Source organism: Photobacterium sp. WH24, from assembly GCF_019204055.1.
GTDB lineage: Bacteria > Pseudomonadota > Gammaproteobacteria > Enterobacterales > Vibrionaceae > Photobacterium > Photobacterium arenosum.
Genome location: NZ_JAGSOZ010000018.1, coordinates 1 through 56,204 on the forward strand (window position 1 = coordinate 1; position 56,204 = coordinate 56,204).

At 48.8% G+C, this 56,204-nt stretch carries 58 protein-coding genes and 1 pseudogene; 40 read left to right on the plus strand and 19 right to left on the minus strand.

Annotated elements, in window-relative coordinates; translation table 11 throughout:
* Positions 1-254 precede the first annotated feature (254 nt).
* On the minus strand, positions 255-1,148 hold the full coding sequence (locus KCG43_RS17665) for a LysR family transcriptional regulator (RefSeq protein ID WP_218386572.1): 894 nt from the start codon (positions 1,146-1,148) through the stop codon (positions 255-257).
* Between the two features lie 114 nt (positions 1,149-1,262).
* Here KCG43_RS17665 and KCG43_RS17670 point away from each other — a divergent pair, with 114 nt between their 5' ends.
* Positions 1,263-2,504, plus strand: coding sequence for an MFS transporter (locus KCG43_RS17670; protein ID WP_218386573.1), 1,242 nt, complete (start codon positions 1,263-1,265; stop codon positions 2,502-2,504).
* Positions 2,505-2,899: 395 nt separating this feature from the next.
* A complete protein-coding gene (locus tag KCG43_RS17675) occupies positions 2,900-3,490 on the plus strand; it encodes a helix-turn-helix domain-containing protein (RefSeq protein WP_218386574.1) in 591 nt (196 codons plus the stop codon).
* 324 nt (positions 3,491-3,814) lie between these two features.
* Here the strand turns inward: KCG43_RS17675 and KCG43_RS17680 are convergent, their stop codons facing one another.
* On the minus strand, positions 3,815-5,077 hold the full coding sequence (locus tag KCG43_RS17680; protein WP_218386575.1) for an MFS transporter: 1,263 nt from the start codon (positions 5,075-5,077) through the stop codon (positions 3,815-3,817).
* Positions 5,078-5,203: 126 nt separating this feature from the next.
* Here KCG43_RS17680 and KCG43_RS17685 point away from each other — a divergent pair, with 126 nt between their 5' ends.
* A complete protein-coding gene (locus tag KCG43_RS17685; RefSeq protein WP_192014259.1) occupies positions 5,204-5,977 on the plus strand; it encodes a helix-turn-helix transcriptional regulator in 774 nt (257 codons plus the stop codon).
* 30 nt (positions 5,978-6,007) lie between these two features.
* Here the strand turns inward: KCG43_RS17685 and KCG43_RS17690 are convergent, their stop codons facing one another.
* Positions 6,008-6,910, minus strand: coding sequence for a LysR family transcriptional regulator (locus KCG43_RS17690; RefSeq protein WP_218386579.1), 903 nt, complete (start codon positions 6,908-6,910; stop codon positions 6,008-6,010).
* A gap of 144 nt (positions 6,911-7,054) precedes the next feature.
* On the opposite strand from KCG43_RS17690, the gene KCG43_RS17695 reads away from it, so the two are divergent.
* The 3 genes from KCG43_RS17695 to KCG43_RS17705 all read left to right on the plus strand — a co-directional run bounded on the left by KCG43_RS17695 (position 7,055) and on the right by KCG43_RS17705 (position 9,749).
* Positions 7,055-8,203, plus strand: coding sequence for an S-(hydroxymethyl)glutathione dehydrogenase/class III alcohol dehydrogenase (locus KCG43_RS17695; RefSeq protein ID WP_192014255.1), 1,149 nt, complete (start codon positions 7,055-7,057; stop codon positions 8,201-8,203).
* Positions 8,204-8,278: 75 nt separating this feature from the next.
* Positions 8,279-9,127, plus strand: a complete 849-nt coding sequence (gene fghA / locus KCG43_RS17700; RefSeq protein ID WP_218386582.1) for an S-formylglutathione hydrolase — start codon at positions 8,279-8,281, stop codon at positions 9,125-9,127.
* A 148-nt stretch (positions 9,128-9,275) separates the two neighbouring features.
* Positions 9,276-9,749: an NYN domain-containing protein gene (locus KCG43_RS17705; protein ID WP_218386585.1), complete on the plus strand. Its 474-nt coding sequence runs from the start codon at positions 9,276-9,278 to the stop codon at positions 9,747-9,749.
* Between the two features lie 84 nt (positions 9,750-9,833).
* On the opposite strand, the gene KCG43_RS17710 is transcribed toward KCG43_RS17705, so the two are convergent.
* The 4 genes from KCG43_RS17710 to KCG43_RS17725 form a co-directional block, all read right to left on the minus strand.
* A complete protein-coding gene (locus tag KCG43_RS17710; protein WP_255558088.1) occupies positions 9,834-11,849 on the minus strand; it encodes an acetoacetate--CoA ligase in 2,016 nt (671 codons plus the stop codon).
* 72 nt (positions 11,850-11,921) lie between these two features.
* The gene (gene maiA / locus KCG43_RS17715; RefSeq protein WP_192014249.1) at positions 11,922-12,560 is read right to left on the minus strand and encodes a maleylacetoacetate isomerase; all 639 of its coding nucleotides are present in this window, start codon (positions 12,558-12,560) and stop codon (positions 11,922-11,924) included.
* A 12-nt stretch (positions 12,561-12,572) separates the two neighbouring features.
* On the minus strand, positions 12,573-13,595 hold the full coding sequence (locus KCG43_RS17720) for a fumarylacetoacetate hydrolase family protein (RefSeq protein ID WP_218386588.1): 1,023 nt from the start codon (positions 13,593-13,595) through the stop codon (positions 12,573-12,575).
* A gap of 54 nt (positions 13,596-13,649) precedes the next feature.
* Positions 13,650-14,780, minus strand: a complete 1,131-nt coding sequence (locus KCG43_RS17725) for a homogentisate 1,2-dioxygenase (RefSeq protein ID WP_192014245.1) — start codon at positions 14,778-14,780, stop codon at positions 13,650-13,652.
* Positions 14,781-15,296: 516 nt separating this feature from the next.
* On the opposite strand from KCG43_RS17725, the gene phhA reads away from it, so the two are divergent.
* The 5 genes from phhA to KCG43_RS17750 all read left to right on the plus strand — a co-directional run bounded on the left by phhA (position 15,297) and on the right by KCG43_RS17750 (position 19,456).
* Positions 15,297-16,109 (plus strand): phenylalanine 4-monooxygenase, encoded by an 813-nt coding sequence (phhA, locus tag KCG43_RS17730; RefSeq protein WP_192014547.1) that lies wholly within the window; start codon positions 15,297-15,299, stop codon positions 16,107-16,109.
* The gene (locus KCG43_RS17735) at positions 16,102-16,443 is read left to right on the plus strand and encodes a 4a-hydroxytetrahydrobiopterin dehydratase (protein WP_027254207.1); all 342 of its coding nucleotides are present in this window, start codon (positions 16,102-16,104) and stop codon (positions 16,441-16,443) included. Before phhA ends, KCG43_RS17735 begins: the two co-directional genes overlap by 8 nt.
* A gap of 410 nt (positions 16,444-16,853) precedes the next feature.
* Positions 16,854-17,618 (plus strand): hypothetical protein, encoded by a 765-nt coding sequence (locus KCG43_RS17740; RefSeq protein WP_218386591.1) that lies wholly within the window; start codon positions 16,854-16,856, stop codon positions 17,616-17,618.
* A 126-nt stretch (positions 17,619-17,744) separates the two neighbouring features.
* Positions 17,745-18,938: a cystathionine beta-lyase gene (locus KCG43_RS17745; RefSeq protein ID WP_218386593.1), complete on the plus strand. Its 1,194-nt coding sequence runs from the start codon at positions 17,745-17,747 to the stop codon at positions 18,936-18,938.
* A 161-nt stretch (positions 18,939-19,099) separates the two neighbouring features.
* Positions 19,100-19,456 carry a hypothetical protein gene (locus KCG43_RS17750; protein WP_192014239.1) on the plus strand — a complete coding sequence of 119 codons (357 nt, stop codon included), beginning with the start codon at positions 19,100-19,102 and terminating at the stop codon, positions 19,454-19,456.
* A gap of 275 nt (positions 19,457-19,731) precedes the next feature.
* On the opposite strand, the gene KCG43_RS17755 is transcribed toward KCG43_RS17750, so the two are convergent.
* Entirely contained in the window at positions 19,732-20,019 is a 288-nt protein-coding gene (locus KCG43_RS17755; protein WP_192014237.1) for a hypothetical protein, read from the minus strand.
* Between the two features lie 345 nt (positions 20,020-20,364).
* On the opposite strand from KCG43_RS17755, the gene KCG43_RS17760 reads away from it, so the two are divergent.
* The 6 genes from KCG43_RS17760 (at position 20,365) to KCG43_RS17785 (ending at position 27,062) form a co-directional block, all read left to right on the plus strand.
* Positions 20,365-20,973: a DNA-3-methyladenine glycosylase I gene (locus KCG43_RS17760; protein ID WP_192014235.1), complete on the plus strand. Its 609-nt coding sequence runs from the start codon at positions 20,365-20,367 to the stop codon at positions 20,971-20,973.
* Positions 20,974-21,067: 94 nt separating this feature from the next.
* The gene (locus tag KCG43_RS17765; protein WP_218386595.1) at positions 21,068-22,033 is read left to right on the plus strand and encodes a cation diffusion facilitator family transporter; all 966 of its coding nucleotides are present in this window, start codon (positions 21,068-21,070) and stop codon (positions 22,031-22,033) included.
* Positions 22,034-22,230: 197 nt separating this feature from the next.
* On the plus strand, positions 22,231-22,617 hold the full coding sequence (locus KCG43_RS17770) for a hypothetical protein (RefSeq protein WP_192014231.1): 387 nt from the start codon (positions 22,231-22,233) through the stop codon (positions 22,615-22,617).
* Positions 22,618-22,746: 129 nt separating this feature from the next.
* Complete coding sequence (locus tag KCG43_RS17775; RefSeq protein WP_218386663.1) at positions 22,747-23,091, plus strand: multidrug efflux SMR transporter; 345 nt, start codon at positions 22,747-22,749, stop codon at positions 23,089-23,091.
* A gap of 616 nt (positions 23,092-23,707) precedes the next feature.
* Positions 23,708-25,042, plus strand: a complete 1,335-nt coding sequence (gene astB / locus KCG43_RS17780; RefSeq protein WP_192014229.1) for an N-succinylarginine dihydrolase — start codon at positions 23,708-23,710, stop codon at positions 25,040-25,042.
* 298 nt (positions 25,043-25,340) lie between these two features.
* A complete protein-coding gene (locus KCG43_RS17785; RefSeq protein WP_218386599.1) occupies positions 25,341-27,062 on the plus strand; it encodes a phospho-sugar mutase in 1,722 nt (573 codons plus the stop codon).
* Positions 27,063-27,181: 119 nt separating this feature from the next.
* On the opposite strand, the gene KCG43_RS17790 is transcribed toward KCG43_RS17785, so the two are convergent.
* Positions 27,182-27,637, minus strand: coding sequence for an exoribonuclease R (locus KCG43_RS17790; protein WP_218386601.1), 456 nt, complete (start codon positions 27,635-27,637; stop codon positions 27,182-27,184).
* 196 nt (positions 27,638-27,833) lie between these two features.
* On the opposite strand from KCG43_RS17790, the gene mrcB reads away from it, so the two are divergent.
* The 5 genes from mrcB to KCG43_RS17815 all read left to right on the plus strand — a co-directional run bounded on the left by mrcB (position 27,834) and on the right by KCG43_RS17815 (position 32,533).
* Positions 27,834-30,209 carry a penicillin-binding protein 1B gene (mrcB, locus tag KCG43_RS17795; protein ID WP_192014223.1) on the plus strand — a complete coding sequence of 792 codons (2,376 nt, stop codon included), beginning with the start codon at positions 27,834-27,836 and terminating at the stop codon, positions 30,207-30,209.
* 70 nt (positions 30,210-30,279) lie between these two features.
* Entirely contained in the window at positions 30,280-30,813 is a 534-nt protein-coding gene (locus tag KCG43_RS17800; RefSeq protein WP_192014221.1) for an NUDIX hydrolase, read from the plus strand.
* Positions 30,814-30,971: 158 nt separating this feature from the next.
* On the plus strand, positions 30,972-31,559 hold the full coding sequence (locus tag KCG43_RS17805; RefSeq protein WP_192014219.1) for a YceI family protein: 588 nt from the start codon (positions 30,972-30,974) through the stop codon (positions 31,557-31,559).
* A 76-nt stretch (positions 31,560-31,635) separates the two neighbouring features.
* Positions 31,636-32,253: a fumarylacetoacetate hydrolase family protein gene (locus KCG43_RS17810; protein ID WP_218386603.1), complete on the plus strand. Its 618-nt coding sequence runs from the start codon at positions 31,636-31,638 to the stop codon at positions 32,251-32,253.
* Positions 32,254-32,299: 46 nt separating this feature from the next.
* The gene (locus KCG43_RS17815) at positions 32,300-32,533 is read left to right on the plus strand and encodes a DUF3820 family protein (protein WP_192014215.1); all 234 of its coding nucleotides are present in this window, start codon (positions 32,300-32,302) and stop codon (positions 32,531-32,533) included.
* A 52-nt stretch (positions 32,534-32,585) separates the two neighbouring features.
* On the opposite strand, the gene KCG43_RS17820 is transcribed toward KCG43_RS17815, so the two are convergent.
* The gene (locus KCG43_RS17820; RefSeq protein ID WP_218386605.1) at positions 32,586-33,008 is read right to left on the minus strand and encodes a DUF3010 family protein; all 423 of its coding nucleotides are present in this window, start codon (positions 33,006-33,008) and stop codon (positions 32,586-32,588) included.
* A 231-nt stretch (positions 33,009-33,239) separates the two neighbouring features.
* Here KCG43_RS17820 and KCG43_RS17825 point away from each other — a divergent pair, with 231 nt between their 5' ends.
* A complete protein-coding gene (locus KCG43_RS17825; protein ID WP_218386608.1) occupies positions 33,240-33,683 on the plus strand; it encodes an isoprenylcysteine carboxylmethyltransferase family protein in 444 nt (147 codons plus the stop codon).
* Positions 33,684-33,739: 56 nt separating this feature from the next.
* Here the strand turns inward: KCG43_RS17825 and KCG43_RS17830 are convergent, their stop codons facing one another.
* The 3 genes from KCG43_RS17830 to KCG43_RS17840 all read right to left on the minus strand — a co-directional run bounded on the left by KCG43_RS17830 (position 33,740) and on the right by KCG43_RS17840 (position 35,868).
* Positions 33,740-34,108 (minus strand): HopJ type III effector protein, encoded by a 369-nt coding sequence (locus KCG43_RS17830; protein WP_192014209.1) that lies wholly within the window; start codon positions 34,106-34,108, stop codon positions 33,740-33,742.
* A 128-nt stretch (positions 34,109-34,236) separates the two neighbouring features.
* Positions 34,237-34,638, minus strand: coding sequence for a DUF2750 domain-containing protein (locus tag KCG43_RS17835; protein WP_192014207.1), 402 nt, complete (start codon positions 34,636-34,638; stop codon positions 34,237-34,239).
* A gap of 201 nt (positions 34,639-34,839) precedes the next feature.
* Complete coding sequence (locus KCG43_RS17840) at positions 34,840-35,868, minus strand: transporter (RefSeq protein ID WP_192014205.1); 1,029 nt, start codon at positions 35,866-35,868, stop codon at positions 34,840-34,842.
* A gap of 365 nt (positions 35,869-36,233) precedes the next feature.
* On the opposite strand from KCG43_RS17840, the gene KCG43_RS17845 reads away from it, so the two are divergent.
* The 6 genes from KCG43_RS17845 (at position 36,234) to KCG43_RS17870 (ending at position 40,996) form a co-directional block, all read left to right on the plus strand.
* Complete coding sequence (locus KCG43_RS17845) at positions 36,234-36,899, plus strand: hypothetical protein (protein ID WP_218386610.1); 666 nt, start codon at positions 36,234-36,236, stop codon at positions 36,897-36,899.
* Positions 36,900-36,943: 44 nt separating this feature from the next.
* Positions 36,944-37,276, plus strand: coding sequence for a carbon storage regulator (locus KCG43_RS17850; protein WP_192014201.1), 333 nt, complete (start codon positions 36,944-36,946; stop codon positions 37,274-37,276).
* 180 nt (positions 37,277-37,456) lie between these two features.
* Positions 37,457-38,005, plus strand: coding sequence for a hypothetical protein (locus tag KCG43_RS17855; RefSeq protein ID WP_192014199.1), 549 nt, complete (start codon positions 37,457-37,459; stop codon positions 38,003-38,005).
* Positions 38,006-38,153: 148 nt separating this feature from the next.
* Entirely contained in the window at positions 38,154-38,834 is a 681-nt protein-coding gene (locus KCG43_RS17860; RefSeq protein ID WP_192014197.1) for a C39 family peptidase, read from the plus strand.
* A 15-nt stretch (positions 38,835-38,849) separates the two neighbouring features.
* Positions 38,850-39,377 carry a hypothetical protein gene (locus KCG43_RS17865; RefSeq protein WP_192014195.1) on the plus strand — a complete coding sequence of 176 codons (528 nt, stop codon included), beginning with the start codon at positions 38,850-38,852 and terminating at the stop codon, positions 39,375-39,377.
* Between the two features lie 272 nt (positions 39,378-39,649).
* Positions 39,650-40,996: a VpsR-related response regulator gene (locus KCG43_RS17870; protein WP_192014193.1), complete on the plus strand. Its 1,347-nt coding sequence runs from the start codon at positions 39,650-39,652 to the stop codon at positions 40,994-40,996.
* 77 nt (positions 40,997-41,073) lie between these two features.
* Here the strand turns inward: KCG43_RS17870 and KCG43_RS21465 are convergent, their stop codons facing one another.
* A complete protein-coding gene (locus tag KCG43_RS21465) occupies positions 41,074-41,202 on the minus strand; it encodes a hypothetical protein (RefSeq protein WP_255558089.1) in 129 nt (42 codons plus the stop codon).
* Between the two features lie 202 nt (positions 41,203-41,404).
* Positions 41,405-42,385 carry an endonuclease/exonuclease/phosphatase family protein gene (locus tag KCG43_RS17875; protein ID WP_218386612.1) on the minus strand — a complete coding sequence of 327 codons (981 nt, stop codon included), beginning with the start codon at positions 42,383-42,385 and terminating at the stop codon, positions 41,405-41,407.
* Positions 42,386-42,643: 258 nt separating this feature from the next.
* Between KCG43_RS17875 and nrdD the strand changes: the two are divergent.
* From nrdD to KCG43_RS17890, 3 genes and pseudogenes are all read left to right on the plus strand, one after another.
* A pseudogene (gene nrdD / locus KCG43_RS17880) lies at positions 42,644-44,467 on the plus strand (anaerobic ribonucleoside-triphosphate reductase); the annotation flags it as partial.
* Between the two features lie 14 nt (positions 44,468-44,481).
* Positions 44,482-44,997, plus strand: coding sequence for an anaerobic ribonucleoside-triphosphate reductase-activating protein (gene nrdG / locus KCG43_RS17885; protein WP_192014189.1), 516 nt, complete (start codon positions 44,482-44,484; stop codon positions 44,995-44,997).
* A gap of 201 nt (positions 44,998-45,198) precedes the next feature.
* Positions 45,199-45,462, plus strand: a complete 264-nt coding sequence (locus KCG43_RS17890) for a DUF2960 domain-containing protein (RefSeq protein WP_120512255.1) — start codon at positions 45,199-45,201, stop codon at positions 45,460-45,462.
* 1 nt (position 45,463) lies between these two features.
* Here the strand turns inward: KCG43_RS17890 and KCG43_RS17895 are convergent, their stop codons facing one another.
* Positions 45,464-46,252 carry a ceramidase domain-containing protein gene (locus tag KCG43_RS17895; RefSeq protein ID WP_370630712.1) on the minus strand — a complete coding sequence of 263 codons (789 nt, stop codon included), beginning with the start codon at positions 46,250-46,252 and terminating at the stop codon, positions 45,464-45,466.
* 15 nt (positions 46,253-46,267) lie between these two features.
* Positions 46,268-46,864 carry a class I SAM-dependent methyltransferase gene (locus tag KCG43_RS17900; protein WP_192014544.1) on the minus strand — a complete coding sequence of 199 codons (597 nt, stop codon included), beginning with the start codon at positions 46,862-46,864 and terminating at the stop codon, positions 46,268-46,270.
* Between the two features lie 269 nt (positions 46,865-47,133).
* On the opposite strand from KCG43_RS17900, the gene KCG43_RS17905 reads away from it, so the two are divergent.
* The 8 genes from KCG43_RS17905 to KCG43_RS17940 all read left to right on the plus strand — a co-directional run bounded on the left by KCG43_RS17905 (position 47,134) and on the right by KCG43_RS17940 (position 53,815).
* A complete protein-coding gene (locus KCG43_RS17905; protein WP_027254236.1) occupies positions 47,134-47,487 on the plus strand; it encodes a DUF2750 domain-containing protein in 354 nt (117 codons plus the stop codon).
* A gap of 75 nt (positions 47,488-47,562) precedes the next feature.
* Positions 47,563-47,961, plus strand: a complete 399-nt coding sequence (locus tag KCG43_RS17910; RefSeq protein ID WP_192014187.1) for a carboxymuconolactone decarboxylase family protein — start codon at positions 47,563-47,565, stop codon at positions 47,959-47,961.
* Positions 47,962-48,129: 168 nt separating this feature from the next.
* Positions 48,130-50,190 carry a PhoX family phosphatase gene (locus tag KCG43_RS17915; protein WP_218386617.1) on the plus strand — a complete coding sequence of 687 codons (2,061 nt, stop codon included), beginning with the start codon at positions 48,130-48,132 and terminating at the stop codon, positions 50,188-50,190.
* A gap of 231 nt (positions 50,191-50,421) precedes the next feature.
* Positions 50,422-51,147 (plus strand): triacylglycerol lipase, encoded by a 726-nt coding sequence (locus KCG43_RS17920; RefSeq protein ID WP_218386619.1) that lies wholly within the window; start codon positions 50,422-50,424, stop codon positions 51,145-51,147.
* Between the two features lie 20 nt (positions 51,148-51,167).
* Entirely contained in the window at positions 51,168-51,758 is a 591-nt protein-coding gene (locus KCG43_RS17925) for a GNAT family N-acetyltransferase (RefSeq protein ID WP_218386622.1), read from the plus strand.
* 65 nt (positions 51,759-51,823) lie between these two features.
* Positions 51,824-51,985: a hypothetical protein gene (locus KCG43_RS17930; protein ID WP_192014184.1), complete on the plus strand. Its 162-nt coding sequence runs from the start codon at positions 51,824-51,826 to the stop codon at positions 51,983-51,985.
* A 63-nt stretch (positions 51,986-52,048) separates the two neighbouring features.
* Positions 52,049-52,558: a GNAT family N-acetyltransferase gene (locus tag KCG43_RS17935; protein ID WP_192014183.1), complete on the plus strand. Its 510-nt coding sequence runs from the start codon at positions 52,049-52,051 to the stop codon at positions 52,556-52,558.
* 300 nt (positions 52,559-52,858) lie between these two features.
* Complete coding sequence (locus tag KCG43_RS17940) at positions 52,859-53,815, plus strand: sensor domain-containing diguanylate cyclase (RefSeq protein WP_218386624.1); 957 nt, start codon at positions 52,859-52,861, stop codon at positions 53,813-53,815.
* Positions 53,816-53,871: 56 nt separating this feature from the next.
* Here KCG43_RS17940 and KCG43_RS17945 read toward each other — a convergent pair whose 3' ends face one another.
* Together KCG43_RS17945 and KCG43_RS17950 are read right to left on the minus strand one after the other, a co-directional pair.
* On the minus strand, positions 53,872-55,164 hold the full coding sequence (locus tag KCG43_RS17945; protein ID WP_218386626.1) for a DEAD/DEAH box helicase: 1,293 nt from the start codon (positions 55,162-55,164) through the stop codon (positions 53,872-53,874).
* Between the two features lie 180 nt (positions 55,165-55,344).
* Positions 55,345-56,064: a glycerophosphodiester phosphodiesterase family protein gene (locus KCG43_RS17950; protein WP_218386629.1), complete on the minus strand. Its 720-nt coding sequence runs from the start codon at positions 56,062-56,064 to the stop codon at positions 55,345-55,347.
* Positions 56,065-56,204: the final 140 nt, after the last annotated feature.

The window sequence follows — 56,204 nt, forward strand, 5'->3', positions numbered from 1 at the left end:
CGTTCCTGATCTTGTAAATAACGCCAAGCTGTGAGTGTTGCATAGGCGAAAATACCCATAGAGCCGCGGCTCAGGTATCAAATTGCTCTTAGGATCTCTCAGCTGAACAAGTGTAAATAAAAATCTCCCTACGTCACTTCAGCCCAATACTCAGCGAAAAAAATTACGATTTTCAGGGCCACAATGTGGTGATGGCGTATAAATACCGCTTTGATCTGAATGAGGTGTGGGCGGCGTGGTGATGGTGCTCAGATTCAGAGATCATGACTGATTTCGACGATTGTTTTTCTCAGCCAGCCGTGGGCCTGATCGGCATTCATTCTGGGGTGCCAGAGCATGGATATTGGAATCGGCGACACGGTGAATGGCAGTTGAAAGCAATGCATCCCCTGCCGGAAGCTTTGTGTGTGCTTGGCGGGGACAGTGGCAACTAAGGCGGTGGCGCTGGCTAACGTGACGGCACTGGTGTAACTGCTGACGGAGGCACGGATGTTGAGCCGTTGTCCGGATTCGTTCAACAGGGTTTCGAGGTGGCTTTTGTCTGCGTCCATTCTTGTCACGCCAATATGGTCGGCGCTGAAGTATTGCTCTGCGGTTACCTGACGCTGGCTGAAGGGGTGTTGTGCGGACACCACACCGATGAAGTGATCTTCAAATAATCGTCGTACTCTGAGTTCCGGATACGTGGTTTCCCTTAGTTTTCCGATTTCAATATCTATGCTGCCATCCCGCAGCCCCGCGCCTTGTGGTGAAGACTGGCTGATGAAACGAACACGGCTCCGTGGTGCTTCTTCTGTCATGCGTTTCACCAGCGCCCCACCCAGACTTTCCACAAATCCATCGCTGGCGAACAGCGTAAACGTTCGCGCCAGGCTGGCAATGTTGACGGGCACAGCAGGGGTCAGAATGGCTCTGACATCCATGGTCAGCTGGCTGACCTGCGCCTGAATTTCCAGCGCTCTGGGAGAAGGGACCAGATGACGTCCGGCCCGGACTAACACCGGATCGTCCATGGTGACGCGCAATCGTGCCAGCGTTCTGCTCATTGCAGACTGACTTAAATTCATCCGTTTTGCTGCGCGGGCAACGTTGCGTTCCTCTAACAGGACATTCAGGGCCGGAATCAGATTCAAGTCGATCGCTTTCATTTGTCTACCTATGGCGTTCCATGCATTCAATGAGTGTAAATGATGCGTCTTCTGCAAAACAAGGTCAGATTTTAAGATGGCTTTTATCTCGGGTCCCAAATTGGAGTGTTCTTCATGAAAGCGGAAATTTCACAGGCAGCAAAGGCAGAGAATCTGTCGATGACAAACTGGTTCTCACTGCTGGGGTTAGCCGTTGCTGTACTACTTTCTTCGTTAAATATCAGTATCGTCAATGTGGCTTTGCCCAGGCTGGCCAGCAGTTTTTCAGTGCCAATGTCTGAGGTGCAATGGCTGGTTGTGGTTTATCTGCTGGCGATGACATGCTTTATGCCAATTGCCGGCATATGGGGTGATCGCTTTGGCCGGAAGCGACTGTTTCTTTTTGGTATCGGCCTCTTTTTCTGCGGTCTCATTGCCTGCATTGTGTCGGAAAGCCTGACACAGCTGATCACGGCGCGTTTGGTCCAGGGGATTGGGGCCGCGATATTTATCAGCCTGGTGATGACCTTTGTTAGTGACTTTATTCCTGCAACCAAAACCGGGACCGCGATGGGGATTTTAGGCACAACCTCTGCAATCGGGACGGCACTCGGGCCGGTCTTGGGCGGCTATTTGATTTCGCATTTTGACTGGCATGCGCTGTTCTATGTCAGCGTGCCATTTTGTATTTTTGCTTTGTTGTTACTGGCCCGGCAGTTACCAGACAATGCGCCTGTGCCCTTCAAATCGGTGAAGTCAGGACGTTTTCTGGCTCAGTTCTCTGAAAATCCGGCATTGGCAGGCAGCCTGACTGCGAATGTCTGCGTTTCGGCCATCATTATGTCAACCATGGTTGTGAGCCCGTTTTACTTCACTGATGGCCTGCAGCTTTCACCAGCGCAAATTGGCGCTATTTTGTCGGTCGGACCGATTGTTTCTGCTCTTACTGGTGCTCCCGCTGGAAAGCTCACGGATCATCTGGGGTCAGGAACTGTGGTTCGTGTCAGCCTCTGGATTATGCTTTTGGGCTGCCTCCTGATTTCCGTCAGCGCATTCTGGACTTCTGTCCCTGTCTATCTATTTGCTTTAATTCTGGTTACCGCTGGCTATGCCATGTTTCAGGCGGCCAATAATACAGCCGTGATGACAGATGTTCAGGAAGGGCAAAAAGGAGTGACGTCGGCATTGCTTCATTTTTCCCGGAATCTCGGCCTGATGGCTGGCGCTTCGGTCATGGGATGGCTCTACCTTTTTACATCAACTTTTTTTCCTGAAACTCAGAATCAACCTGCCACTGCTTTTGGGGTTACGTTTCTGATTTCGGCTATTTTGGTCGGGCTGGCTCAGGTTATGGTTTCTTTGAGAAGGGGGCGGTGATTTATTTGGATTTCCACATTCGAGGGATGCGATGTTATTTATCGTAATTCCTCAGGGGGTCTATAATCGCTGCACAAAAAAATCTTCGAAACAACCAATAATGGTATTTCTCAGACTTACAATAAAACCACATTACCTGCGTGCAAAGATTGCAATTCGAATCTCCTTGGTTATTTAGAGAGGCATTTGAAGCATGAATTTGAGGCCCAATCCTCACACAATTCATGGTTCGGTGTATCAAGCAGGCATTGTCCAGTGCGTACAGCAAGCTGCGGCTGAGTGCGGCGTTAGCAGCTTGTCACACCTTTGACGTATTATTGGCATTAAACTGTCGTATATGAAATTTTGAGTTATTATACGCTGTGGTCTCAAATGAGATGTTGGATGGATGTGTGATGAAGGTTAATACTAAAAAAATATTAAATGAACGTAAATCAAGGGCATGGAGTCAACAACATTTAGCTGATGTAAGTGCTTTAAGTTTAAGAACAATTCAACGAGTTGAGAAAGAAGGTACAGGTTCACCTGAAACAGTGAAGGCATTAGCGGCTTGTTTTGAATTAGACGCCAATGAACTACTTGTACACGAAGAGACCAAGAGAAATTCATTCGAGATAAATATCAAAACGAAACTGGCTGCAATGTGGTCTTTAATTATTGTCATTTTTGTCAGTGGTATATTGTTTATTGTGCAGCCTACAGTGGCTTTTGATATAGAAATTAGTGCTGATCATATAGAAAGCTCTGATGAAAATAACTATCAACTGTATAGCGGTAATGTAGAAATATTTGTGCCGGAAGGGATCACTTTTGAAGTCGAATCTGATGAACTTTGGGGGACAGACACAGCTTCGGTTGTAACGGGTAGTGTGAAGGTAGAACTAGATGAGACGACATTAGTAGTAGGTGATGGTGTGATCATCAAAGTCGATAAAGGGATAAAAATTACAACAGATCACGCTGAACTGCACCCTATGCCACTATGATAGAAAACTGCTAACAAACGTTCAAAGTTTCAATTTTTTAATCTGATCTGAAAGATTTGACACAAGAGTTTCAAATCGTGTCTGTCCAATAACGAACCAGAACCTCAAATGTTTAAAATACGAGGGAAAATTCAGAACGAATTTTCAGGTTGTCGGCGCCGGAAGTGCCGACAACCGACCCGGATCACGCCAAAGAACAAAAACGGGGCGGACCATACATTGTGCCAGCAAAACGTATCCGGCGAGCATTCGAAAAATGCTGAATTTGCCACTGAACTCAAGCGCGACATACCCGCACAATGTTTAGACATGTACTCGCTGTCCCTACGCCACTTCAGCTTCCAGCCTCTCCGGCATGAAGAGAAACAGCGCAGAAGACGCGACAAGCAGCAGACCACCAAGGGTCCAACTGGCAGAAATGCCGTAATGCTCTGAAATCATTCCGAAAAACAGCGATGCGAGCACGCCGCCACAAGTGATCATAAAAGAGCTGATGGACAACATGGTTGATCGGACACGCGTTTCTGTCTGTTCATGTAGCAAGACGCGCTCAGAATTATTACCAGCAGTGAAGAGGAAGAAGAACACCAGGTAACACAAAGCAAAGCTAATGGGCTGCGAGGTATTGGCCAGGGCAATGAACGCGATGCCCGCGGCGACACGGGTCGAGAACATCAGGGTTTTGTGTGATCCTTTCAGAATTTTGAGTAATCGGACAGACAAAATTGACGAACCGGCAGACATCAGAAAGTAAAGGGCAGAGAGGCATCCGAAAAAGGTGACCCCATAATCTGTGCCATGGATGAGTTCTGACAGATAAGGTTGCCAGTAGTTTTCAATCCCGCTCAAGACCATGCCAAACACCAGCGTGGTCTGCATCAGCCGGCGAAGCACCGCATGGCGGAAAGCGGTTTTGATGGCTTGCAAACTTGTCTGGAAAGCATCGGTTTGATGCTGATCTGCGGGTGAAGGCACAGGTTGATCCTCTTCAAGAATCAGTGCCAGCGTGATCACTATCAGAACCAGACTGGCGATGGCAACCAATACGATATTCAGATCATACATATTTAACCCTGAGAACCTTGATGGCGGCGGGAATGAGCGAGATGCAAAGTCGGGCAGCCAGCCACCGATCAGGGAGCCAGCCGCCAGTCCGAGCGTGACGAACACATGAATGGTTGCAATCGCGGAATGAAAAGATTGCTGGCCGGGTTGGCGCCGGAAGCTGTCGTAAAACCAAGCGTCAAGCGTACCGGAATAGACGGCTTTTGCTGTTCCCAGCAGCATGGCTGCAATCAGAATGAAGGGCAGGCCGTCTGCAAAGTACAGCACGATGCAGCCCAGAATGTTGACCAGCAGCGAGATAAGGTAAGTCTTCCTGCGCCCGTAGGTATCTGCGACGCCGCCCAGAGGGATTTCAAGCAGGGCGGTGCTGCCAATCCAGACCGCCATGACGATCCCGATATCCATCAGGCTGAGTCCTCTCGACTGGAAAATCAGTATCAGTACCGGAATCATGATGCCCACAATCGTCCAGTGGAGGCATTGTTGAATCCCGAATCGGCGTGTCAGTCCTTTTTTGCTCATGCTGATGTTCTCTGTGATGCTGAATGTTCGCAAAGAATCTCATATTGATTCATTGTTTCAATGTAATCTCATGAAGGGTCGTATTATGATGCTTTGAGTGTCGGGATGTGATTCGGAGAACACCAAATGGATGACAGGTTGTCGCAAGAAGTGTGCGCTTTGCTGAAAAAGGAGCTCAGGAAAAGGAAAATATCCTATCAGCACTTAGCAGATGCATTGGAAATTTCTGAAGTGAGTGTGAAGCGACTGCTGAATCACGCGCAGCCCCTGTCGATGCAGCGGCTGATTCGTATCAGTCGTTTGCTGAACTTCCCATTGTCGAAGTTGCTTGAAGAAGCAGAAAAAAATATCTACACCATTCCCGTTTTCACGCCTGCGCAGGATCAGGCCTTTTATGAATGTCCGGCGTTATTTACTTTCTGGTCTGAGTTAACTGAACACCGGACAGTGAGTGAGATTGCTGAACGCTATGGCCTGAATGAGCCCTCAATTCATCTGTATCTGAGAAAACTGGAATCCATTCAGCTGATTGAGATCAAAGCGAACCGAACCTGTCAGTTATTAGTCCCGAGCCACACGTCTTTTGAAAAAGGGGCCCGGTTTCCTATCTATTTCACCCGAACGGTGCTGAACCGCCTTCAGGCGCGGGTGATTGATCTCCCTGCTGAAGACAATCAGGCCTTTCTGATGACGTTAAAAGCAGAGCTGACGCACGATGAGTTTTTGGAAGTCATGCATAAGTTAGACGATTGGATGTTCAATAAGCTGCGCGAAAGTCAGGATGTCAGGGCCCGGGAAGGTCTGAAAGTTGCCCCTTATACCTTTGGCTTTATGGCGGCTAAGGGAGCTTTTCATGACAAGCTGCCAGACATTCCCAACCTGACCGATGCAGTTCAATGATACTGTTGTCAGGCGCAGTGCAATCCGACTTCAGTGTTGTGAAAGGCTATCGGGTGATGAGCCTTTACTCAAGCCCTTCACCAGAAAATCCACCAACAGCCTTACTTTCGGTGACAGCCGGACGCTGGACGGAAACAATGCCCAGATGCCTTCTTTGTCATCGCGGTACTGGGCCAGCACTTCAATCAGCTCGCCGGATTCCAGATCCTGCTGGATGTAATAATCGGGCAACTGGATTAAGCCCAGCCCCCGTTTCGCGGCATCACGCAGGGCAAAGCCGCTGTTGCACTTGAGCCGGCCTGAAATACGCAGTGCTCTGGATTGTTGTTTGTCTTTGAAGCGCCAGACATCCACTGAGCCAACTAAACACTGGTGTTTACTCAGCTCCGACAGAGTATGGGGTTCGCCGTGCCTGTCGAGGTAATCGCGGCTGGCACAGACGTAAGATTGCCGGGTCGACAGCCTGCGGGCCAGCAGCGTGGAATCTTCCAGCCGCCCTAAGCGTATGGCCAGATCAACGCCGGATTCAATGAGATCGAGTTTCTGGTTGGTAAGCACCAACTCGACGTCGACCTGCGGGTATTGTTCTAAAAACTGATTGATCAGGGGCGCGAGGTGTAGCTCGCCGTAGGTGACGGGGGCGGTTACGCGCACCAAGCCTTTTGGAGTGGTTTGCATCTGCGTGACAGCCAGCTCTGCCTGTTCCAGTCCGTCCACCAAATGTTTGCATTGCTGAAAATACAGCATTCCGGCTTCCGTCAGCGTCACTTTACGTGTGGTGCGGTTGAGCAGTTTGACGGCGAGCCGATCTTCCAACGCCGCGACGCGGCGGCTGACCTGAGCCACCGAGGTGGACAGTTTTCTGGCGGCCAGTGTGAAACTGCTCGATTCTGCCACGGCGACGAATTCACTGACGCCTTCCCAGTTTGCCATGGTGTATTCCGTGCTTGATTCCAAAGTGTTGATTATTACACAACCGTAAAAATGATTTGCCAGAATCGGTAATTATTTCTGGGATGTTCAGAGATATACTGAATGAAAGCTGTGTATCTCATTCAACAAAATAAGGAAGATTTCATGACGCTGGAACTGAAACCCGGTCAAACCTCAATCAAATCAAAAGCGGCTGTCGCCTGGGCTGCGGGTGAACCGCTGAAAATGGAAGAAGTCGACGTTCAGCTGCCGAAAGCCGGTGAAGTACTGGTTCGCATTGTGGCGACGGGGGTTTGCCACACGGATGCCTTTACGTTATCAGGTGATGATCCGGAAGGGATTTTCCCGGCGATTCTGGGCCACGAAGGCGGTGGTATTGTTGAAATGGTGGGTGAAGGCGTGACCAGCGTCGCCGTGGGTGATCATGTGATCCCGCTGTACACTGCTGAGTGCGGTGAGTGTAAATTTTGTACCTCGGGCAAAACCAACCTGTGTCAGGCCGTGCGTGAAACCCAGGGCAAAGGTCTGATGCCCGACGGTACCACGCGTTTCTCTATCAATGGGGAGCCGGTTTATCACTATATGGGTTGCTCCACGTTCTCTGAATACACTGTGCTGCCAGAAATTTCTCTGGCGAAAGTGAACAAAGCGGCACCGCTGGAAGAAGTGTGCCTGCTGGGCTGTGGTGTGACCACAGGTATGGGTGCTGTGCTCAATACGGCGAAAGTCAAAGCAGGCGATACGGTTGCGATTTTCGGTCTGGGTGGCATTGGCTTATCGGCCATTATCGGTGCGCGCATGGCCGGTGCCAGCCGTATTATCGGCATTGATATCAATGAAAGTAAGTTCGGGCTGGCACAGCAACTGGGTGCGACGGATGTCATCAACCCGCAGCATTTTGACAAACCGATTCAGGAAGTGATTGTCGAAATGACCGACGGCGGTGTGGATTTCTCGTTCGAGTGTATCGGCAATGTGAATGTGATGCGTCAGGCGCTGGAATGCTGCCACAAGGGCTGGGGCGAATCGGTGATCATTGGTGTGGCCGGTGCCGGACAGGAAATCTCTACCCGTCCGTTCCAGCTGGTGACTGGCCGGGTCTGGCGCGGTTCTGCCTTTGGTGGTGTGAAAGGTCGCTCGCAATTGCCGGGCATTGTTGAACAGTATCTGGCGGGTGAATTTGGCCTGCAGGAGTTCATCACCCATACCATGGGACTGGATGAAATCAATGAGGCGTTTGACCTGATGCATGAAGGCAAGAGTATTCGCAGTGTCGTCCATATGGATAAATAATTGCTGTTGCTACTCTAAGTTAACGATCACACCGCACGGCAAGGTGCGGTGATACCAATACGGAGAGATTCACCTATGAGCCTCGACAATCTCAGTCAGAACAAAGTGTTTGGCGGTTGGCATAAGCAATATACTCACAGATCATCGTCGCTGAATTGCCAGATGCGTTTTGCTGTGTACCTGCCATCGTCGGCCAGTGCATCCAATAAGGTGCCGGCACTGTACTGGTTATCCGGCCTGACCTGCAGCGATGAAAACTTTATGCACAAAGCAGGAGCGTTCCGTGTAGCGGAAGCATTAGGCATTGCCCTGATTGCACCGGACACCAGCCCGCGCGGTGACGATGTGGCGGATGATGATAACTATGATTTGGGTAAAGGCGCGGGTTTTTATCTGAATGCGACTCAGGCGCCATGGGACAAGCATTACCGGATGTACGATTACATAGTGGAGGAGTTGCCTGAGCTCATTGAGGCCCATTTTCCCATATCTAGCCTGAAGTCGATATCGGGTCACAGTATGGGGGGGCATGGCGCCCTGACCATAGGGCTGAAAAATGCCGATAAGTACTGTTCGATATCGGCGTTCAGTCCAATCAGCCATCCTATGGTGTGCCCCTGGGGGCAAAAAGCCTTTCAGGCGTATCTGGGCAACAATAAAGAAGACTGGCGTCAGTATGATGCCTGTGAGCTGTTACGTCAGGGACAGGCTTCGCTGCCTATGCTGGTTGATCAGGGCGATGCAGACAACTTCCTGGCAGAGCAGCTGCACCCTGAGGCATTACAAGCCGCCGCCGCATTGCATGATTCCGCGCTGGAACTGCGCATGCAGCCCGGTTATGACCACAGTTACTACTTCATTGCCAGCTTCATTGAAGATCATCTGCGCTTTCATGCCCGTTATCTGCTGACCGGCCGCAACTAAGGCCTGATGACAGCGCGAGCCACTGCAGGGTACGTTTTCAGCGTACCCTGATCAGGCGGTTTGCTATGCCTTGACTTCCTTACAAGGTAGTATTGCCCAAACGCTGCTGATTCAGGCAGCGAACTTTCATTAATCAGGACGTAACTGAATGGAAAAAGTGGCCATATTTGTGGATGTGCAAAACGTATATTACACATCCCGGCAGAGTTATCAGCGAAACTTTGACTACAACGCCTTCTGGGCCAAAGTGACTAAAGACCGGGAAGTGGTTGCCGCGTTCGCGTATGCCATTGACCGTGGTGATCGTAAGCAGCAAGAGTTTCAGAACATCCTGCGGGCCATTGGTTTTGAGGTTAAACTGAAGCCTTTTATTCAGCGCTCTGACGGCTCGGCAAAAGGTGATTGGGACGTTGGCATCACCATTGATGCACTGGAGCACACGGGCATGGCCGATGTGGTGGTGCTGGTATCCGGTGATGGCGATTTTGATCTGTTGCTGAATAAACTGCGAGTTGATAAAGGTAAGCAGGTTGAGCTGTTTGGTGTGCCTGACTTGACGGCAGCCTCTTTGATTAACGAAGCCAGTACATTCGTTCCCATTGATGATGCGTTGCTACTTTAGTAAACCAGGTTCACTGGTTGATGATAAAAAACACGCCCGGGTTACAGGCGTGTTTTTTGTTTCCAGAGTGATGTTCAGGGGTGATCACAGCATCAGTTCTGGACGATTTTTGTACTGTTCCAGCGCCTCCGGGTTGGCCAGCGCGCCGACGTTTTTCACCGGCTGCTGATGCACCACATTACGCACCGCCAGTTCAACCAGCTTGCCTGATTTAGTGCGCGGAATGTCGGTGACAGCCAGAATCACCGCCGGGACATGACGTGGCGAGCAATGCTCTTTGATGCGCTGACGAATCCGGGACTGCAGCGTGTCGTCGAGCTGTTGTCCTTCGGCAAGCTGAACAAAGAGCACTACACGGACGTCATTCTGCCAGTTTTGTCCGATCACAATGGAATCGGTAATCTCGTCCATCGGATTGACCTGACGGTAGATTTCCGCTGTGCCGATGCGCACACCGCCCGGATTGAGCACCGCATCGGACCGGCCAAAGAAGACTAAGCCGCCGTGACGGGTCAGCTGAACAAAATCACCGTGGTGCCAGGTGTTGGCATAAACCTCCCAGTACGCACTGTGGTAGCGCTTACCCGCTTCGTCGTTCCAGAATCCGACAGGCTGATGCGGAAAGCTGTTACAGCACACCAGTTCGCCCTGAGCGTCAATCACCGGCTTTCCGTTGTCATCATAAACCTGTACATCCATGCCTAATGCACGACCCTGGCATTCTCCGCGGTACACAGGGCTGAGAGGGTTACCAATCGCAAAGCAGCCACAAATGTCAGTACCACCGGCAATAGAGGCTAACTGCAAGTCAGATTTGACAGCACGATACACATAGTCGAACTGTTCCGGCGCTAACACAGAGCCGGTAGAGCATAGGGTTCGCAGGCCAGACAGCCGGTGGGTCTGGTTAGGCTGGTAGCCTTTTTTCTCAAGTGCTTCGAGATATTTGGCTGAAGTGCCAAACAGGGTAACGCCTTCCTGATCGGCCATATCCCACAGCACATTACCGTCCGGATAGAAAGGAGAACCTTCGTAGAGCACCAGGGTCGCACCAGCCGCCAGCCCGCTGGCCATCCAGTTCCACATCATCCAGCCACAGGTGGTGAAATAGAACAGGCGATCCCCTTTATTGACATTGCTGTGCAGCATGTGTTCTTTCAGATGATTCAGCAAAATGCCACCGACACTGTGAACAATACACTTGGGCTTTCCCGTGGTGCCGGAAGAATAGAGTATGTAAAGCGGATGATTAAACTCAACCTGTTCATACAGGATTGCCGCTGGCTGACACGTGGCTAGCACGTCATCCCAGTATTGATAGCGTTCAGTTAACGGCTCCGCAGCAGGCGGCGGCATGTCAGTAAATGGAATCAGCACCACTTTCTCTACGCTGTGCAGTTCTGTCAGCATGGCATTGACTTTGTCGATGCAGCTGTGACTTTTACCATTGTAAAAATAGCCATCGGCCGCGAACAAGAGTTTCGGACATGTCTGGCCGAAGCGCTCAACGACACTGTCTACCCCAAAGTCCGGCGAGGTAGAAGTCCAGATCGCCCCAATTGCGCTGGTGGCGAGCATGGCTATCAGCGTCTGTGGCAGGTTAGGCAGATAACCGGCCACGACATCACCTTGTGAGATGCCTTGCTGGCGCAGATACTGGCTGAGTTGGGAGACCTGATCGTACAAGTTCTGCCAGCTTAGCTGCTGGCGTTGTTCTGCCTGTCCTTCACAATGAAACACAATAGCCGCTGTTTCCGGTGCCTGTTTGGCGTAGGCCAGCAGGTTTTCAGCAAAATTCAGGCGGGCATCCGGGAACCAGAGGGTGTCTTTAGCCGGCTCTGTGCTGCCTGGGGGGCAGTCTGTCACTCTGCTGCCTTTGTCACCAATGACGCCGCAGAAGTCCCACAGACGATCCCAGAACTGTTCACTGTGCGTGACAGACCAATGGTGAAGCTGCTGATAGTCGTGAAAAAGGGTGTCTTCCTGCTCGCTCAGATTCACCATGAACTGGTACAGCAAGCTGTCATGAATACTGTCTTTGGTCGGCTGCCAGAGAATTGGCGCTTGATCTTCTTCCAGATGATGGTCTTGCATGCTCATCGTTATCGTCCTTATCGTGATGGCTTACGTCTTTATCGCAGACCTGGCGTCCTGCATGCCGCCTTGATGCTTTTATTGTGGCGTATTATCCGGGTGAGCCTGCTCAAAAGGAGCCAGTTTTTGGCAGGCAGCATCGATTCTGACCAGCGTCGGGTAGGGGGACAAGTCAAGCTCGAACCGGCGCGCATTATAAAGCTGAGGCACCAGACAAATATCGGCCAGCGAGGGCGTGTCGCCACAACAGAAGGTACTGGGCTGGTGAGTTTGCCTTGCCGCTACTCGGGCTTCCAGCGCAGACAAGCCCTGGTGCAGCCAATGGTGATACCAGGTTAGCTTATCTTCCTGGCTCACACCCAAGTCCTGCGTTAAATAGTTGAGGATGCGCAAGTTGTTAACCGGGTGAATATCACACGCGATACTCAGTGCCAGTTCGCGGCATTGTGCTTTTTGCCACGGATCGCGGGGCAGAAGAGCAGGCTCAGGGTGGGTGTCTTCCAGCCATTCTATAATGGCCAGTGACTGGCTGAGCTGGCCAGTCTCCGTATCCAGTGTCGGCACCAGCTGAGACGGATTGATGGCCTGATAAGCCGGTGATTGTTGCGCTTTATCCACCAGAGACACCGGGTGGCTGGTATAGCTCAACCCTTTCAGGTTGAGCGCAATACGCACCCGGTAGGCGGCGGATGAGCGGAAATAGTCATAAAGCGTCATCCGGCCTCCTGGTTAAACTGGCTGGTGGTGGTTCAGATCGGCAGGATCGTACTGATGCTGGTATTTCACCACTGTCTGTTCAATCGCGCCAAAGATGGAGTCACCGTTGTCGTCAAACATTTCAATTTTGACTTTGTCGCCAAACGTCATGAAAGGCGTAACGGCTTGTCCCTGATCGATAATTTCCAGCATACGGCGTTCGGCCAGACAGCAGGATCCGCTGGAGCGATCAACGTTAGAAACAGTCCCGGAACCGATAATGGTGCCCGCGCAGATATGACGGGATTTCGCCACGTGTTGCACCAGCTCTGCGAAGTTGAAGGTCATGTCCACACCAGCATTGGGTTCACCGAACAGCTCATCATTCAGGTGTACGCTCAGACGCTGATGCACTTTGTAGTCATGCCAGCTTTCGCCCAGTTCATCCGGTGTGACAGCCACAGGAGAGAAGGCCGAAGCCGGTTTGGACTGAAAGAAACCAAAGCCTTTGCTCAGCTCCGCGGGGATCAGATTGCGCAGCGACACATCATTGACCAGCATCAGCAATTTGATGTGGCCGTGTACTTCTTCAGTGCGTGTTCCCATTGGTACATCATTGGTGATAACCGCAATCTCACCTTCAAAATCGATTCCCCAGCTTTCATCGGCCATTTTAATGTCCTGACGCGGGCCAAGAAAACCATCTGACATGCCCTGATACATCAGGGGATCGGTCCAGAAGCTTTCCGGCATTTCTGCGCCGCGTGCCTTGCGGACTAATTCCACATGGTTGACATAGGCACTGCCGTCCGCCCATTGAAAAGCCCGTGGCAGCGGAGAGGCACAATGTGCCGGGTTAAACGGGAAGACATCATTGGCAATGCCGTCATTCAAATTGCGATACAGATGTTGCAGATCCGCTTCGACCTGATCCCAGTTATCCAGAGCAAATTGCAGCGTCGGCGCGATGTCGTGTGCATGTACGGCTTGAGTGAGATCACGTGAAACGATAATCAGTTGTCCGTCACGGCCTTGGTTTAAAGAAGCTAATTTCACGTTTTACTCCTTACTTTACAATGTAAATCTAATGCTTGTTTTTTCGCCTGTTGATCACTTACGGTTGATCCAGGAATAGACATAATCTTTGTTTTCAACGCCTTCCGGCAGATCCGCGACTTCCAGCGGATATCGGGTGTCGATCATCACCGCCACTTCATCGGTTTCTTTTTTCGGCTGCGACTGGCTGGCCGCCAGAGCCTTCGGGTGCGGGCCGTGCGAGAAGCCGCAGGGGTGGTGGGTGATCATGCCGGCTTCAATGTTGTCGCGGCTGAAAAAGTTACCCTTGTGGTAGAACAGCACTTCATCGTAGTCGTCATTGTTATGATAGAAAGGTACTTTCAATGCGCCCGGATCAGACTCGATCGGACGAGGCACGAAAGTACAGATGACGAAACCATTCGCGACGAATGTGGTATGTGCTGACGGCGGCAGGTGATAGCGATGGCTCATCAGCGGGCGAATATCACGCCAGTTCAGTTTGAAGACGGTCAGATTCCCTTTCCAGCCTTGCGCATCAAGAGGGTTGTACGGGTAGGTGATGGTATTCATCTGATCGCGGGCTTTGAGCCTGACTTGCCAGCGTTGATCATTATTTTGCTGTGCGAGAAAGGCGTCATCAATGCGTGCGTATTCCAGTACCGCCGGGTCATACACGGCATGCTGGCCTGCCAGACCGCGATCCGGCATCTGGTATCCGCCGTTGGTCGCTTCAATCAACAGCATCGAGACAGGTTCGTCGACCTCTATGCGCCAGCTGGTGGCGCGGGGAATGGTGATATAGTCACCTTCTGTGAAGGTCAGGTGGCCATAATCACAATACAGTTGGCCGCTGCCCTGATGAATGAAAAGCACTTCATCGCCATCACCATTACGGACCAGATGGTTCATGCTTTGGGTGGTATTCCAGACTCTGAGTTTCAACTGGTTGTTGAACAGTACCAAAGAGGCATCCCAGGGCGATTCACCCGGCTGCTCAAGGCGGGTCGTGTCTATGGCGCGGGGGCGCAAGGGGCCGTCCCACTCTACCCAGCCTGTAGGCGGATTGCTGTGATACATGTGGCTTGCAGGGCCAAAGAAGCCTTCTTTACCGCATTCACGTTCATACGTACCTTCCGGCAAGTCGCAGTGGGCCTGACGTGAGGCTTTACCTTCTATAATCGGAAATTGAAACCAGTGACGCATCTTTGGGTCCTCATTGACGATGACAGCCTGCGTTTGTCTGCAGCGACAAACCCACTGTCCCTATCCTTGTGTGCCAGACGCCCTGAAAACTCTGATGGCCGAGTATCGGCATATCTGGCTTAACATAGTGTTAACCTTCTGCTTTAACTCTGGTTGAGAGCGACTTAACAAGCAACCCCTCAAGCAATATTCACTTTTGCAAAGTGTGCGGTTTTTTTTACATAACTGTATGTTCTTATTGATGGTCTAAGTCGGTGCTCTGCTTCGTTTTTTCAATCTGGCCTGACAGGAGCTGAGCAATCAGGGGTATGTAAAATTATTGTTACACTGTATGGGTTGTGCGATTCCACTCAGGTGGTTCCATTGCGATCCCTAAAACGCCTACCCTTAAACGAGAAGGGACAGCTCCAGACTTATCTGTTGTTTATTCGCAGCTCGCCAATGGTTGAGCCGGAGAAACAGACCGTTGAGCTGATGATTGCCAAGGCAAGGCAGAGAGACATAGAAGGTTGTTTTATGGGCAAAGCGACAAAGTATGTATCGAAACAGCCGGATGAAAACGGCTTCATTCACTGGTCTGACGATGAGCACCAAATCTGGCACGATTTGGTGACAAGACAGCTTAGCTGTATAAAAGGCCGGGCCTGTGACGAATATATTCAAGGGCTGGAACTGCTGAATCTGCCTGCTGATCGTGTACCGCAACTGGCGGAAGTGAATAAGGTGCTGATGAAAAGCACAGGCTGGCAGTGTGTTGAAGTGCCGGCGCTGATTAATTTTGACCGCTTCTTCAAGCTACTGGCAAATAAACAGTTTCCAGTGGCCACATTCCTGCGTAGTCGTGAAGAATTTGATTACCTGCAGGAACCTGACTTTTTCCATGAAGTGTTCGGTCACTGCGCCATGCTGACTAATCCGGCCTTTGCAGAATTTACTCATACCTATGGTCGTTTAGGCTTTGCTGCTTCCAAGGAAGAGCGGGTCTATCTTGCGCGTTTGTACTGGTTTACGGTTGAATTTGGTCTGATGCGCCAGCACGGTGAGCGCCGGATTTACGGTGGCGGTATTCTGTCTTCACCGGGCGAAACCGAATATGCGATGACCAGCGATAAACCGATTTACAAAGTGTTTGATCCTGTTGATGTGTTACGCACACCGTATCGTATTGACATCATGCAACCGATTTATTTTGAGATTGATGGTATACAGCAACTGTTTGAGCTGGCACATCAAGACATCATGAGTATGGTTCATCAGGCCCAGTCTTTGGGTTTGCATGCACCTTTGTACCCGCCGAAGAACAAGGAGCAAGTTGGGGAATATGTCTGATTTAACTGAATTGAAGTGTGAAGCCTGTCAAATTGACGCCCCTATGGTGACAGACCATGAAATGGTTGAGCTGACGAAAGCGATTCCAGAGTGGGAGGTGCTCAATGTTGAGGGTATCAAACAACTGGAAAGGGCGTATAAGTTTAAGAATTTTAAGCTGGCCTGGGCGTTTGCCAATCAGGTGGCAGAGATGGCTGAAGAAGAATTTCATCACCCAACCATTACACTTGAGTGGGGTAAAGTGACGGTAAACTGGTGGAGTCACTCAATTAAAGGGCTGCATAAAAACGACTTTATCTGTGCCGCGAAAACAGATCGTCTGTTTGAAAATTAAACACCTTATTGATTCACAAAACACGTCAGTGAGTAAAGAATAAGCGCTAAGCGCCGGATTGCCGGCGCTTTTTTTGTTTGCTGTTACAGGTTGTACGGTTTTACTGTGTCAGGTTTATTGACATTTTGGTGTGCTGGATTTTTGTCCGAAGTTGTCTGTGTACCGATTCAGCAGGCATCTTGGGCCACACTGCGCGAATAGAAAGTCTTGCTGTACCTCTGATGCTCCTTCCTGGACCGTGTTTTGCATTTCGCCTTGCAAAATGCGACGCAAGTCACAAAAGTTTACAGCTCACACCTGAAACAGGCTCGCTTCCCCGTAACCGTTACCCGGCACTTTATTTGCATGATAAAGATCACATTCTTGTCCTGGTTTTGCGATTTGACAGGAAGAGGAATACCGGTAAAGCAATGTGGCGTATCACGGGTCGGTATGATCCGGACAATAACAGAAATGGGGGCGGCGCTATGTATGACGCAGAGATGAAGCTGAACCATCAGATTGTACAGTTTCTGGAGTACAAACTTCAGACACTTCACGAAAATATCCGCGAAAATATCACTGAACCACCTGAACTTTATACGGCTATGCTGGCGGTGCTGACGCAATATATGGCAGGCCTGAAGTCTATCACCTGTTTGCTCAACCATGGCTTTGTGCCGCAAACGCGGGGGATTTTTCAAACCCTGGGTGAAGACTATGAAGACATTATCTTTCTCAGCCTGCCCGCCTTGCATGGCACCATGACCCATCTGCATCACGCCTATCTTAAGCGTGTGGCAGGTGAAGAAGACTACGGGTATTACAGTCCGGTGTCGCGATGCGAGATCAGAAACCAGATCAGGGAAGCAAATGGCATCAATCACAATGTTTTTCAGCTTTACCCGAAGCGGCAGGCGTTGCAGGTTCTGCGTCCGTTAGGCGACAAACCCTGTTCTGCCAATCTGGCCATAGAGTTACATCGACACTTTGCCTATAAAGCCGTGTTGTTGACAGTACTGACAGCGAAAGTGGCTGATGAACAAGAAGTGATGCGCGAATGCCTGAATTATCGTGCACATCTTGAGATGGTGGATCCAGAGGCTGTGGTGATGCCTCAACCTAAACCTCAGACGCGCCCGCAGACTGCGCCAGCGCCAATCGCGAATGATATATCTTATGCGGCAATAAGATAACTGACACAGTCACTGCGCTGTACCCAAACACAAGGCAAGTGTGATAACGTCATGTGATGTAAGAAGCCATTGCGATTGCAATGGCTTTATCGGTTAAATGGATGAATGACAGGCATTGGGAACAGCATGGCAGAAAAGAAAGCATTAGATACTAAAATCATCACCGCCGGCCGCTCGAAAAAGTGGACTCAGCAATTAGTGAACCCCCCGGTTAGCCGCGCTTCCACCATAGTGTTTGATTCCGTCGCAGAGATGAAGCACGCCACCGCCAACAGGGCGAATAAAGCGCTTTTTTATGGCCGCCGCGGCACCAATACGCATTTTGCTTTTCAGGATGCCATGGTTGAGCTGGAAGGCGGTGTGGGTTGTGCGTTATATCCTTGTGGTACAGCTGCGATTTCTAATGCCATTCTGTCATTTGTAAAAACGGGCGATCATGTTCTGATGGTCGATGGCGCTTATGAGCCAACGCGGGATTTTTGCGACAAAGTGCTTGCGAAAATGGGCGTCGAAACCACCTATTATGACCCTGTAATTGGCGAAGGAATCCGGGACTTAATCCGCCCGAATACTACAGTGTTGTTTTTAGAGTCGCCTTGTTCCATCACCATGGAAGTGCAGGATGTCCCTACACTTGCGCGTATCGCCCATGAGCTCGATATTGTTGTCATGCTGGATAATACCTGGGCTTCGCCTATCAATTTTCAGCCGTTTGAACATGGTGTTGATATCTCCATTCAGGCTGCGACTAAGTATATCGTCGGGCACTCAGATGTGATGTTAGGTACAGCAACGGCCAATGAACGTTGCTGGGATCAGTTACGTGAACACAGCTATCTGATGGGACAGTGTACCTCTCCCGATGACGTGTATCTGGCGATGCGGGGACTGCGTACTTTGGGCGTGCGTCTGCGTCAGCATCAGGAGAGCAGCCTGAAAGTGGCCCGTTGGCTGGCTGAACGACCAGAAGTTGATCATGTACGCCATCCGGCACTGCCGAGTTGTGAAGGGCATGAATTTTATCTTCGGGACTTTAAAGGGTGTAACGGATTATTTTCTGTCGTGCTTAACCGGGGCAATACCGAAGCACTGACAGCATTGCTGGATGGCATGGAACATTTCAGTATGGGCTATTCCTGGGGTGGCTTCGAAAGTCTGATCCTGGCCAGTGAAGATGTTAATAAACTGCGTACCGCGAAGAAAAAAGCTTTTGCAGGTCCGATTTTACGTCTTCATATCGGATTAGAAGATTGCGATGATCTTATTCGGGATCTGGAAAAAGGATTCGAAAGGCTGAACGCAGTTCTGACGGCTGAGTAAGATTCCTCACCTTCATGATGACAGGCCACTTGATGTGGCCTTTTCTGTCTCTGGCTGTTGAGAAATACTGAACACATTTTAGGTAAGTTTCTGAAATAGGCTAAAATTTATTCAGACGACCTGATTGGGTCACTTGTGGCTGAACGAAAAGGAGAAAGGCCATGAAAAAATTATCTCTAGTATTGTTTGGGACATGGGTACTGGCGGGTTGTACCAGCATGGATTCAGAATATGGTGTAGGTGAGTACACACTTTTCCCTAAGGCTTATGTTAATGAAGAACCTTATGACAGCATTTATCACTTTGGGTTTAACCAAGGCTGTGAAAGTGCATTAAGTCTGAAAGGTGTGGTTGATACTGAATATATGAAAGATATTGCTCTGAATAATTCTGATACCCGCTATAACGAAGGTTGGGATGACGGTAAAACGGCGTGTGATGATGGCCAGCGACGGCTCATGGAAAGTAGCCACATATTGGCAGGTGAACCTAAAGCGGCAAAGGAAAATACATATTAACTTTATGTGACGGAAACAGGGACATCTCTCGGATTGTTTCCTGTCACAGGAGAGTAAAGTAATGGTTTATATACATTGTTGCCGTTACGTACCGTTAGTAATAAATTTATTACCTAAGTTTTTTGTTTGAGTGAAATATATATCTTACCGTTTGGTTAGATATGGGGCAAAAAAACAGACCTTTCGGTCTGTTTTAGAACGCATCGGGAATAATGTGGATAAGAAATAAACCTAGCCCAAGTTCTTCTTTTTGTTTTTCCACAATTCTGGTGCGTTTATGCCGCTAAGGATTTACCCATTGAATGGACTTGTCCTTGGTGGAACAGCACCGGCACAACAATGTGTACTTCAGTCAGAATTAAGTAACTGCTGTGTTCAGCTGGTGTATGCAGCTCTACAACGACTTGTAAATTCTGATCAATTGCTTTCTGAAGCGCTCTTGTTGTGGATGTTTTTCCTTTTTCGGCAAATGGACTAAATTTTCCATTTCGGGCATACACCCAAATGGTGAAAGAGTGTTCGTCTCTTTCAAGTTGCTCGATGAAATCAACGATGTGTTTCATTTCCAGTCCTTATTGTCGAGTCAATATCTGAATATTGACGCGACTATTATGAAATACCCACAATGAAATTCAAATTCTTTGATGGGATTTATTTGATATTGTGACTTAAGCGATATTTTTGTGAAATTTTGTTGCCCTATTTTGTCATCGGTATAGAAAGTGATATGTACAGTGTTTCTTATTGAGTGATCTTTAAACGTATCTTGCTAAGAAATATCGCTTTTATTGATTTTTTAATACAATCATAATAACGAATAAAGAATTCGGTGCTTGGATGTATAACGGTTATCTTCTCAGTTGTTGTTTTAATCACATGTTCATTTTTATTGCCAAGGGGTATATTTAATGATCGAGGAATCGAAAGTATGCGCATGGGCTATGCATCAGCCTCTTGAACGGGAATACCATGATACAGAGTGGGGGCTGGTTGTAACGGATGACAAAATCTTGTTTGAATTCATTACGTTGGAAGGTGCTCAGGCTGGTTTAAGCTGGTATACCATACTAAAACGGCGAGAGGCATACCGGCAGGCTTTTGCCGATTTTGACATTAAGCAGTTAGCAGAATGGGGCGATGAAGAAGCAGAAGCAATTCTTACCGGGTTTGACATTATTAAGCACAGGGGCAAGGTCAATTCTGTTTTTACCAATGCTAACGCCGCGCTGGCGTTACAAAAAGAGTTTGGCAGTTTGTCGGCTGCATTGTGGCAGTTTGTGGATGGCGTGCCGATCAATAATCGCTGGGAGAGTATTGATCAGGTGCCTGCGAGTAGTGAGCAATCAAAAGCCATGAGCAAGTTTCTCAAAAAGCGAGGCTTTAAGTTTGTCGGTGAGACCATTTGTTATGCTTTCATGCAAGCGGTAGGTATGGTGAATGATCATCTGGTTGACTGCTATTGTTACGAGCGCGCCGTCATGAGCCAGGGAGCAGCAGCCAACAGCAACACCCAGTAAAACAAGCATCCAATGCGTCTTCTTATTCTCAGCGTCAATGAAAAGACAGAACAGACAATAAAGTGGTTGTGCGGAGTCAGCAGCAGGAATGAGTATGCCAGAGCCTTCAGATCAGCATCATGATAAGGGAAAAACCATTCGGACCGTGACCCTGGTGGGCGCGATTCTGAATGTTTTTCTGGCGGTATTAAAGATTGGCATAGGTAAGTTTGCGGGCAGCCAGGCACTTGTAGCGGATGGGGTACACAGCTTTTCTGATTTACTAACAGATGCTGTCATTTTGCTGGGCTCCCGATATTGGATGGCACCAGCAGACAGCGGTCATCCCTACGGCCATGGTAAATTTGAAACCCTGGCTAATGTTTTTATCGGGCTAATGCTGGCACTGGTTGGAATTGGTATTGGCTGGGACTCAATTGAAACGCTCAGCGACACACCTCCACCAGCGCCAGGAATGCTGGCATTTTATGCTGCTGTTGCTGCGATTGTGATGAAAGAACTCCTGTACCGCTGGACAATGCGTGAAGCAAAGCACATCCGTAGTGCGGTTTTAAGGGCAAATGCCTGGCATCATCGCAGTGATGCGCTCAGCTCTGTACCTGTTGCTGTCGCTGTGGTTACCAATGCCATTTTCCCTTCTCTGAAATATCTGGACCAAATTGCGGCATTGCTGGTGACGGGGATGATTCTGAAAGCGGCATTCGAGATCATCTGGCCGGCTTTTAATGAACTGACCGATGCCCGAGGCAGTGAAGAAGTGGAAAAACGCTTGGTACACATGGCTGAAGAAGACAAAGATATTCGTGAAATCCACGCGATCCGCAGCCGCCAGACGGGGGGGAGCTTGTTACTGGATTGCCATATTCTGGTGGATCCAGAGATGTCGATTGAGAATGCCCATGCGATAAGCGAGCGGTTCAAGCAGAGCGTTATCACCAAGATGGACAATGTCATTGATGTGGTGATTCATATTGAACCATATACCTGTGAAGAGAGACTGGTGAACCCGTGCTCGCTGGACGAACAGCTTCATCAGCAGAAGAAGAAACCAGATCGCTGAGGGCGCCGCTCCTTGAGCCTTTTGGTACTTTTTTATCTTCCCGTCTCATTTGTGATTCTCTTTTACTGCAGTGATCTCACTAGGCTTAAAATGAAAATACCGAATATGCGTGTCATCTAACCGGCTGTATATTTGGCTTTTTTTGAACCTTCACGGCTGGTTGGTAGCAGACTGGCTAATGAGATACTGGGGGATGTATGCCGCTTATTCGTATAAAATCATTACCCTTTGCGGGCGATGTTGAAGTAAACGTTGCCTTGGGTATTTTATCCCAGGCCATTGCCGACGCCACCCAGATTCCCCAGCAGCACATTATGATTGTGTGGGAGTACATACCTGCGGGCCATTTCGTACATGGCGGGCAACTGGCGAATCAGCAACCATCAAATTCGCATCCTGTTCTTGTGGATATGGTTGCCCCCAATTTCAATACCGAAGCGCAAATTGCAGCCATGCTGGAGCTGATAGCCAGCAGTCTGTCACGTACCCTGCCGATTGCGCAGAACAACATTTTCATCAATTACACCCCGGCTTACAGTGATGGTGTATATGACGATGGCCATGTGGTTGAATGGGAAAGTTAACGACACTTGTGCTATCGCTCTGGTACCAGTGATGGCCAGGCAAAACATTTTTTTGTAATGTCATGGAACGCAGGTAATTCGTGTGTAGAATGGGCTGATTTTTATTAAAGTGAGTTGATCATGCTGCATATGATTTCTGTGTTGCCACCTATGCTGGCATTATTTATGGCGATTGTCTGTGAGGTGATCGCAACCTCTATGCTGCCTAAAACGCAGCAATTTACTCAACTTGTGCCCACCGTAGTGGTATTAACCGGGTATGGTGCTGCATTCTTTTTGCTTTCAGTGACGGTAAAAGTTGTTCCCATTGGTGTGGCCTATGCCATTTGGTGTGGTGCCGGAATTGTTCTGGTCGCCCTGATCAGCTGGTTGTGGTACGGACAAAAACTGGATCTGTACGCCTTGCTCGGCATTGCATTTATCATGGCCGGCACACTCATCATCAATGTATTTTCCAAGTCTTTAGCACACTGATAATCCGCTATCACATGGCATTTGTTGCTTAGTGGTATCAATCTGCATGGCTGGCCGGGCTGATAAACCTGATCAGCCACACAAAATCAAAAGAAAGAATAAGAAAAATATCGCACTTTTCACCAGTGGAAAGTGCGTAATTATGTATTCGATATGCAGTGGCCTGAAGCTGTTTTTTTCCTGCCCCAGCAAGATGGCTTGTGGCTGAATGCTGTCCTGCCACAGACAGTCTATGCTTTTAAAGCAATGAACGGCTGACCGTATGGATTTGCGCCAGTTTTGTACATGGATCACGTGAAAACGGTTGTCGCTTAAGGGGGGCTGCTCACAGAGGGGGAAGTTGAGCCGGGTAAGTGACTGCACGCCCTGTTTTACCTGATCCCATTTCACTGTCATCTGAAAAGTACCTGCAAAGCACAGACACACCGGCTGTAAACGCTGCGTCTGTTTACCGGGGCTTTCACAACACCAAACGACGCCAGAGCGATGAATAGCCATGCTGCAAATTGGTGATAATATCTAATTTATAACATTTGGTTAGACATTTATCTGGATCTTGTTGCTAATGTAAAAGCTTTGTTATCTTTAGCCCGAGATAAACTGAGATGGAAAGTCTATGAAAGCACGTGAAGCGAATTTTGACGGATTGGTAGGGCCTACGCACAACTACAGTGGTCTGTCGTATGGTAATGTTGCGTCTGCCAAAAATCAGGCGGCGCCATCTAATCCGAAACAAGCTGCCAAGCAAGGCCTGGACAAAATGAAGGCCCTGGCCGACATGGGTATGTTGCAGGGTGTGCTGGCACCGCAAGAGCGTCCAGACGTCCACACTCTGCGCCGCCTGGGTTTCACAGGCAGCGACAAGTCAATTATTGAACAGGCTGCGAAACAAGCGCCTAAAGTGCTGGCTGCGTGTTGTTCGGCGTCCAGTATGTGGACCGCGAATGCAGCCACTGTGTCGCCATCGGCAGATACCGCCGACGGCAAGATCCATTTCACACCGGCAAACCTGACCAATAAGTTTCACCGCTCCATTGAGCATGAAGTAACAGGCCGCATTTTGCGCAGCACCTTTGCCGATCCTGAATACTTCTCTCACCACTCGGCACTGCCAGCGGTAGAACATTTTGGTGATGAAGGCGCGGCGAACCATACCCGTTTCTGCAACGAATACGGTGAGCACGGCGTTGAGTTTTTCGTCTTTGGCCGTCACGCTTTCGATACCCGCCACCCGGCACCAAAAGTGTTCCCGGCCCGCCATACGTTTGAAGCGTGCGAAGCGGTTGCCCGTTTGCATCAGCTGGATCCGGCTAAAGTGGTGATAGCGCAGCAAAACCCGGATGTGATCGACCAGGGTGTATTCCACAACGACGTGATCGCAGTGGGTAACAAGAATATCCTGTTCTGCCACCAGCAGGCATTTTTAGATCAGCAGGGCACTTACCGCTCTCTGAAAGAGAAAATGGGCGAAGGCTTCAACATTATTGAAGTCCCTACCAGCGCTGTGTCTGTTGATGATGCTGTAACCAGTTACCTGTTTAACTCTCAGCTGATCGAAACACCTAACGGTGAAACTCTGTTGGTTCTGCCGGAAGAATGTCGCAAGAACGATAATGTCTGGCGTTATGTTGAGCAGTTGATGGCAGACCAACGCGGTATTGATCAGGTAAAAGTGTATGACCTGAAACAAAGTATGGCCAACGGCGGTGGCCCTGCGTGCTTGCGTTTACGTGTTGTGCTTAATGATCAGGAAGTACGTGCAGTGAATCCTTCAACCCTGATGAATGATGGTTTATACGGCCGACTGAATCAGTGGGTTGACAAGCATTATCGTGATCAGATGGTTGAAGCTGATCTGGCTGATCCTCAGTTACTGGATGAATCCCGTGCTGCACTGGATGAACTGACCCAGATTCTGGCTTTGGGATCGGTTTACCCGTTCCAGCGCTAAGCTTCAGTTAAAGTGTTTTCTCCAAGCTAAAGCGGTATGCCATTCAGGCTGCCGCTTTTTTCTTTTTTATCATTCGCTTAAATCTGACACCATCAGCTGTGTATCCCTCTATACTTGTCAGACAGAGTGATGCCATTCCGACTATTTCCTGGTTATTCTTCGCCATGGCGATGCTATCTTTTTGATGCCGGGACGGTATGAATATCGCGCAGACAGTTAACATCAAAAGCAGTTAAAATGCGAATAACTATCATTTGTGATATTTTGTTTTCAGACCCTGCAATTAGGAAGACAGAGAATGAAAGAGTTGATAACACGCTGGTTAAAAAGAGATCCGGACCCTGCCACCCGGGACGAGTTACAGAACCTGATTGATGCCGGTAATGAACAGGAACTGACCGAACGCTTCTCTGGTCGTCTCGCCTTTGGTACCGCGGGTTTAAGGGGCATAGTGGGTGCTGGCCCCAACCGGATGAACAGGTTGGTTATTCAGGAAACGGCGACCGGGCTGGGGCAGTATTTACAGCAAACCGTGCCTCAGGCGACCCAGCAAGGCGTTGTTATTGGTTATGATGGCCGGCCAGATTCAAAAACCTTTGCCCATGATGCTGCATCAGTATTAACGGCGCAGGGCATCAAGGTTTACCTGACGGTCACGGTCGCGCCAACCCCGCTGGTGGCTTACGGTGTCACAGCTTTAAAGGCGGCCGCAGGTATTGTCGTGACAGCCAGCCATAACCCGCCGGCTTACAACGGGTTTAAAGTGTACTGGGGCAATGGCGCACAAATTATTCCCCCTCACGATAAAGGGATTGCTGCCGCCATCGACCAAGCAGCGCTGCAGCCACTTGATCTGATGGATCTCAATGACGCCGGCAATCAGGGGTTACTGGTTTGGCTGGATGATGAATTTTATAACGATTACAGAGCATCGATTAAACAAAGTGCATTACTGCAAAATCATGCCAAACCCGATGCGGTCAGCATCGCTTACACAGCGATGCATGGCGTGGGCGCACAAATGGCAGAAACTCTGCTCGCGGACGCCGGATTTACTCACGTATACAGTGTCGCCGCTCAGCGAGAGCCGGACGGGACGTTCCCGACGGTAAATTTTCCTAACCCAGAAGAGCCGGGCGCCATGGATCTGGTTATTGCGGAAGCGGAGAAACACCAAGCGACGCTCGCATGTGCTAACGATCCGGACGCTGATCGTTTTGCGGTGGCGGTTCGCACCTCTGAAGGTCAGTATAAAATGCTGACCGGCGATCAGGTTGGTGTCTTACTGGGGCACTATCTGCTGACCAGAGCGAATCCTGAAACAAGCCTTGTCGGCACCACTATTGTCTCTTCCAGCCTGTTGCAAAAAGTGGCGTCGCGTGTCGGTGCTGATTACTACCAGACACTCACTGGCTTTAAATGGCTGACCAATATTGCGATGGAGAAGCAGCGTGAAGACAGCTGTTTCTTGTTTGCGTATGAAGAAGCACTCGGTTATACCGTGGGCGATATGGTGTGGGATAAAGACGGTTTATCCGCGATGCTGGCGTTTGCACAAATGACGGCTGAATTGGCTTTACAAGGTCGCACCGTGTGGGATCAGCTCGAAGCCATTTATCGCGAACACGGTCTGTATCTCAATTCACAGGTCAGCATTGCTCTGTCACCGAATTCCCCGCCAATCGGCGACACCCTGCGTCAGCAACCGCCTGAGGAAATTGCCGGGCGCAATGTTGTGCGTATTGATGATCTGAAATCCTCCACACGTTATAACGCCGATGGTTCAGTTGAGACGATCGATTTGCCCGCCAGTGATGTGCTGATTTATTTCCTGGAAGATGATGCCAGAGTGGTCGTCCGCCCTTCAGGAACAGAGCCTAAGCTGAAATGCTACTACGAGGTGGTTGAGGTCATTGATCAGATCGACACTCTGGAGCATGCCTATCAGCGTGCTCAAAGCAGTATGGACGAACTGGTGCATCGTCATCAGAACAGCTTGACGGGTCTGACCGACAGGTAATTATTTGCTGTTGTCTGGGGAAGAACGCCAGCTTTGCCGCTGGCGTTTTTATTGATAGCTGTGGCACAAAGTAAGGTGCGATACAGGTTGCAGCTTACGCCAATGACTGGCCTGGCAGGCTATGAGTCTGACGTGTGTCCGCTCAGGCTGGCATAACGGTGCAGCAGCTCTGTCAGTGCTGTAATCCAGCCGAAGGTGTCTGACGGTGCGTTCTTCAGCAGTTTCTCTACTTCCTGGCAATGTTGCTCCAGAGTGACGACTTCTTCCATCTGGAAAGCCATGGCATAAAAATGCCAGAGCAGCAGCCGTGTCATTCTCTCGGTATTCTGTTTTGCCTGTTCAGAGCCGGAAAAGGCGGAAGACACTTCCCCTAAAGCTATCGCTGACATTCGGAGCATGGCGTCAAACTGGGCAGCACGCTGGCGGTCAGCAGTCTGGGTTTCCTCCGGCTCAAAGGTGAACAACTCTTCCATGACATCCTCAGGGACCATACGGCTGAGGATGCGTTGGCTGAACTCTTCCAATTCGTGGCGGGGCATAGTGAGCAGACAGTTTAATGTGTAATCCCGTTGCATCGCTCTCTTTCTCCGGTAAGGCTGCAATGTCTAATGGCCTGTATTTTGCGTGATGATGTGAAGAATTACTACCGCTGTCATTCAGTTACAGCCGTGAAGCCCTTTATACATGCGGTCTGGCGTCATTTAGTTGACACAGGATTGACAAAAAATGAGCAAAATTTAGCTATCTTGCATGCCACAAAGTAATCAAATTATGCTGAGTGTGCATATTCAGCAGTTAGCGAAGATGAAGGTAATGACAGAGTCTGAACAACAATCTGCCCATACTTCAGCCCGATATTTGCCGGGTAAGAATTCTGATGGGGGCGAGCCACCACGCCGCAGCAAGTGGAAAATTCTGCTTGCCCTTATTCTGGTTGGCAGCCTGATTGCCTTAGGTGGGCTGGGCTGGACGCTTAATAAACAGATAGCGGATAAATTTGCCGGTCAGCTTTGGCAGCTACCCTCTGTGGTATATGCCCGCGAGTTGGTGCTGGAACCTGGAGCACAGGTGCGATATGAAGATTTAGTGAAAGAGCTGAAAGCCTTGAACTACCGCAAAGTCAGCAAGCCGACCCGGGTGGGTGAGTACAGCACCAGCCGCCTGAAAGTGGAATTCATTCGTCGTCCCTTTCAGTCACGCAGTGGTCCCCAACAAGCACGTCATGTGATTGCTGAGTTTAACTACAGTTCGGTTAAACGTGTTGCCGATGCGAACACGCATCGTGAATACGGTATTTTTTCTGTTGAACCGCAAATGTTGGGTATGCTGGAAACTGACTCTAACGAGCTGCGTTTGTACAAACCGAAATCAGAGCTGCCTTCTACGCTGATTGATGCACTGCTCGCAACGGAAGACCGTGATTTTTATACCCATGACGGTGTGTCTGTGGTTGCTATCGGGCGCGCGTTTCTGGCGAACATGAAAGCGGGACGCACCGTGCAGGGCGGCAGTACGCTAACTCAGCAGTTGGCGAAAAACCTGTTTCTATCCAGCGAACGCAGTCTGTGGCGGAAGTTTAAAGAAGCTTATATGGCGTTAATCATTGATTATCGCTACAACAAAGATGAAATCCTCGATGCCTATCTGAATCAGGTTTATCTGGCACAAAGTGGCTCGGATGCGGTGCACGGTTTTGCTCTGGGTGCCCGTTTCTACTTTGGTTTGCCGCTGTCAGAACTGCGCATTGATCAGCAGGCACTCTTGGTCGGCATGGTGAAAGGCCCGTCTTATTATAATCCCTGGCGTTATCCGGAGCGTGCGAAAGAGCGCCGGGATCTGGTGCTCAGCCTGCTGCACGATACTCAGAAGATTGATGATGAGACGTATAAAAAAGCCATCAAGCAAGATTTAGACTTACAGCCAAAAGGACATGTCGCCGGCAGGCAGCCAGCATTCTTTAGCTTATTGAAGCAAGAGCTGAACAAACGTGTCAGCCAGGGTTACAAACCGGGTCTGGGTTTACGTGTTTATACCACACTGGATCCTATTTCCCAGGCCAGTGCTGAGGGCGTTGTGCGGGCAAAAATGTCGGCTCTCAAGAAGCAGCACGGCAAACAGCTTGAAACCGCTATGGTAGTTGCAGATCGCCAGACCGGTGAAATCCGCGCCATGGTCGGCGGCAGCCGTCCTGAATTTGAAGGGTTCAACCGCGCACTTGATGCCCGCCGTCAGATCGGTTCGGTTGTGAAACCAGCGGTTTACTTGTCGGCGTTGGCACGACCAGAGCGATTCACTCTGGCCAGTAATCTGGATGACAAACCGCTTACGCTTACCGATGAAAAAGGGAAAACCTGGTCTCCCCGTAATTATGATCGCCAGTTTCGTGGTGAAGTGCCTTTGGTTCAGGCACTGGCACGCTCCTATAACATACCTACAGTGAATCTGGGGATGTCGGTTGGTTTAGACAACGTGGTGGATACTCTGGTTGATCTTGGCGTTGATCGTGGTCAGATCCCTCAGGTACCGGCAATCTTACTGGGCGCCTTTACTTTGTCGCCGTATGAAGTAACGCAAATGTACCAGACCATTGCCAATGAAGGCCGTCGCAGCGAACTGACAGCCTTGAGTGCTGTGACTGACAGCGATGGTGAGATGATTTATCAGGCATTGCCGACCGCGAAACAGGTGGTCTCCAAGCAATCTGCCTGGCTGACCATGTATGCAATGCAGAAAGTGGTCTCTGAAGGCACAGCCCGTTATCTGGACTCGATTCTTCCGTCACTGAAGCTGGCCGGTAAAACCGGTACCTCTGATGAAGGCCGGGACTCCTGGTATGTAGGCGTTGATGGCCGTGAAGTTGTGACAGTGTGGATGGGCAGGGATGACAATAAAAATGTCAAACTGACAGGCTCCTCAGGCCCGCTGCGTCTGTATGCGGATTACATCCAGCGTCGTGATCCTGAACCGGTCAAGCTGCAGGAACCGAAGAATATTACGGATGTTGCCTATCAGGTTAACCAGCAAGGCGGTTTGACACAGGCCTGCATCGGCCAGGTTGAGTTGCCTGTCTGGGACAAAGACGGCCGTCAGTCGCAAGGCTGTGAAAATAAAGTCTCTACCATTATTCGCTCGATCTTTAATTGGTAGCAGTGACTGGAAATCATCAGCGGGTCGGTTACAATGCCGACCCGTTTTTATATCTGAAGAGTACTCTTTTATGCGGCTTCTCAAGCGTACGGTTCATCCTGATGTCTCTGATTTAAGTGGTTCGATGTTTTACCGTGAAGCAGCCAGAGCAATAATCCTGGACGGTGACAATATTCTGATGCTGTACACCGCAAGGTATCACGACTACACCTTACCCGGTGGTGGTATTGATGAAGGGGAAGATATTGAGGCCGGGTTGGTTCGCGAGCTGCAAGAAGAAACCGGCGCCCGCAATATCCGTGACATTGTCCCTTTTGGTCTCTACGAAGAGTACCGGCCATGGTATAAACCTGAGTTTGATATCATGCATATGAAATCATTCTGCTTCACTTGCCGTATTGACAGTCAGTTAGGTGAAACGCAATTGGAATCGTATGAAATCCAGAATGGCATGAAACCTGTCTGGATGAATATCCATGACGCGATTGCTCACAACGAAGAAACGGTTGCAAAAAACGATAAAAAAGGGCTGTCTGTGGAGCGCGAGCTGTTTTTGCTTAAATGTATCCGCGATGAGCTGCTAACTGTGACTGAGAATGCCTGACTTTGGTGTCATTCTAAAGCAAGCAAGTAATTGATTGCATTAACCAAGACAAAAAGTGAATTCGCTCGATAAATGGTAACTTCATCGTTATTTTACACGCGGAATGGACGGAAACTGCCTATGATTATATCCAAGTAATCGTATTTTTGGAGATAGTTATGGCTTTATCAGTTCGCAACATTATTTTTGTCGCTCTGGCGGTATTTCCTCTCTGTGCATCAGCTGCCTGGAAGCTGGATAACAGCCAATCGCAGTTGCGTTTCCTGTCGGTGAAAAATAACAGCGTCATTGAGCAACATGCTTTCAAAGAGCTGGACGGTTCTATCACTGATCAGGGGGAAGTGCAGGTGATGCTGGACTTATCCAGCGTGGACACGCAAATCCCTATCCGTGATGAACGTATGAAAGCGATGCTGTTCAAGGTGTCGGACTTCCCCAAAGCAATGCTGGAAGGCGAGGTTGACATTACCGGGCTGGCGGATCTTAAGCCGGGAGAAACCCTGACGCAACAAGTGTCTCTTAAGCTCAATCTTCATGGTGCTATCAATCCGGTGAATGCGGATTTACGAATTACACGTCTGGTTGACGGCACGCTGATGGTCAGCAGCCAGAGCCCGATTATCATTGATGCTAAAGCATTCGGCTTAGAAAAGGGAATTACCGCGTTACAAGAAGTCGCGAATTTGAATGGAATATTGCCAAGTGTCCCAGTCTTTGTGAATCTGGCATTTGTGCCTGAATCATAACCCTCTGAATTATTTTGACCTTGGCGGTCACGCTCATTATGCTCTGCCATATTCACATTGAATACAGGGAGTGGTTATGAAGAGCGTGACGGTCAGTGGTAAGCAAATTCAGCCGGGAAAAGTGATCTGCATAGGGCGAAATTATGCCGCCCATATAGAAGAGCTAGGTAATGAAATGCCCGAAGAGATGGTCATTTTCATGAAGCCTAACACGGCGATTGGAGATGAATTACACGCGACTCATGGTGGTGAAGTGCTGCATTATGAAGCCGAGATTGCGTATCTCTATCATGGCGGCCAGTTCAGCGCAGCCGCTCTTGGGTTGGATCTTACCAAGCGTGATTTGCAGTCTAAGCTGAAAGCTAAAGGCTTGCCGTGGGAGCGCAGCAAGGTGTTTGAAGGAGCCGCATTGTTCAGTGAGTTTGTCGCTTTACCTGATTCGGATTCCCCGCTTGGATTATCGCTGCACATAGATGACACCCTGGTTCAGAAGAGCGACACAACATTCATGCTTTACTCACCGGAAGTTATCCTGGCTGAAGTGCAGAAGGTCATTCCGCTTGAGGATGGCGACGTGGTAATGACCGGGACACCCGAAGGAGTTGGTCAGGTGATAGCCGGGCAAGACTTTCTTGGTGCATTAACCTGTAATGAGGAAGAGCTGGTCAGTTTTGGCTGGACAGCAAAGGACTGACACCTATTTCAGCTGAAGACAAGTTAACACAAAGCGGTATGCATCCATGTTCGAAAAACGTGATTTGGTCAAACTGGCCAATATGAAAATGCCATTTGGTAAGTACAGTGGTCGGGTACTTATCGATTTACCTGAACCTTATCTGCTTTGGTTTGCCAAGCAGGGTTTCCCGGATGGCGAGCTTGGTCGATTGCTGGCGATAACGCTTGAAATGAAAATTGAAGGGTTAGAAGAGGTTATCAGGCCATTGAAAGGTTTTCGCCTGGATGCTCAGGCTTGATCAACATCAGCTATCAGAAATTAACAGGGAGCCGTCTGGCTCCCTGTTGTGTTTACTGGCTCAGAAAGGCGTAGCCTGCCACAAAAGCATTTTCCTGAAACTGGCGCAATCCTGTGCCGCGGAAATCTACTGACAACGGGCTTCTTTTCAGCTTTTCTTTGATATCGGCATTGCTGATAAAAGTGACATCCAGATCGTCAATCAGCTGAATAGCGGTTTCCATTTTGAAGCTTTCAGCGCTTCCCGCGTGCTTGCCACGTGTTTCACGGGTTTTAATGACGATGTGCTCCACCTGGTAGTCTTCGACCAGTTTTTTGAAGCTTTTCTGAAATTGACGCATCTGTTGGTTGTCAAAGGCATCGCTTAGCACCAGTTTCTGCGATCGGCAGTCAGGAATTGAAAACATCCCTTGTTTCAGTGACAGCAGACAAAGGTTAGCTTCTTTACCTTTCAGCTCCACGGCAAAAATTTTCATGGTATATCTCGAATAATGACTATGGCGGCTATTGTAAGCCAAGATAAGACAGGCTGTCAGTGATAATCACTGCGAGAAGCTGAATTTTTACCGGGTTTCGCTGTGTAGCATTTGGGTGAATCGAGAGAAAGGTTAAGGGGTTTAACATTTTTTAAACAATCTTTTCTGCTTGCGTATAAATGTGCTTATACTTTTCATATCAAGCTGTTGACTGTGATTAAGGGATATAAGATGAGATTCAGACTTACGCCCCCTTTAGTGTTTTTAATTACCCTGGCTGCAATGTATTTGCTGGCTCAGTATTTTCCGGTATGGCGTTTCAGTTTTCCCGGCAAGTTTTTATTAGAATGGGTGTTCAGTTTATTGGCTGTTGGTTTCGGGCTGGCAGGTATCATGGCTTTTGCCCGCGCGAAGACGGCACTAAGCCCTCGAAAAACAACACGGCTGGTGACGTCTGGCGTCTATCGGATATCAAGAAATCCGATTTACCTGGGGTTGCTATTGTTACTGATAGCGGTTTTTCTTAATTTGTCAGCCTTTTCCAGCCTGATAATGATTCCTGTGTTTGCCATTTACATGAATTATGTGCAGATTGCGGCAGAGGAAAGGGTACTGAAACACGCTTTTGGCCAGCAATATCAGGAGTATTGCCAGCATGTCAGGCGATGGTGCTGATAAGGCATCTGGTCATAAAACAGGGAGCTATGCGCTCCCTGTTTTGGTTCTGGTGACTAACAATCCGCAATGGAATGCTTAGGCATTAACGGCTGGCCGGCAAAGCGAATACCGCGCCAACCATATTTCATGAATGTCCGTATATTCATATGATCTGTGCCATCAGGGTTATTCAGTACAGCATCAAAATAGTGGTGTCCAAAACAGGCAAGTGTTTCCTGTTCAGAGAGTTTGTGTTGCTGGGCAAAGGCGAAAATACGGCACGAGCCTTCATTGCTGCCCGCTTCGTTGGCAAGCGTTTCATTGCCCAGACCGTTGCTGAATGCTGTCGGCCTGTAATCGTAGTGCTGGTCAATGACACTCAGAACGTTGTCGAAAATAACGCTCGTGGGTGATTCCTTGATGGTTGCGAGCAGCGTATCCATGCTGTTCTCCTGCTTCAGTTATATGGGGGGAAAACGGGGGGAATCCCCCCGTATCAGCCCTGCATAACCGGCATCATGCGTCGGATATGCAAAAGCTATTAGTGAATTCAGGCTTATTGTTGTATTGCTTAACGTTTACCTGATTTTTTGGACTGTTGTCTTAGCGCGTCGTCCAGCTCTTCCGGGTACAGGATAATGCCTTCCTGCTCCAGGTTTGGAAACACGACAATCGCCAGTTCGTCGTCTTCCAAGCCTGGCGTCCAGCGGCTGTGCCATTTATTAATTGAAATCGATTCAGGCTTGCATTCGGCCCAGTCTCCTGTCGCCCAGGCTTGTGCGAACTCCTGATTTGGCCAAATTGGCACACAGTCTTCATCCTCGCTGTTTAACATGACACAGCCGTGTTCGTCGGTCAGAATCCAGATCTGCCCCTGACTGGTCACTTCTTTCAGCAGGTATTGACATCTTTTTTCCGCATCGTACTGCAAAATAGTGTCAATTTGTTCGGTGGATAAAGGGGTGGTGGACATAGTTGGACCCTGTTTTCGGATGTTGATTATTATGATCAGTTGACTTGGCGGAGCTATTGGCAACATTCAGAAAAACGGCCCTATAGATCGCCCAGAATCAACTGCTCTAAGCATAGTGGAAAGCGGGATGGGAAGAAAGGGGGGAAGGCCTGGCGAAAAAAATGCCAGCAGAGACTGGCATTTCTGATGAGAAGTCTGAAGTTATTTCAGCGTATAAGGTATCCGGACTGTCAATTGGAAATCAGGGGCATCAGCCGTTAACCCCGCTGCTGCGCCTACGTTGATGGTGGTTTCTCTGTTTACAGCATAGTTGGCACCGAACGAAATAGTATCCAGTTGCAGTAATTTCGCATCGTCAGGATACCCTCCGTTCACTTTCGATTTCAGTATGGTTTTGTGGTTCAGGCCAATGCTGAATGAGAATTTGGGGTTGACGGCAAAACCCATACCTGCACCCAGTGAGATGGTGTCCCCCAAGTCAATGGTATTGATTTGCGTACTTGGGGCTTCATCCGTAGCAGGAATTTGAATGCTGACGTCATCTTTAATGTTCCAGATATAGCTGGCATTAAGAAACAGCACTGCAGGGTCAAGTGGCATGATCATAGTGACGCCCGGTTCTATGCTTGGAAAGCCTGAGCCTGTAGGTAACTCTTTGAAATCATTGGTGCTATCAATAGGTACATCATAGGGTGAGCTCCCTGTGGTACTTTTGAAGCGAAGACTACCTATCCAATAGGGAGCTTCGAGCATATTGAACTGGTACTTAAATGCTGCTTCTATATCACCCAGATCGTTACCTTCAACTGTTTTAGTGGTGGGACTGTTGGAAGGTCCATTGATATCCCGCTCAGAAATGGAATCGTTACGGTAAACCCAGGGAATTCTGGCTTCGACTTCTAACCGGTTGGTGATCCCGTAACGCCCGGTGAGGCCAAAGGTCATGGTGGTTCTGTCAATATCACTGGCCCGTATCAGGCCGACAATGAGTGATGGCAGTACGGTATAACCTACCACCGAGACGGTATTGGAGGAGTTCTGGGTATAGGTTAAGGAAGAATCAAGAACGAAAGACCCTTTCGGTGTCAGTACCCCTGGCCTTTCCAGAATGTCTGTAACTGTCTGAACCTGACGCGACTTTTGTTGGGTTGTTGTAGATTCCTCTGCAGCAACCGTGGTTGAAAAGATCGCTATCAGCGCTAAAAGGCTGTGTGTGTTAAACTTTCTCACGATATCCTCACTTTGTTTGCAAAGGTCACCCCAAAAATGGCAGTCAGTTGCACTGACTTGTCATAAGAATAGTCAAGCATCCGATAAAAAGTGATCAATAAAAGGTTATTTTTGTCTTACTTCTGAATCCTGATAAAAACAGTATTAATCTCAATACAATTATTAGTAATGAGAATGGTGAATCCATTCTTAGAAATAAGCACGCTCAGACAAGGTGAATAAAGGAATGCGCGTGTTTTTTATTGCCATCGTTTTTATTAAAAATAATACAAACTAAAAAGTGGCGAAAACTAGTATTAAGTTATCTCTCGTGGCAACACGGGAGAGCAATAAAATAAAAACTCAACATATTTGGAGTCTTAATCATGCGTAAATCTAATCTCGCGCTGTTAGTGGCAGTCGTAGTTGCATCTCCACTGGCTCTGGCTAGTGGCTATCCTCAAGCACCTAGCTACGGCGGTGGTGGTTACGGTGGTCATAATGGTGGTTATGGTGATAATGATTCATCCATCGTTGATTCATTTAATGATGATATCACTAAGACAGCCACGCTGACTTATGACAGTGATAAAACCATTACAGATAGCTTCAATGAGGACAACGATACGCTGAAAATGAAGGACATCAATAACGATAAAAGCTTTAAGTACACAGATAACAGTGATAACAGCAAAAAGTTCCACTTCGAAAGTAACTTTAAGCACACTGAAACCTGGAAAATCGATATTGATAAAAACTTCTACATGGCGAAATCCGACCTGAAAGGTGAAGTCATTGGTAATGACGTCACATACGGCGGTGCTTGCTGTGATGATAAAGACTGGGGCCATGGTGGTTATGGTAACAGTGGTTACGGTAATGGTGGCAATCACGGCGGTGGTAATGCCGGTTCGCTGACAGTGACCCATGTGAATGATATGTCTGGTGCCTTTGCCGGTGCTTCAGGTATCAGCCTGGCAGGTCAAAACGCCGGTAACAACTCGCTGGTTCAACAAAGTGCTAGCACTAACGCTGTACTTCTGGGCCAATAACACATTAGCTGAGGGGTGTCAGAGACAGCTCTCAGGAGGACGTCATGAGATATTTAACGCTGACCGTAGCTGTACTGTTATCTTGGGGTGCAGTTGCTGATGAGTTGGATATTCTAACAAGTTCCGATACGTTGAGTGATAGTTCAATGTATGAGACTCGAGGTGGGCAGTACGAGCTCAACATTGACTACATGCAAGCCGATTCGGATATGTACGGTGATGTCGTGGGTAATGGCGCGTATGGCAATACAACTGGTAATAACGTAATTGATGGCGGAGCCTTCAGCGGATCATCAGGGGTATTCAACGTAGTCCAAAACACCGGTAATAATGTGTTAATTCAAAATGCGACCGTGGTTAACCTGACATTGAAGTAACACTGTTAGTGTATCTAAGCTGGATTATTTAATCCGGGAATAAAACTAAATGTTAAATTACTAGTAATTGATATTTGGTTTCGCAGGGCTAACATCATTGCTTCAACATCTATAACATTTACCCAGCATGAGATTTATTTAAATCTCATGCGTTATGGGGAACATAATTGGAGTAACATCATGCGTAAATCAAACGTGTTGTTATTAGCAGCGATTATTGCATCGCCTATGGCGTTTGCAAATGGTTATCCAGATGCAGATAACATCGAAGGCAGCTTCAATGATACTGTTGAGAAAACATTGACTGTCGATATCAGCAAATCAAAAGAAATCGATTATTCTTTCAATGAAGATAACGATGATCTTTATATGCGTGATATCGGTAATGATAAATCCAAAACCATTAAAGATAACAGCGATAATTCCTGGGTTGTGAAGAAAGTGTCTGATGTAGAAATCGACAAAACTTTCAAAAAATCATACAGCATGGATAAAGTACTCGCTGATTCGGAAATTGATGGTGAAGTGATTAGAAACGAAGTGACCTATGGCGGCGCTTGCTGTGACGGTAAAGCCGGTACTGTTGATGTTGAACACTATAACACTATGGTCAACTCGTTTAGTGATGCGTCTGGTATCAGCATTGCTGGTCAGAACGCAGGTAATAACTCTATGGTTCAGCAATCTACCAGCACCAACGCTACACTGTCTGGCTCTGCTAGTTACTAACCAAACCGGGCCGTCGCAAGGCGGCCCTTTCATTGTTTTTACCTATGGAGCCTTTCAATAGCCTTGAGAATCTCCGATAGATAAGAATGATTTCCTGCCTGACGACAATAAGAGCGGCGTCAGGTTAATAACAGCGAAGGGTGTGGTGATGAAAATAAAACTGGCAACCCTGGCATTGGCAGGATTAATGGTCAGCACAACCGTGAGTGCTCTGGACTATTTCCCAAGCCGAGGCGCATACAATGTAAAAGTGCAAAGTTATCAGGAGAAGCTCTTTGGTGATGTCATGCGCCAGCAGTACGACTTTAGTTGCGGCTCTGCGGCGGTGGCTTCACTGATGACCTATCACTACGGCATTGAGACCAATGAAAATACGGTATTCAAGTCGATGTTTGCAAATGGTGATCCTGAAAAAATAGAGAAACAGGGATTTTCCATGTTCGATATGAAGGCTTACATGCAGTCTGTTGGCCTGGATGCCAATGGTTATCGTCTTCCGCTTGAGAAATTTAAAACACTCGGGGTGCCCGCCATAACCATTGTCAATTTCGATGGCTATATGCACTTTGTGGTGATTAAAGGTATCAACAGTGAACAGATTATTCTGGGCGATCCGTCGCGTGGCACTATGGTGATGAAGCTCAGTGAATTTAAACCTTATTATCGCGGCTCGGTATTGCTGGTGAAAAATAAAGTGAAAGAGGGGCGCGAAAGTTTCATTACCCAAGAAAACTACAGTGTGTACAACCCTTCACCAGTATCTGATGCTGTCGCAAGGGACTCGCTGTCAACGTTCAGTATTACATTGCCGGGTACAAACGATTACTAAAAGGCAGAGGCTAGTATGAACAAGCTATCTTACTATGTTGTAGCAGCCACCCTGGGAGGTGCTGCTGTCATGGCAAATACTTCCGCGAACGCATTCACCAAGCCATCGAGTTTGTTGGTATTGAATGATTCGGGCATGATTGCCATGACACAATCGGAAATGTCTGCAATACGAGGTGGGTTCTCGGCGGAAGGTTCGCTGATAAGCATCGGGCTGAGTATTATCACGGCCCTTAACGGCGAAGAGATATTACGCTCGCATATTGCCAATTTCACCATCAGCAACGGGATGCTCACCACTACCGCAGGGTCAGCCTATTCAAGTGGCGAAATGCTCACTTTGAAGCAGGTGGGGGATAACAACTCTTTTGAACGGCCCAGTTTATTGCCCAACAGCATCATGCAGGTGGTGCAAAACAGCCTGGATGGCAGCAATATTCGTATTGAGAGAAACATAGACATTGATGCTGATATTAACGGATACATCCAGCATAGTGTAATGAAAAGCCGACTTGAGAATGCGATTTTGCATACAGGGTATTGATAGTTATTTCCTTCCAATTTGTGTTGTTAGTGTCAAGGTACAGCAGGCTGCTGTACCTTTTTTGTATGCAGTTTTATCCAGCCAGGTATACGATCGTAAAAAGTTCCAGAAATGCCTAGAATCTTAAATTGTTGAATATTGGCCTATTATGTTGTGAGAAGACGCTTATTAAGACAATTCTTACTATTGATACCACGCGTATCAGTGGTTTCTTGCCTATATTTTCAATGAACATTAATAATAAATGTGCATTGAAATGAAGGTGACTTCTGATGGTAGGTCAATGTCAAAATAAAGCACTAAATGGCAGACTAGTGGCAATAGGATGTAACTACGAGCCTTGGATAGCGCTTCTCGAACAGTCAGGTTGGAAAACCCAGTGCTGTTATGATTTAAGAACGGTTGATTCAATCCTGGAAGAGTTCAGCCCATGTATTTGTATCGTTGATTTAAGCAATAATGATTTTAGCTTAAACAGCATATCTTTGAGGGCAAATAAAACCAAACAAGTGAGATGGATTGCTCTGATTAAAAAAGAGCAATTGAAAACAGATGCAATATGTCAGTTTATCAATAACTTTTGTGTCGACTATTTCACTGTACCCGTACCAGGCAGCCATCTGCTGGATACTGTTGGTCATCAGCTAGGCATGCTGGATATTGAATCCAGTTCCTGGCATGAGATTACCACCCAGCACGAGATGGGCTTGTTTGGTGAGTCAAAAACGATCAAACAATTACGTGACATGGTTCGTCGTGTGGCGTTAACAGAAGTTAACGTGTTTCTTACCGGGGAGAATGGCACGGGCAAAGAGCTGATAGCCAAGTCTGTTCATAACCTGTCCAAACGCAAACATGCCCCCTTTGTGACGATTAATTGCGGGGCACTCAGCAAAGATGATGAAAAGCTGAACTTCCTCAGGCATGTGTCAAAGCCTGATGAGGAAGGCACAGGCTTTAACGGCACCATCATGCTGGATAATGTGGAAGAGTTAACCAAAGAATTTCAGGAATTACTCTTGTCCTTCATTCAGGCTCCTGGCAATGATTCTCTGGACGGCGATTCAGCTTGCGATGTTCGCATTATTGCGGCAACCAGCGCAGATCTGGACGCCTTGGTAGCTAAAGGGGAATTCAGCAAAGAATTGTTTTATCGTCTGAATGTCTTCCACATAAAAGTACCGACCTTGCGAGAGCGTGGTTCTGACATTTTCTTGTTAGCAGAAACCTTTTTGCAGAAGTTTGCCAAGGAATACAGCACCATGGCATCGAGTTTCTCGGAAGACTCCAAGCAACTCTTGCTGCGCTACAGTTGGCCGGGCAATGTCCGTGAGCTGATTAATCAGGTCAAACGGGCAGCGTTGCTGGCGGAGGGGAACGAAGTAAGGGCTGAGCATTTTGATTTGCCCAGCAAGGCTAATTTCAAGCAAAGTTTGCGTAATATTAAGGATGAAGCAGAGAAAGACGTGTTGGTGGCGGTACTGGAAACACACCGGGGTCAGGTTGCTTCGGCAGCCAAAGATTTAGGTGTGTCACGTGCAACCATGTACCGGTTACTGAACAAGCACAATATTGTGCCTGATGTACGTCACTATAACTCGTCGTTTATGCGTGAATAATCCGTAAGCAGGAAGTGAAACACCCCGCACCAAAGTGCGGGGTGTTTGTTTATATACGGTTTGAACGAGATGAGTTCTTAGTGAGACAACAAAATGATTTCGTTGTGCTCATCTGAATCTGTATTGGTGTAGACACACTCTGGCTGGTCAACCATAAGCTCATCCATGGTTGGCACAACGAGTGTTGCCAGGTTGATACTGTCCATTTGTGTTCCTTACTGCTTATCGTTTACTACTAATCATGGTTTCTGTTTTGTCTGCCAGAAACACTATGTGTTTGAGATGACATTAACATGACAGTGCGGCGATGTGCAGAGTCGCTTGGCTATCATTGACTCTTGTTCACAAATTCGTCGCCTATAAATCAATCGCCCACAAATCAGCCCGAGACCTTAGTATCCGCTTTGTTTAAAGGCCGGAGCCCGGCAGCAAAGGGATGTCCAGTACCAGCGGGCAGTGATCCGACAGCGTTAAGCGGCTGACATCTTTTTGGGAAAACGGATACTGATAGACCTTTCCCTGCCTGAGGACATCAGCAATGTCGGCAGACGCCACAAAGTGATCGATCAAAGCGGTGTATCGCCGGTATTCTGCCTTGCGTTTGGAGCGGTTCAGACGAACATAGCACGAGGCGTTCACGTCTTTTGTCAGCAGATGGACAGAATGACGATCTGAAGAAGGGGCGCTCAGGGAACGATACAACCAGTCACCGCTGTCTGCCATCCGGTGATTAAAGTCGCCACTGATCAAAAACGATTCTTTAGCTGCCAGACGTTGATCAATCCAGTTTTTCAGTACGCCAGCCTGATAGCTCAGGACACGGCAGGACGCAGACTGTCTGTTGATCTTGCTGGTGTAGCAGCCCGATTTTAAATGTACGCTCAGCAGATGTATGGGCGTGCCTGACTGAGGATGAACAATCACATACGTTCCGTAGCGAAGGCGGCCTTTTCTGGCTCGTTCGCCTGATTTGGGCGCGGTGCGGATATTCAGACTGGCGATATCTTGCGGGTCACTGACGGGCAGGGATTGCCGGATAGCAAAGCCAGTGTACTGATTGCCGTCTCTGAAGCTTTCGCTGGCTTTGCCGTGCCGGTCGGAAAGATACAGCGAGTACTGATCTTTGGGCAGGATTCGCTCAACGGCTTCCTTACTGTCTGCTTCCTGAAACGCAATAATGTCCGGTGAGACCCGGCGGATCACATCAGTAAAATAGGCATAATCGGCATCGGTGCGGGGTACCCGGGGCGTGCCAAACCATTCCAGATTCCAGCTCATAACAGTCAGTGATTGCCGTTGTGGCTGTTCGCGTCCAAAAGAGGACAGGCTGTCTGATGCATAGCTGAACATACTGAAAAAACTGACACAGAGGATCAGGATGAACGTCATTCCAACGTCTGGCCGAATTCTGTTTACCCTTGTTAACCTTACCGCCATCAGACGTTCTCCTGCACTGAAATGAAACACATATCAAAGTGTAACCGACATTTAAGCATTCCTGATTCAGATCAAAGCAAAGCTGCGGCATCTGTCGCTTAATGCACAACATATTGTGTCTTGTGCTAAAAACAGTGTGCTTATTTTGTGTTTGTGGGGTGTGTGGTGACAGTGAACAAGGACAGCGACAACAGGCTGGAAGCGATGTTGCAAGATATTCGCGGACTGATGGGACAAACCCATGCTGAACTGCTGAATGAAAACGCGAATAAAGACAGCAGAGTCATTCCTACTCAGCGGGATTTATTGGCGGGGATAGTGGCAAAGCACTATGCCCGTCAATTTTTGTTGCCTCAGGATATTGCCGATGCGCACGACAGTGGCGATCTGCACTTTCATGATCTGGATTATGCTCCTTTCTTCCCCATGTTTAACTGCATGCTGATCGATCTTGAAACCATGCTGACCCAGGGTTTCAAGATGGGGAATGCCGATATCGCAACGCCTCGCTCTATCTTAACGGCAACAGCGGTGACTGCTCAGATCATCGCCCAGGTCGCCAGCCATATTTATGGCGGCACAACGGTGAACCGTATTGATGAAGTATTGGCACCCTATGTCACCAGAAGTTATCAAAAGCACCTGGACATTGCCCGGGAATGGGAGATCCCCGATGCCAGAGCATATGCCCGGCAGAGGACGGAAAAAGAATGCTTTGATGCCTTTCAGTCGCTGGAATATGAAGTGAATACCTTGCATACCGCTAATGGGCAGACGCCTTTTGTCACTTTTGGTTTTGGTCTTGGCATGTCCTGGGAATCACGTCTTATCCAGGAATCCATGCTGAAAAACCGCATTGCCGGCCTGGGAAAAAACAGAAAAACCGCCGTGTTCCCCAAACTGGTGTTTGCCATTAAAGACGGCATCAACCATAAACCGGAAGACGGCAATTATGATATCAAGCAGCTTGCGCTGGCGTGTGCGTCAAAACGCATGTACCCCGATATTCTGAATGTCGAACAGGTAGAATCGGTGACGGGCTCGTTCAAAACGCCCATGGGGTGCCGCAGTTTTCTGGATCGTTTTGAAGCCGATGGCAAGATCGTGCATGAAGGGCGGTGTAATCTGGGCGTCGTCAGCCTGAATTTACCGCGTATTGCGCTGGAAGCCTGTGGCCAGGAAGAGGTCTTCTACCGGTTACTGTCAGTGCGGTTACAGCTCGCCAAAGAAGCACTGGCGTACCGAATATCATCGTTAAACGGTGTGAAAGCCAAAGTGGCGCCCATTTTGTACATGGAAGGCGCCTGCGGCGTACGGCTTGGCCCTGAAGATGATGTCAGCGATTTATTCCGCCACGGCCGGGCATCAATTTCGCTGGGCTATATTGGCTTACATGAAACAGTCAATGCACTGTATGGCAGTGATGTGCATATTTTTGATAGCCAGAACAGGCAGGAAAAAGCGCTGGCCATCGTTCGTTTTCTGCGACAAGCCGTGGACAGCTGGAAGCAGGAAACCGGTTACGGATTCAGTTTGTATGCCACACCCAGTGAAAACCTGTGCAGCCGTTTTTGTGCGCTGGACAGAAAACAGTTCGGTGAAATTAAAGGGGTAACGGATAAAGGTTACTACACCAACAGTTTTCATCTGGATGTCGAAAAGAAAGTGAATCCTTACGACAAAATTGACTTTGAAATGGCTTACCCCGCAGTGTCCAGCGGGGGATTCATCTGCTACGGCGAGTATCCGAATCTGCAGCATAACCTGGAAGCGCTTGAGAATGTGTGGGATTACAGCTATGCCCGGGTACCATATTACGGGACAAATACCCCTATCGATGAATGCTACGAGTGTGGCTTTTCGGGGGAGTTTTGCTGCACCAGCAAGGGGTTTACCTGCCCTGCATGCGGCAATGGAGAGCCTGCCAGAGTGTCTGTTATTCGACGGGTCTGCGGTTATCTTGGCAGCCCGGATGCCCGGCCTTTCAATACCGGAAAGCAGGAAGAAGTCCGTCGTCGTGTCAAACATATGTAACGCCGGGAGTGAGAGTGAACTTTCATCAATACTATAACTGCGATGTGGTCAACGGCCCGGGCACACGCTGTACCTTGTTTGTCTCAGGTTGTGAGCACCAGTGCCGGGGTTGCTATAACCAAGCGACCTGGCCGGTTAGCAGCGGCAGGTATTTCGATCAGCAAATGGAAGATGCCATCATCGCTGATTTGCAGGACACGCGTATTTTACGCCGGGGCTTGTCGCTGTCTGGTGGCGATCCGCTTCATCCGGCTAATCTGGTCAGCATCAGTCAATTAGTGAAACGGGTCAGACAGGAATGCCCGGATAAAGATATCTGGCTGTGGACCGGGTACCTGATGGAAAACCTGACCGCAGAGCAAAGGCGGGTGACATCTTATATTGACGTGATGATTGATGGCCCGTTTATTCAGGCATTACATCATGCGTCACTTATCTGGCGGGGCAGCAGCAACCAGCGGGTATTGCGCAAAGCCGGGCCGTCAGGTGTATGGGTAGAAATGAATAATTATCAACAGTTCGGATATTAACCCATTCAATTTTCATGGGTTTTACTGATAACTGCTAAAGTTATCCACTGTTTCTGTGTATAACTGTGGGAAAACATAGTGCATGAATAATACAGAGGTGGATAAACCCATGGTTAAAACACCGACCAGTGCTGGGCTTAGCGGGGAAATTTCGATACACTTCGCCACCCGATACAAACCAAGAACGACTCGAGTCCTGCTATGTCACGAACAATTATTTACACCTATAAGGATCAGGAAAAGCACATCAGTTTTTCCTACAGCCAGTTTCGCTCCATTCATGAGGCGGTTGCCGCCGCAGAAGGGATTGATTTAACAGGATATCTGAAAATGGAACAGCAGGTAGAAGCTGTGTCCAGCGGCGAGAAGGCAGTAAGAGATTTTCGTGACAGCCATTTCCGTAAGCTGGGGTTCGGCAAAATAACGCTGGCACCGAAACAACATCGCGGAATTGGTGAAAAATAATTTATCTTTTTGCTGTACGCAATTGCAGTAAGCGGTAAATCCACCAACCTGCCAGAGCGGCCAACAAATGCTTGATGCTGTGGCCGCTTATCCACCCTTCAGTCAGCATAAATATACCTGTGTCTTGCAGCTCCGCAATCTTGGCGAATCCATATGTCACCAGTGCCGCCAGATAATATCTGCTACCGGGGCGCCTTTCTTTATACAGCATCAGAATCAGTGGCAAATGCACAATGGGCAGCAACTGAATCAGAATATACGCACTTAAATCCGCTGCATCTCCCTGAGTGGTCGTCATCAAATACCAGTACACAACGGCAAGCAGCCCGTAGACATTAAATGGGAACAGCAATCGCTGTCCTAACCTCGGCGAAATGTACTCGCTTAAAACAATGCAATACAAGTTAACAAAAGCCAGGCTGATCGGAATGCGATCTAACATTAATCCGAACGGATCGGGCGAGAGATGGTAAAACGCTGAGCCAAGGCTGGTGGCTAACAGGGCCTGAAAAAACAGAAAATACGCGCTGGATATTTCAGGTTCGATAACCTGATCAGCCTGTCGCGACGGGATCTGGCTAAGTAGCCTGATACCCAGCAACCCGACCACGGCAAACGGCAGGTTGGACATGACGTTGGTGAAGTTGTTGATACCCAATCGCTGGTGGTTATCGGCATAATCGTAAAAACTGGCTGGCTGGGTAATCGGTGCCCAGTACAGGGTCACAACAATGAGCAACAGTGCCGACCCAATCAACAGCCCCGCTTTTCGTTGATCCGAACCAGGCATGACAGTCAATGGCTGCTACTTTTTCATCGCAATGAAAGTATGAATGTGCCATTGGCGCTTTTCGCCCGTCAGCTGCGAAGAGACTTCATGGCGTTGCTGCCAGGACACGACGTAGAACTGGCTGAACAGCCGCTCCAGCTCAGGCTTGCTGTGCGTCATTATCTTGTCTGAAAAGTCGGAATCATCACCATTCATGCCCAGAAAGTGACCACAGAAGATGCCCCCCGGATTGACGCACTGTACAATTTTCTGCCATACACCATAAAAATCGGCGCGCGGACAGAAGAACAAAGATGCACTGGCATTCACCAGATGGGCTTTAGGGAAGCGGTATTCGCTGAAAGAGCAGTGCTGCAGATCCAGTAGCGGGTTGGAGGCAGCAAGAGGGTGTGTGGATAACTGCCTCAGGCTCTCCAGATTACTGTCAAAGGCATACACGCGATAACGCTGTTCTAACAGATAGAAGGTATCTCTGCCATGGCCGCACCCGCAGTCAACCGCCACTTTCCCTCTGAGTCGCTCACCCAGTAATTGATGCGCTTCAACCAAGTGCGTACGGGGCGCTTGCAGAGAGGATGGAAAAAGATAGGTTTGCCAGTCTATTGTGGCCATGTATACCTCGATAATGCTCACTTCGTGGTCATTTCAAGTATAAGCGGTGCGTGCTGAAGCCAGCGTTCAATAGTTAGACACAGCGACAATCTCTGTTCATCCTCTGCTTGCGAATTCTCAGACCAGTAATCAATGGCCCTGGCAGACGGACAGAGGTAAAGCCGTTGTGCCGCATCAAGAATTTGATCTTACATTGCGCACAAACTTTGCTACTATTTGCGCCAACAAGCCCGCGAACCAGCGAGCCCCCACTCAAGAGAGAAATCATCATGACGAAATTAACTGCAGACGTACAGGCGAATGCTGAATTGTTCTTCACTGAGTCTAAAGAGACGCATGTGGTGTACGGCCTGTGTAATGAAGAAGGGGATTGGTTGTCAGTTGACTCAAGCGAGTTTGAAGAGTCGGAAGTCATGCCGTTCTGGTCCACTGAAGCGGATGCAAAATTTCATTGTGTGGAAGAATGGGCTGAATTTCAGCCATCTCAGCTGCCGTTAGACGTGTTTGTGCAGGACTGGATGATCACACTTTCTGAAGAAGGAGTACTGGTTGGTCTGAACTGGAACCAGGAACTGGAAGGTGCTGAAATGGAGCCGCAGGAAGTGGCTAAACAGTACCTGTAATCCCCTTCGAATATACAGTGAAAACCGCCGGCAGGCGGTTTTTTTGGCGCTATTTTTTATAAAAGCAGGCGATTTATGGATTCAAAACGTTATCAGGCCGGGCTGGCGAGGCTCAACGAACTCGACCCGGATGCAGAGCAGCATTTGAAGGAAACCTTTCAGGCAATTTGTCCAGAGCTGGCCGATTTTATTATCAGCTTTCCGTTTGGTGACGTGCTTTCCAGAGACGGGCTGGATTTCCAGACCCGCGAGCTGGCGACCATTTCGGCGTTAACGGCGATGGGCAACTGCCAGCCGCAACTGGCCAGTCATATCAAAGGGGCACTCCATATTGGCTGCCAGCCTCAGCAGATTGTCGAAGTGATATTGCAGATGGCCGTCTATGCCGGTTTTCCGGCCGCGATTAACGGCATGACAGTGGCAAAAAGCGTGTTTCAGGAGTCAGGCATCATTCACACTGAGCTGAGCGACTAAGCAGAAGCAGCCTGAAGCCAGTTTGAATTCGCTCATTGTAAGATCATGTTTTTAAAGATAATGAAATCGAAGCGTCATTAAGATTACGCCCAGTTGTAACACTATGCGCTCAGTATGTGTGCCCGTTCATACATAAAAACTGATAATGCACTTAACTGGGGAAGTCTGATGAGCAAGGCAACATTTGATCCAACATGTTATAACAAAAGTGGCAATGAAACGTTTCAACAGGTGCTTGATAAGCACCTTTCCCGCCGTACCGCACTGAAAAGCACTCTTGGTCTGGGTGCACTGACTGCCTTGAGCACTTTTGGTCTGGCCGGCTGTGGCAGCGACAGTAACTCTGGTAAATCTAACGGCGGCTCGGGGACAAATCCTGAAGTGCCAAACCGAAGCACAGCTGTGCTGAATTTTGATTCCATTCCCGGCTCTTTACTGGACGCCGTAGCAGTACCGGCCGGTTATTCTGCCCAGGTATTGGTGCCCTGGGGCACACCTCTGAATAATAAAGCCAGCGCCTGGGATAACACAGGCAATAACTCGGCAGAGGACCAGGCAAACGCGATGGGGATGCATCATGACGGCATGCACTTTTTCCCGCTTAACGACGCCGCCGATGACGGTTTACTGTGTATCAACCATGAGTACATCGATTCGAATGCGCTGCACCCTCACGGCCCGAGTAAAGATTCTGGCACCAATCTGCGCGCTAGTGCTGAAGAAATCCGCAAAGAGATCAACGCTCACGGCGTCAGTGTGGTTCGCGTAAAATTGAATGGGAATCAGTGGGCGATTGTCGATAACGATCCGCTTAACCGACGTTTTACGGCGGCTACTGTGATGGATATGGCAGGCCCGCTGGCGTACACCTCTTACCTCGAAACCCGCTTTTCACCCGATGGCAGTCAGACCCGTGGCACACTGAACAACTGCGGTAACGGCTATACCCCCTGGGGCACTTATCTGACGTGTGAAGAGAACTGGCCGGGTTATTTTGTCAATAAAGGTACCAAGACCGAAGAGCAGAATCGCATCGGTGTATCAGGCTCGGCTACACGTTATGGCTGGGATGATCTGGCCGGTGATGCCGATGAGCGCCTTGATGAATTCACGCGTTTTAATGTTACACCAACCGCAGCAAGTGCCGCCGCCGATTACCGCAACGAAGCCAATGGTTTTGGTTATATCGTTGAAATCGATCCGTACAGCCAGAATGCCCGTGCGGTAAAACGTACCGCTTTGGGCCGTTTCCGTCATGAAGGCTGCGCCTTCGGCAAGGTGGAGGAAGGAAAGCCGATTGTTTTTTACTCGGGGCATGACTCTAAATTCGAATACATCTACAAATTTGTCTCTGACGCGGTATGGGACCCGGCAGATGCTAATCCGTCAAACCGCCGCGCTGCGGGCGATAAGTATATGGATCACGGCACCCTGTATGTGGCGAAGTTTTCAGAAGACGGTGCAGGTAGCTGGTTACCACTGACGATGAACAGCCCGACTACAGGCGGTGGTGTGCTCGGCGATATGTTCGATTCATTGGCCGCTATTTTGCTCAATACCGCCGGGGCGGCTGATCTTGTGGGTGCAACGCCAATGGATAGACCGGAATGGGCTTCGATAGATCCCTTCACCGGTACTGTGTATATGACGCTGACCAACAATTCGAGCCGCACAGAAGCCAACGTCGCAAACCCGCGCCTGAACAACTACTTTGGTCATATTATCCGCTGGGACGAAGGCAGCGATGTGACCTCGTTCAGCTGGGACCTTTTCCTGTTTGGCTCACCCGCCAGTGCAGACGCCGACACTAATCTGTCTGGCCTGACTGATCTCAATATGTTTGCCAGCCCGGATGGCCTGGCATTTGATGAGCGCGGTATCCTGTGGGTACAGACGGATAACGGGGCGGCGGATGTCACCAGTTACACCAATGATCAGATGCTGGCGATTGTACCCTCAGCTATGGTGGACAGTCAGGGTCAGCAGCAAGCGGTCACCGGCGCAAACCAAAGCCAGCTGAAACGTTTTTTTGTCGGCCCTAACGGTTGTGAAGTGACGGGCTTTGCTATCAGTCCTGACTATAAGTCTGTCTTTATTAATATTCAGCATCCGGACAATTGGCCGTATTCTGATAACGCGACGACAGAAACCCCGTCGGGCCAGACGGTTCGCCCTCGTGCCGCCACTGTAGTGATTCGTCGTAATGATGGCGGAGAGATTGGCATTTGATGTCACGGTGTCCTAACCCTTTATCAACCCGCAGTCTGACTGCGGGTTTTTCGTTGTGATTTCCTTTGATATCTTTCTTTCAATCTCTTCCCTTCGATACATTTTTTCGCGACTTTCCCTGACGAAGATTCCATTAAAACTCACCCTGATGCATAATAGATCTCTGATTTTTAAAGGATGTTTTGAAGCGTCTTCCAGATTGGCCGGGGTCACCGTCAGGATTGATAGCGAATGAGAAATGAAGGTGTGAAGGTTGTTCTGCTGCTTGTTATGACTGTGGTATCTGTCGCTGTTAAGGCTGCGCCATCACAGCCGCCGGGATGTGTGATCCTGTTGCATGGTCTTGCCAGAACAGCAAACGCGATGGATACCATGACAAAGGCACTGGAGCTGGCAGGGTATCAGACTGTGAATATGGATTACCCGTCGACAACGGCAAGTATTGAGTCCCTTGCGGCGTCCGTCATTCCAGCAGCTCTGTCTCAGTGCCAGCACATTGAACCGGTTCATTTTGTTACACACTCAATGGGCGGCATCTTAGTCCGGCAGTATCTGTCGGCAAATCGCATAGCAGGCCTTGGCAGGGTCGTGATGCTCGCTCCGCCTAACAAAGGCAGTGAAATTGTGGATGCCATGCGTGATTTTACACTGTATCAGTGGATTTACGGCCCGGCGGGACAACAGTTGGGCACGGATAAGGCCAGTGTGCCTAATACGCTCGGACCGGTTCAGTTTGAGCTGGGCGTGATTGCCGGCAATTACAGTATCAGCCTGCTGACCTCCTGGCTGTTGCCTTTGCCTCATGACGGTAAAGTGTCGGTCGTCAGTACCCAGGTCGAGGGGATGCAATCGCATCTGGTCCTGCCGGTCAGCCATACCTTTATCATGAACAATCATGAAGTTATTGCTCAGACCATGGCATTTTTACGTCAGGGCCGCTTTATAGATAATCATTAAAAGATTCAAGGATCGCCCGCATGTTTGTACTTCCTACACCACGGCTAGCCTTAACGGATTTCCTGCCGTCAGATACAGATGCGTATCTGGCGATGGCACAAGATGAAAAGTATCAGCGTTTTTACAGTGAACAAGATTGCAATGAGAAGGCTATGCGTGATCTGGTCACTCTGTTTGTTGAGCAGGCCAGAGAACGCCCCCGGGCAAAATATCAGTTAGCGATCCGTCTGGCACAAGGCAAGGAGCCAGTGTCTCCTTTGATCGGTACTGCGGGATTACGCATAGATAACAGCGGTGATGCGTCGGTTGGCTGCGGTTTGCTGCGAGCCTGTCATGGGCAGGGCATTGCTGAAGAAGCAATGATAGGGTTAGTCAACTTTGGTTTTGAAGATTTAGGTCTTCACCGAGTGTATGCAGAAACGTTGGCGGCCAATAAAGCGGCAATAGCACTTTGTCGTCGTCTTGGTATGATCGAAACCGAACGGCTGCATTCCCACCGTTACTTTAAAGGGCGCTGGTGGGACGCTGTCACTCTGGAAATGGATCTTCACCGCTGGAAAAAAACGGGGCTGTCTTTCGCTGCACCCGGATGTGGAAATAGCCTCACCTGAGCGGATTGTGCCAGGTGAGGTCTGTATGTTCAGGCTGAGGTTCAGTTTGCCTGAGAGAGGTTGTTATGAAAAAAGTGATGCAAGTCGTTGCTGCTCTGGCCATACTGCTGGCTGTTTTCTGGGCAGGTATGCAATTTGAACGTTTTCGCTATGAAGATGTGTGTTTGGATATGGGCGGCGGCAGAAACCCGGGTGATTTCCCGATCTGCGTGATTCAGACTCCTTGATCACGCTTGTCTAGAGACAGTATTTAGCAGGTAAAAGAGTATTTTGATTGTAGGGTAACTAATATGGATGTGATTGAGATTCAGGACGTTTCACCTTTTAAGGCGCAGTTAATTCCGCTGTTGCAAAACTGCGTGGATGACGGTGCTTCAATAGGTTTTTTGCCACCGTTAAGCGATGAGGAAGCCGAGGCTTACTGGCTTGGGGTGGCGAATGACATAGGTGACGGGCGTAAATTGTTTGTCGCCTGTGAAGGGGATGCAGTCATTGGCACAGTGCAGCTTGCATTGACGTCAAAACGTAACGGGTGCCACAGGGCTGAAGTGGAAAAACTGATGGTTAACACGGCTGCCCGCGGCAAAGGGGTAGGAAAAGCATTGATGACCACAGCTGAATTATGCTGTCAGCAATTGCAGCGCAGCCTGATTGTGCTGGATACCCGGGAAGGGGATGTTGCTTCATCCCTCTATCGTAAGCTGGGCTATACAGAAGCGGGAAGAATCCCTGATTTTGCCCTGAGTGCGTCAGGTCAGTTCGATGCAACGGTATTTTTTTATAAACAATTAACGTGTTAAAACCTTGTGGGCTTTAATGCTACAGGCAGCACCGGGAGTGGGTATAAAGCTGTCGGTCTGTTGCTGAGCAGCCTTTAACTCTTTGACAGCGAGCGTTTTCTTGCCTGAAAACGGTTCAGGGAATTTGCCTCGAAGGCTTGTTCTGGCCGCAGAGACAGGCATTGTTGATGAACCGCCAAAAAATGTTTACCCCCCTGATTACCTGTGTTGCAACGAGTAGCCAATGGCATTCAGCTAAGACAAGATGATATATTTTGCCTTAGCTGAATGAGAAGTTGTTGAATCGTAGGATCGGTCACTATGCTAGCACCAGAGAACCCCAGAAACGAAGTTGAGCGTTTGCAATGCTTGCGTTCCTTGTCTTTGCTGGATACGGATCGGGAAGAAAGGTTCGACCGGATAACGCGTCTTGCCAGGCGGCTTTTCAATGTGCCGGTTGCAACAGTGACGCTGGTTGGTGATGACAGACAGTGGTTTAAATCCTGCTGCGGTGCTGAACTGATAGAAACCAGCCGGGAAGTGTCATTTTGCGGACACGCAATCCTGGCTGATGGCCCTTTTATTGTTTCTGATGCATCTCAGGATAAACGGTTTCATGATAACCCTTTGGTTTCCGGCCCTCCCCATATCCGCTTTTATGCGGGTGTCTCTTTGGTTTACGACAATAAATACAAGCTGGGCACCTTGTGTATCTTCGACCATCAGCCCCACTCGATGAACAAAGATGAAATCAGGGATCTGGTTGATCTGGCCAAGATGGCCGAGCAGGAGTTGTCTGCCCTGCATGATGCAACCATTGATGAATTGACTCAGATATCCAACCGCCGCGGTTTCATCAAACTGGCGACCAAGAGCCTGGAAAACAGCCATCTTCATGGCACGCCGTTTTCACTGGCATTTTTCGATCTCAATAAATTCAAAGACATTAATGATCAATTTGGCCATCAGGCCGGTGATAATGCGCTGAAAGATTTTGCCTTGCTGATCAGCCAGAGTTTTCGCTATTCCGATTTATTTGCCAGAGTTGGCGGGGATGAGTTTGTCGTACTGTATTCAGGGATGACGGAAGAGGAAACGCGGCAGACTATAGAGCGTTTTCAACAGACGGTCGATGTGTTCAATACCCGGCAAAACCGCCCGTATCAGTTATCTTTCAGTGCCGGCGTCTACAGCTTGCCGGCAGGTAAAGTGATGAACCTGGACGAGATTCTGGCGAAAGCGGATTCAAGAATGTATCTCAGTAAAATGCAATCCTGATGGCTTTAAAACACCCCCCAGCTGCTGAGGCTGGAGGGTGTTGTGTTCTATAACAATTATTTTTTCAATGTTTTAGGTGCAGCACTGCGGCTACGTATCGCTTTTTGTAATCGCATCCGGCGCTCTGCAGCAGATTGATCCGGATTATTGGTACGGCCTTTGCGATCACGGTATGAGGCTTTGGTGTTCAGTTTCTCAATCAGTGCATCACGTTTAGCAGGCTCATAACCTTCAAGAATGACCCGGCGAATGCGTTGCTTGATGAGTTTTTCAACTTGCATCAAGGTCAGTTCTTCTTCGCGGCTGACAAAGGAAATGGCATGGCCTTGCTGACCGGCACGACCGGTACGGCCAATGCGGTGTACATAATCTTCGGCAAGAAATGGCATGTCATAGTTCACAACATGCGGTAAGCCTTGAATATCCAGTCCGCGTGCAGCAACTTCCGTCGCAACCATCACCCGGGCTTTCCCTGTCGTAAACTCTTCCAGCGCACGGCGACGCGCACTTTGTGCTTTATCACCATGACAAAGAACGGCTTTGATACCGTCGAGTTTCAGCTCTGTCACCAGGTCATTGGCGGTTTCTTTGTAATTCACAAACACCAGTACCTGCTGCCAGTTCTTTTTACCAATCAGCTCAGAAAGCAGCTCGCGTTTGCGATCTTCATCAACAGGGTAAACCACATGCGCCACGGTTTCTGCCGTGGAGTTTTCAGGTGTGACAGAAATACGCTTTGGCTTATTTGTGATGTCGCCAGCCAGTTTGTTCATCAGGCTGGAGAATGTGGCAGAGAACAGCATGGTTTGCGGATGGCCCTGAATGCCACTCATAATAGTGCGGATATCGCTAATGAAGCCCATATCTAACATACGGTCAGCTTCGTCAAACACCAGAAATTCCAGGTTCGTTAACGACAGATTACCTAAATCCAGGTGCTCAATTAAGCGGCCTGGTGTTGCAACCAGAATGTCGACGCCACTTTCAAGCTGCTTTTCCTGACTCGACATTTTCTTTCCGCCGAAAACAGCAGCAACACGTAATTCCAGATACTGGCTGTAATCTGAAATATTACGTGCAATCTGCTCTGCCAGTTCACGTGTTGGCGCCAGGATCAGCGCGCGCGTCGTATAACTTTTTCTCGGCTTGGGGGTGTCGGCAATTTTCTGAATGATCGGCAGCGAAAAAGCGGCTGTTTTGCCCGTACCAGTCTGGGCATTTGCCACAATGTCCTCACCACGACGAGCAGCAGGTATCGCTTTTTGCTGAATGGGCGTCATTTTTTCATAACCACATTCATCCAAAGCGCGAACAATTTCCGGAGCAAAATTTTGTGAAGCAAATGACATGTTACATTCCTACAGACGGTATACCGAACGAAACGCTAAGCTGAGGATTCCGTTTGGTATGACTGACCAAAACCACGGATTATAGAGCAATAATCATAGCCTGTGGCAGATGATTTGAGCTTTAGCTGAAAAATTACGCAATAAAGGCGGATATCCGGCCTGAAATAAGCCCGGCTTATTTCAGGAAAGAGGAGAGAGCAGAAGTGGCGGGTTGTCAGTAATAATGATATCGACGCCCCACTGGTAAAATTGTGCAACCAGTTCCGGTTTATTCATGGTCCAGATATGAAGATCCAACCCGGCCTGTTTGATCGTGCTCGCCAGTGTTTCGTTCAGTAACCGATAGTCTATATGGACACTGAACAGTTCAAGTTTCTCTGACAATCCCATCAGATCTTCCGGCACGCTGTCGCAGATCAACCCTCGGCGGATATGAGGCATCACCTGCTGGCAACAGGCGACAGCGTTAACGGAAAAGCTCGACAATATCAGCGATTCCGCAGGGAAACCATTGGCCGCAATGGTGTCTGCAACCTTACTGATCAGTTGCTCGGTGTCTGCTTCATCATGAATCTTGATTTCCAGATTGAGCTTAAGTTGGTATGCACGGCAGGCAGTGAGTGCTTCTTCCAGCGTCAGAATGCGTTCATTGGTAAAGTTGGTGCTAAACCAGCTACCGGCGTCAAGTGCTTTCAATTCAGCCAGATTCAGTTCACGTACATAACCCCGTCCGTTGGTGCAGCGGTTCACTTTTTTGTCGTGAAATATTACCGGGATAAAATCCGCACAGAGTTGGGTATCCATTTCAACCCACTGAATCTGATGTTTAGCGGCTTCCTGCAAGCCTGCCAGGGTGTTTTCAGGAGCCAGTGCAGCGGCTCCGCGATGTCCGGAAATCATGTGTGATCAGTACCATCAAGAAAAATGAGACAGGTAACGACTGTATCTGATATGCCTCAGGATTATAACAGTTCAATGACGGTAAACGTCCAGGTATTGTTCAGCGATTCGTTGTCGCTGCCCCCACATAGCTGCCGAGT

Bases quoted from the DNA above. Each gene is read 5' to 3' on its own strand.
- KCG43_RS17665 (WP_218386572.1), bottom strand. From the start codon at position 1,148: ATGAAAGCGATCGACTTGAATCTGATTCCGGCCCTGAATGTCCTGTTA.
- KCG43_RS17670 (WP_218386573.1), top strand. From the start codon at position 1,263: ATGAAAGCGGAAATTTCACAGGCAGCAAAGGCAGAGAATCTGTCGATG.
- KCG43_RS17675 (WP_218386574.1), top strand. From the start codon at position 2,900: ATGAAGGTTAATACTAAAAAAATATTAAATGAACGTAAATCAAGGGCA.
- KCG43_RS17680 (WP_218386575.1), bottom strand. From the start codon at position 5,077: ATGAGCAAAAAAGGACTGACACGCCGATTCGGGATTCAACAATGCCTC.
- KCG43_RS17685 (WP_192014259.1), top strand. From the start codon at position 5,204: ATGGATGACAGGTTGTCGCAAGAAGTGTGCGCTTTGCTGAAAAAGGAG.
- KCG43_RS17690 (WP_218386579.1), bottom strand. From the start codon at position 6,910: ATGGCAAACTGGGAAGGCGTCAGTGAATTCGTCGCCGTGGCAGAATCG.
- KCG43_RS17695 (WP_192014255.1), top strand. From the start codon at position 7,055: ATGACGCTGGAACTGAAACCCGGTCAAACCTCAATCAAATCAAAAGCG.
- fghA (WP_218386582.1), top strand. From the start codon at position 8,279: ATGAGCCTCGACAATCTCAGTCAGAACAAAGTGTTTGGCGGTTGGCAT.
- KCG43_RS17705 (WP_218386585.1), top strand. From the start codon at position 9,276: ATGGAAAAAGTGGCCATATTTGTGGATGTGCAAAACGTATATTACACA.
- KCG43_RS17710 (WP_255558088.1), bottom strand. From the start codon at position 11,849: ATGAGCATGCAAGACCATCATCTGGAAGAAGATCAAGCGCCAATTCTC.
- maiA (WP_192014249.1), bottom strand. From the start codon at position 12,560: ATGACGCTTTATGACTATTTCCGCTCATCCGCCGCCTACCGGGTGCGT.
- KCG43_RS17725 (WP_192014245.1), bottom strand. From the start codon at position 14,780: ATGCGTCACTGGTTTCAATTTCCGATTATAGAAGGTAAAGCCTCACGT.
- phhA (WP_192014547.1), top strand. From the start codon at position 15,297: ATGGGCAAAGCGACAAAGTATGTATCGAAACAGCCGGATGAAAACGGC.
- KCG43_RS17735 (WP_027254207.1), top strand. From the start codon at position 16,102: ATGTCTGATTTAACTGAATTGAAGTGTGAAGCCTGTCAAATTGACGCC.
- KCG43_RS17740 (WP_218386591.1), top strand. From the start codon at position 16,854: ATGTGGCGTATCACGGGTCGGTATGATCCGGACAATAACAGAAATGGG.
- KCG43_RS17745 (WP_218386593.1), top strand. From the start codon at position 17,745: ATGGCAGAAAAGAAAGCATTAGATACTAAAATCATCACCGCCGGCCGC.
- KCG43_RS17750 (WP_192014239.1), top strand. From the start codon at position 19,100: ATGAAAAAATTATCTCTAGTATTGTTTGGGACATGGGTACTGGCGGGT.
- KCG43_RS17755 (WP_192014237.1), bottom strand. From the start codon at position 20,019: ATGAAACACATCGTTGATTTCATCGAGCAACTTGAAAGAGACGAACAC.
- KCG43_RS17760 (WP_192014235.1), top strand. From the start codon at position 20,365: ATGATCGAGGAATCGAAAGTATGCGCATGGGCTATGCATCAGCCTCTT.
- KCG43_RS17765 (WP_218386595.1), top strand. From the start codon at position 21,068: ATGCCAGAGCCTTCAGATCAGCATCATGATAAGGGAAAAACCATTCGG.
- KCG43_RS17770 (WP_192014231.1), top strand. From the start codon at position 22,231: ATGCCGCTTATTCGTATAAAATCATTACCCTTTGCGGGCGATGTTGAA.
- KCG43_RS17775 (WP_218386663.1), top strand. From the start codon at position 22,747: ATGATTTCTGTGTTGCCACCTATGCTGGCATTATTTATGGCGATTGTC.
- astB (WP_192014229.1), top strand. From the start codon at position 23,708: ATGAAAGCACGTGAAGCGAATTTTGACGGATTGGTAGGGCCTACGCAC.
- KCG43_RS17785 (WP_218386599.1), top strand. From the start codon at position 25,341: ATGAAAGAGTTGATAACACGCTGGTTAAAAAGAGATCCGGACCCTGCC.
- KCG43_RS17790 (WP_218386601.1), bottom strand. From the start codon at position 27,637: ATGCAACGGGATTACACATTAAACTGTCTGCTCACTATGCCCCGCCAC.
- mrcB (WP_192014223.1), top strand. From the start codon at position 27,834: ATGCTGAGTGTGCATATTCAGCAGTTAGCGAAGATGAAGGTAATGACA.
- KCG43_RS17800 (WP_192014221.1), top strand. From the start codon at position 30,280: ATGCGGCTTCTCAAGCGTACGGTTCATCCTGATGTCTCTGATTTAAGT.
- KCG43_RS17805 (WP_192014219.1), top strand. From the start codon at position 30,972: ATGGCTTTATCAGTTCGCAACATTATTTTTGTCGCTCTGGCGGTATTT.
- KCG43_RS17810 (WP_218386603.1), top strand. From the start codon at position 31,636: ATGAAGAGCGTGACGGTCAGTGGTAAGCAAATTCAGCCGGGAAAAGTG.
- KCG43_RS17815 (WP_192014215.1), top strand. From the start codon at position 32,300: ATGTTCGAAAAACGTGATTTGGTCAAACTGGCCAATATGAAAATGCCA.
- KCG43_RS17820 (WP_218386605.1), bottom strand. From the start codon at position 33,008: ATGAAAATTTTTGCCGTGGAGCTGAAAGGTAAAGAAGCTAACCTTTGT.
- KCG43_RS17825 (WP_218386608.1), top strand. From the start codon at position 33,240: ATGAGATTCAGACTTACGCCCCCTTTAGTGTTTTTAATTACCCTGGCT.
- KCG43_RS17830 (WP_192014209.1), bottom strand. From the start codon at position 34,108: ATGGATACGCTGCTCGCAACCATCAAGGAATCACCCACGAGCGTTATT.
- KCG43_RS17835 (WP_192014207.1), bottom strand. From the start codon at position 34,638: ATGTCCACCACCCCTTTATCCACCGAACAAATTGACACTATTTTGCAG.
- KCG43_RS17845 (WP_218386610.1), top strand. From the start codon at position 36,234: ATGCGTAAATCTAATCTCGCGCTGTTAGTGGCAGTCGTAGTTGCATCT.
- KCG43_RS17850 (WP_192014201.1), top strand. From the start codon at position 36,944: ATGAGATATTTAACGCTGACCGTAGCTGTACTGTTATCTTGGGGTGCA.
- KCG43_RS17855 (WP_192014199.1), top strand. From the start codon at position 37,457: ATGCGTAAATCAAACGTGTTGTTATTAGCAGCGATTATTGCATCGCCT.
- KCG43_RS17860 (WP_192014197.1), top strand. From the start codon at position 38,154: ATGAAAATAAAACTGGCAACCCTGGCATTGGCAGGATTAATGGTCAGC.
- KCG43_RS17865 (WP_192014195.1), top strand. From the start codon at position 38,850: ATGAACAAGCTATCTTACTATGTTGTAGCAGCCACCCTGGGAGGTGCT.
- KCG43_RS17870 (WP_192014193.1), top strand. From the start codon at position 39,650: ATGGTAGGTCAATGTCAAAATAAAGCACTAAATGGCAGACTAGTGGCA.
- KCG43_RS21465 (WP_255558089.1), bottom strand. From the start codon at position 41,202: ATGGACAGTATCAACCTGGCAACACTCGTTGTGCCAACCATGGATGAG.
- KCG43_RS17875 (WP_218386612.1), bottom strand. From the start codon at position 42,385: ATGACGTTCATCCTGATCCTCTGTGTCAGTTTTTTCAGTATGTTCAGC.
- KCG43_RS17890 (WP_120512255.1), top strand. From the start codon at position 45,199: ATGTCACGAACAATTATTTACACCTATAAGGATCAGGAAAAGCACATC.
- KCG43_RS17895 (WP_370630712.1), bottom strand. From the start codon at position 46,252: ATGCCTGGTTCGGATCAACGAAAAGCGGGGCTGTTGATTGGGTCGGCA.
- KCG43_RS17900 (WP_192014544.1), bottom strand. From the start codon at position 46,864: ATGGCCACAATAGACTGGCAAACCTATCTTTTTCCATCCTCTCTGCAA.
- KCG43_RS17905 (WP_027254236.1), top strand. From the start codon at position 47,134: ATGACGAAATTAACTGCAGACGTACAGGCGAATGCTGAATTGTTCTTC.
- KCG43_RS17910 (WP_192014187.1), top strand. From the start codon at position 47,563: ATGGATTCAAAACGTTATCAGGCCGGGCTGGCGAGGCTCAACGAACTC.
- KCG43_RS17915 (WP_218386617.1), top strand. From the start codon at position 48,130: ATGAGCAAGGCAACATTTGATCCAACATGTTATAACAAAAGTGGCAAT.
- KCG43_RS17920 (WP_218386619.1), top strand. From the start codon at position 50,422: ATGAGAAATGAAGGTGTGAAGGTTGTTCTGCTGCTTGTTATGACTGTG.
- KCG43_RS17925 (WP_218386622.1), top strand. From the start codon at position 51,168: ATGTTTGTACTTCCTACACCACGGCTAGCCTTAACGGATTTCCTGCCG.
- KCG43_RS17930 (WP_192014184.1), top strand. From the start codon at position 51,824: ATGAAAAAAGTGATGCAAGTCGTTGCTGCTCTGGCCATACTGCTGGCT.
- KCG43_RS17935 (WP_192014183.1), top strand. From the start codon at position 52,049: ATGGATGTGATTGAGATTCAGGACGTTTCACCTTTTAAGGCGCAGTTA.
- KCG43_RS17940 (WP_218386624.1), top strand. From the start codon at position 52,859: ATGCTAGCACCAGAGAACCCCAGAAACGAAGTTGAGCGTTTGCAATGC.
- KCG43_RS17945 (WP_218386626.1), bottom strand. From the start codon at position 55,164: ATGTCATTTGCTTCACAAAATTTTGCTCCGGAAATTGTTCGCGCTTTG.
- KCG43_RS17950 (WP_218386629.1), bottom strand. From the start codon at position 56,064: ATGATTTCCGGACATCGCGGAGCCGCTGCACTGGCTCCTGAAAACACC.